Source organism: Nostoc sp. ChiQUE02 (assembly GCF_034531305.2).
Lineage (GTDB): Bacteria > Cyanobacteriota > Cyanobacteriia > Cyanobacteriales > Nostocaceae > Nostoc.
Map to the genome: position 1 here is coordinate 115,343 of NZ_JAVRBN020000015.1, position 41,028 is coordinate 156,370.

The following is a 41,028-nucleotide window of genomic DNA, read 5'->3' on the forward strand; positions in this document are numbered from 1 at the left end:
GCTTGTGTTGGTTTATATACAGAATGTTGTGGAATTGTGCAAAGCACACTTGGTGGAACAAGAAATCAGTTTGTTCATTTATCACCAGGTAGTTTAGAAACTGACTATGCAAGATATTGGGCACAGGAACGCGGGAATGAATTTTTGCACTTGGGGGGTGGAGTTGGTAGTTCAACTGAGGATAGTTTATATATTTTTAAAGCTGGTTTCTCTCAATTGACTCACAAGTTTTTGACATTAGGCTTAATAATTGATGAGGAGAAATATGATAATTTGGTGAACTTAAGAGCGAAAGTTATAGGTAAAACAGCATTAGAGTTATTGCAGTCAGACTTCTTTCCCGCTTATCGTTCATATTGAATAACCATGATGCAACAAATTATACTTTTTAGTTCTCATCTTGGTTAACCAGTTAAGCTTGATAATGCTTCTAGTATTAAACTTTTGAAAATTTACATAAATCATAGCCAATGAAAATCCAACAACCATCCGTTTTAATTCCCGATCCATGCAAAAATCCTCTTGCATACTATGCAATACGCTGTCTTAAACAAGCTAATAGTGAATTTAATATAAATATGATTGTCTCCTCAGATCAAGTATCAGATGAGAATGAATGGTTATACTTTTACAAGCATTCGGCATATATTGATAATTTAGTTATTTCGGAAAATAGGATAAATTCAATAGAGTATTTAGATGAGGTAATTAGGATAATCGAAACTCAAGGAACAAATATTATATTTCCTGCTTCTGAAGAAGGCTTCAAGTTTGTTTCAAGATATAGAGATAAATTGTCAAAATTTTGTAGAATAGTAGCATTACCAAGTGAAGACATTTTAGATACAGCCTTTGATAAGTGGAAGTTACACCTTTTTTTACAAAAGCATAATATCCCCACACCTGAAACAGTTCTGCTTAAAGATATTGAGAAGATTAGTCAATTTAATTATCCTGTACTACTCAAACCGATTGATGGAAGTGGTGGGAAAAATATTCAAAAATTTGAGTCTTTAGAAAAAGAAAACTTTCAGGTTCTTTGTAATTATCCTAACGAGGTCTATATTGTTCAAAAATATCTACCTGGTCATGATATAGGTTGTAGTGTTCTTTGTCAGGATGGGCAAGTTCTTGCTTACACAATACAACAGCAATTAGGATTAACAGAAGGATTTACTCCTAAAATTGACAAATTGAAGTTTGTTCATGATTCTGCTGTTATTGATATAGTCAGAAAAACTATGAATGTACTTAAATGGAGTGGTGTTGCTAATTTAGACCTAAGATATAATTCTCAAACAGGACAAATTAATGTTATCGAAATAAATCCAAGATTTTGGCAATCTTTAATGGGTTCTCTCTCAGTTGGGGTAAATTTTCCGTATGCTTTATATTTAGTATCAAATAACATTACTTTTGAGCATATTTCTTATCAAGAACGATATTATGCTAAATTTCATAGGTTCATTCAAGATGCCTTCAGCGGCTCTTTAGAATATAGTTTGTCTGATACGAATGTTAAATATTTTTTATCAGACCCAAGTGGTATACTTCATCTCTTATTTTATAAGCTGATGAAACAGAATTTACTTCAAGATGTGAAAAGTATATTTTCTCGGCAATCTCAAAAATTACAAAATGTTAAATGACAGGCAAATGTAAAACTTTTTAAAGTCAAAATCGGGAATACTTTGAGGAATTTATGATAAAAACATTTGAATTATTGCAGCCTTCTCAGATAATCCAAATTACTGAAAATAATCATGGCTAAACCAATCTTGCTCTCGACTCCACATATGGGCGATCGCGAGCTGGAACTGATCAAAGAAGCTTTTGACACTAACTGGATTGCACCAGTTGGCCCACATGTAAATGCTTTCGAGGAAGAATTTTGTCAAGTAACTGGGGCTGGCTACGCTGCTGCTGTTAGTTCTGGTACAGCAGCTCTACATTTGGCTTTAAGGCTAGTAGGCGTCGAGTCTGGGGATGAAGTTTTTTGCTCTACCCTGACATTTATAGCTACCGCCAATCCAATTGTCTACTTAGGAGCGAAACCAGTATTTATTGATAGCGATCGCACTTCTTGGAACATGAATCCTGACTTATTGCAGGAAGCGCTAGAGAACCGCGCACGTTTTGGCAGATTGCCTAAAGCGGTGGTACTTGTGCATCTGTATGGTCAAAGTGCAGATATCGATCCCATCCTAAAAGCTTGTAATCAATATGACGTTCCTTTAATTGAAGACGCTGCTGAAGCTTTAGGTGCTACCTACAAAGAGCGTTCCCCCGGAACTTTCGGGCGCATTGGCATTTACTCCTTCAATGGCAATAAAATCATTACTACCTCCGGCGGTGGGATGTTGGTTTCCGACGATCCACAATTGGTGGTAAAAGCCCGTTTCTTAGCAACCCAAGCACGCGATTTATCTCCCCATTACCAACACTCGGAAATTGGTTACAACTATCGCCTCAGCAATGTTTTAGCTGGTATTGGTCGCGCTCAACTGGATGTTTTACCTGATAGAGTAGCAGCTAGACGACGGAACTTTAAGATTTACCAACAGGTTTTAGGAAATCTGTCAGGTATAGAATTTATGCCGGAAGCTATTTTTGGTCGTGCTACTCGCTGGTTAACCTGTTTGACAATCAATCCAGCAACTTTTGGAGCAGATCGAGAACAAGTCCGCATCGCACTTGCAGCACAGCAAATTGAAACTCGTCCTGTATGGAAGCCTTTGCATCTCCAGCCTGTGTTTGCTGAGTGTGAATATATTGGAGATACAGTTGCTAAAGATTTATTTACATCCGGTCTTTGCCTGCCTTCTGGGTCTAATATCACAGACGAAGATTTGGAGCAAGTGATTAGTGAAATTCTAGCAGTTCACCATAACAGTTTCAAAGCTCATACTTTCATGCCTCTATTTAACCAGTAGCTTGGCTTGCTTGACAAATTATCTATCTTCTTTTGCTTGTTTGCAATATTGAGTCATTCAATCTTAATTACATCCATCAATCATTAACAATTCAATATCAAATTATGGAATCTCCAACAGAAAATATCGTTACAGTTAATACATACTTACAAATTTTGAAGCGCCGTTGGGTATTTGTTATAGGGATATTTTTTCCAGTTTTGTTAATTTCATTGCTGCCTTTGTTATTAAGACAACCTAATTATGTGGCAGAAGGAAAGCTGCTGTTCCAAAAAACAAATATAACTTCTTCCCTAACGGGAGTGGAAACAGAAATAAACAAACTAGAATCAGTATCTCAGGATCAAAGCAATCCTTTAAATACCGAGGCAGAAGTTATACGCTCTATACCTATCGCGCAAAAAACTATAAACAGACTCAACTTGAAAGATGACAAAGGGGGGCTTCTAAAACTCCAGGATTTTCTTAAAAGGTTGACTGTGAAGAATATTGATGGGACTGATATTCTATTAGTTTCCTATCAAGATACTAACCCGGAAATAGCGACAGAAGTTGTTAATAGATTGATGGGTGCTTATTTAGAATACAATGTATCTGCTCATAGAAATCAAACAACGGCTGCTCGCAACTTTTTAGAAAAACAGGTGCCGATTGCAGAATTAGCTGTTCTAAAAGCAGAAGCAAATATAGCAAGGTTTAAAGAAAACTATAAAAGTGTTTCCCTGTCAGAAGAAGCAAGTAAGGCAGTAGAAAATATTGCAGATTTACAAAAGCAATTTAGTGAAGCTAAATCAAGAATTGCTGATGTCGATGCACAGTCTAAAGAAATCCGTGAACAATTGGGTATGAACTCTCGGCAGGCAATGATTAGGACTTCCCTTAGCCAAATTTCAGGCGTGCAAGATATTCTCAAAGAAATCCAACAGCTAGAGTCGCAACTTACACTCAGGCGAACTGTTGTACAAGACACCCATCCGCAAATTCTAGATTTAGAAGACAAGTTAAAGTCTTTAAACGAGCTACTGCAACAACGTATAAAAAAAGTTGCAGGAACGAATAAACCACAACTAAATCAAAACTTTGAACTAGGAGAGTTACAACAGCAGCTCTCAGGTAAACTTGTAGAATTAGAGTCAACCCGTCTTGGTTTAGAAAGCCAAGCCGCTGCTTTATCTAACTTACAAGCTAACTACAAACAACGTCTGAGTAATCTTCCGAGATTAGAACAACAACAACGTCAGTTAGAACGTAAAGCACAAGCCGCACAATCTACTTATTCACTTTTGCAACAAAAGCTAGAAGAAAGCCGTTTAGCGGAAAATCAGAACTTAGGTAATGCGAGTATGCTATCCGAAGCCCAAGTTCCTCAAGAGTCTATTTCTTCTCCTTTTATGGTTGTGAGTGCTTCCTTACTGGCTACCCTGGCTACTTTAGTGGCTATCTTTATTTTGGAAGCAACAGATAAATCAATTAAGACTGTTGATGAGGCCAAAGAGTTGTTGGGATTGACTTTATTAGGGATTATTCCTTCTTTTAGTAAGTCAAACAAATCCATTCGTGGTAAAGAAGAACTGGAGTTGTATAGTCAAAGGCTTGTGGTTTGTAATGCTCCGCGATCGCCTATTAGTGAAGCTTACCGAATGCTGCGGGCTAATCTGAGGTTTATGAGTGCTGATAATGAGTTAAAAATTATTGTGATCACTAGTTCCGTACCTACAGAAGGTAAATCAACAGTAGCAGCTAATTTAGCTGTAGTAATGGCTCAGATGGAGCATAAAGTCTTACTGATAGATGGAGATTTGCACTGTCCAGTTCAACATAAAATTTGGGAACTAACTAATAATGAAGGTCTAAGCAATTTGATTGTTGAGCAGGCGACACCCAGGGCAGCTATTAAACAAGTAATGAATAATTTAGATGTCCTCACATCTGGAGTAGTACCTCCTAGTCCAGCATCTTTGCTTGACTCAAAACGCATGGCTGCATTGATGCAAACTCTTGCTCCTAAATACGATTTTGTAATTATTGATGCTCCTTCATTAAATGTTGCTGCTGATGCTGCTATTCTGGGCCAAATGGCTGACGGTGTTTTGTTCGTAGTTCGTCCAGGGGTTGTTGATTCGGTTAATGCATCTTTCGCTAAAGAACTTTTAGAAAAATCTGGACAAAATGTCTTGGGACAGGTAGTGAATGGTGTAATTCCTAAGAATGAACCTCACAGCTACTACTACTTTAGAGAGGATGGCGATTTAAAGGTAACTCAAGAATTTTCCAGAAAGCTAGCAAAGTAAAGTTTTTTACCTACGGCGATTCCTGCATTGCTAGAGTTATTGGATATTGCCGACTCCATTATCACTATCGATACAAGTTGATAGTAATGAAGGAAAAATATATCTAAATTCAGACTTAGATGATTTGCTCAAACGTGCTTGTAGTTTGGCATTTAATTGTCTGAAATATAACCCTAAGAGGAAGAACGATCGCTCTCTGTGCGATGACATCAACGCTCCAAAATAGTTGCTCAATCAAAGTACAAATTGAGCGTAGGGCTAGCCCTTAACGTAGGCATCGCCCCACCCATTTACAGCGTCGCTACAAGTTCCTTTAAGCGATCGCGTCCATCGCGGAAGACTGGCCAACCATCCCCCACCAGCACTGCTTCTACCCGACTCAGTTGAGCCAACCTCTGCACAGAAGCAACAGCCTGCTCTCGATTCAGCAGCTTGTCATCTGGTAAAATAGTTAAACTACCTGCTTTACGTGCCCGGACTAAATCCCCTGTAATTAAAGTTGTCTCCTCCAGTAATAGAGCCAATTCACCGGGAGTTTTAGAACCGTGGAGTTCAATCACCTCCAGTCCTGGTACAAATTCTTCTCCATCAGACAGCCAGCGATCGCAAGGTATGGGAAAAGAGTCTTTTTCTGCCACAGGTCCAGCTATCTTAGCATAGGTTTGATCGGCAATTTCTTTACTTGCCCTGACATGCTCGGAATTCGTCAGCACAATCCAAACCACACCACCGAGGGATTTCAGATGATTCCAATCATGATTTGATAGGGCTACTGGGTCAATCAAGATGTTGCCATCTGGGCGAATCCAGGCAATCCCATTGAAATCAATATTTCTTGCCGGATTGAAATTAGACCAGCTATAAAGATCGGGACGGTGCAAAGATTTCATGATGATTCTGGATTGGTACTTCAATAATTGACTATTAATCTCAATAATTCAGTATATAGATTATAAGGTTCCATTCCCTCTGGATCTGGAATTTGAGTATACTACGATAAATCTATCGATATTATGGATTCTATCTGGTTTACAGAAATTCCCGCATAACCGCAATAGAGATCAACGGAGGCATAGGGGTGAGTGAGATTCAGCGGCAAAAGATATCAGCGAAGGCAGAACAGTTTACAGAGTCCGTGATTCGAGAAATGACACGGGTGGCACTGCAATATGATGCGGTGAATCTGGCGCAGGGGTTCCCTGATTTTCCCTGTCCCTTAGAGTTGAAACAGGCAGCTTACGAGGCAATAGAGGCAGATGTCAACCAGTATGCCATTACTTGGGGCGATCGCTCATTTCGTCATGCGATCGCTAACAAAGTTCGTTGGTATCTCGGCTTAGATATCGATCCCGAAACCCAAATTACTGTCACCTGCGGTTCCACAGAAGCAATGGCAGCTGTAATGCTGGCGACAGTCGATCCTAGTGACGAAGTAATTGTATTTGAGCCGTATTACGAAAACTACGGCCCCGATGCGATTTTAGCTGGTGCTAAACCCCGCTACGTGACACTGCATCCCCCCCATTGGACATTTGATGAAACACAGTTGTGTCAAGCTTTCAATGCCAATACCAAAGCTATTATTATCAACACACCCCATAACCCCACAGGTAAAGTCTTCACCCGTGAAGAACTCAACCTAATTGCTGAACTTTGTCAAAAGTGGGATGTGTTAGCGTTCACTGATGAAATCTATGAACATATTCTCTATGATGGCACTCAACATATTGCCCTAGCGACTCTTCCCGGTATGGAAGAACGCACCGTTACTATTAACGGTTTATCCAAAACTTACAGCGTTACCGGATGGCGAGTCGGCTACATTTTGGCAAACCCCGAATTGACAGGAGCGATTCGTAAAGTCCACGACTTTCTCACAGTAGGCGCACCTGCACCATTGCAACGAGCTGGAGTTGCCGCTATGCAACTGCCACCATCCTATTATCAAGAACTAGCCAAACTTTATCAGCAGAAGCGAGACAGCATTTTACAAATTCTAGATCGAGTTGGCATTCCCTATTTCGTTCCCAAAGGAGCCTATTACGTTCTTGCAGATATTTCCAAATTTGGCTATAAAACTGATGTTGAATTCACTTACCATCTGATTAAAGAGATTGGTGTTGCTGTAGTTCCCGGTTCCAGCTTTTTCAGCCAACCAGAAAAAGGAAATTCATTGATCAGATTTTGCTTCAGTAAAAGACCTGAGACATTACAAAAAGCGAGCGATCGCTTACTCAAATTACAATCAACTCTAAAACTAATATCCTAATATTCATTTATTCTCTTATCTTCTCAAATTTGGATGCGAAAATAAGAAATAAATGATTTTAAAAATCATTTAGGGCTGCTATATGGCTACTTACGACAATATTTTGCAAGCAATTGGTAGAACTCCATTAGTCAGACTAAACAAAATTACCGAAGATATACACTCAAGTATTTATGCCAAAGTAGAATATCTCAATCCTGGTGGGAGTACCAAAGATAGAATTGCCCTCACCATGATTGAGGCCGCAGAAAAAACAGGTCAACTGCAACCCGGCGGCACTATTATTGAAGCTACCGCAGGTAATACTGGTGTGGGACTGGCACTAATTGCAGCAGTGAAAAAGTATCGCTGTATTTTCGTCATGCCTGATAAAATGAGCCAGGATAAAATCAACCTACTCAAAGCTTATGGTGCAGAAGTCGTTGTTACTCCCACATCTGTACCGCCTGACTCGCCAGAAAGTTATAACGGTGTAGCGGAAAGACTTGCTAAAGAAATACCAGGAGCCTATAGACCAAATCAATTTGAAAATCCGAATAATCCTTTAGCTCATTACTTAACTACAGGCCCAGAAATATGGTCAGATAGTAATGGTAAAGTTGATGTTTTTGTTGCAGGTATGGGCACAGGTGGGACAATTTCCGGAGTTGCTAAATATCTGAAAGAGCAAAATCCAAATATAGTAATTGTTGGTGCAGATCCAGAAGGTTCAATTCTTTCTGGTGACACTCCAAAATCTTATAAAGTTGAAGGAATTGGCGAAGACTTTATTCCTAAGACGTTTAATCGTCAATTAGTCGATGAAATGGTTCGGGTTAGCGATAAAGAATCTTTTAATATGGCTCGTCGTTTAGCACGAGAAGAAGGTTTATTGGTAGGAGGTTCTTGTGGTACAGCAGTAGCGGCAGCGCTCAAGTATGCAGCCAGATTAACAGAGCCAAAGTTTATTGTAATCCTATTACCAGATACGGGCAGAAACTACATTAATAAAATCTATTCGGATGCCTGGATGCAGGAAAATGGTTTTTGGGAAGGTACAACCGTAAAAAGCATCAAAGTTGGCGAAATTCTTGCTCAAAAAATAGATTTTCCTTCTCTAGTTGCCGTCAGCCCGCGTGATACCTTGAGCAAAGCCACAAACTACCTACAAAAGCTGAATATCTCACAGCTACCTGTGATTGATAATAATCATGTAGTAGGAAGCGTCAATGAAGCCTCCTTAATGAAATTTCTCCATGATGGGATCAACTTTTCTAACCAAGAAGTTTCCGCAGTCATGGGTAAACCCTTACCAATGCTCGATGAAGAAGTGGATGTTTCCGAAGCTTATCGAGTTCTTTTATCAGGAACTACAGGAATTATTATTAAGCGGCATGATGTTCCCATTGGATTAATTACGAGAGCCGATTTAATCAGATATTGGATTAGTCAAACCCAAGAATAATCAAGGAAAAATCATGGAATTTGAGACGAGAGCAATTCATGAAGGTCAGCAATCAGACCCACAAACAGGGGCTGTAATTGTCCCTATTTATTTGACTTCTACTTATGAACAAGAATCTATAGGTAAACACAAAGGATATGAATATTCTCGCACAGGAAACCCTACACGTAACGCTTTAGAAGAGGCTTTAGCTTCTATTGAAAATGGGAAATTTGGTTTAGCATTTGCCTCTGGATTGGCTGCAACTACCACAGTATTAAGTCTACTGAAAAGTGGCGATCATATTGTTGCTGGTGATGATTTGTATGGTGGAACTTATCGTTTGTTAGAAAAGGTAGTGAAAAATTGGGGTGTGACAACTACCTATGTAGATATTGATAACATCGCTGATTTTGAAACTGCCATTCAACCAAATACTAAGCTGATTTGGATTGAAACTCCTACCAACCCTTTGTTAAAAATTATTGATATTGCCGCACTAGCAAATATTGCCCGTAGAAACAATATCATCTTAGTAGTTGATAATACCTTTGCTAGTCCTTATTTTCAAACGCCGTTAAATTTAGGTGCTGATATTGTGGTTCACAGCACTACCAAGTATCTAGGGGGACACAGCGATATTATTGGTGGCGCAGTCATCACATCTAACGAGCAACTATACACCGAACTGAAGTTTTATCAAAATGCGATCGGGGCGATTCCTAGTCCTTTTGATAGCTGGTTAGTGCTACGAGGAATTAAAACTCTAGCTGTAAGAATGCGAGAACATGAAAAAAACGCTTTATTTTTAGCTAAATTCTTAGAAAAGCATCCCAAAATTGAGCGCATTTATTATCCAGGGTTACCTACTCATGAACAGCATAAATTAGCAAAAGAGCAAATGTCTGGCTTTGGGGGGATGATTAGTTTGGAATTAAAAGGCGGTTTTGCTGAGGTTGAAAGATTCGCTTCCCGACTCAAGTTATTTTTGCTGGCTGAAAGTTTGGGTGGTGTGGAATCATTGCTTTGCTATCCTACCAAAATGACTCACGGTTCTCTACCAGAAGCGGAACGACTTAAGCGGGGAATCAAGGATAATTTAGTCCGTCTTTCGGTAGGAATTGAGCATCATCAAGATTTACAAGCTGATTTAGAAAATGCTCTAGGATAAAAATTGGGCATTGGGCATGGGAAAAACCGATTTTCATTCGGCGTTGTAAACTTGATTTATCGTAATTAGCCTATCTTCACAGATAGATTTGTTTCTGGTAGGGATTTAAACCCTGCCAGAAACATAATTACGAATTAGGAATTACGAATTTTTAAGCGTGTTTATCCTCAAGTTAATAGAAGTTAATAAATCCTTGTTTAATATAAGTTCATAAATGCTTTGTTTAGGTATTTGTTAAAAAACATGACATTATTTTTGATCCAAATTTAACTCTAATTTTTGATCCCCGATGGAAAGTTGACTTACTTAAGAAAACCCCAGCTTCAAACGGGAGTTTGTAAGCCTTAATATGTAGCAATCCTCAGAAAAACAACACCAAGCTAGTGTAGAATCATTCCAAATTTCCGGTAATTATATCGGGATAGTAGGCTTATAAATTCTGGAAAAAACCCCCTATTGACTCTTTAAAAAGATAGGACTAATGTTATGAGTAGTCCTTCCAAGGACACTATTTATGCATCAAAAAATCAGGAGGTATTTCCTATGATGATGATGATGATGACTGAAACCATAACTCCAGAAATGCAAACTTGCATTGATGCTTGTATGGACTGTCACAAAATGTGCATGGAAACTATGGCTTACTGCATGAGCAAAGGTGGTAAGCACATGGACAACAGCATGATGAGCATGATGAGCATGATGCGTGATTGTTCTGAAATGTGCATGATGTGCATGAATATGATGATGAGCGGTTCTGAGTTCATGGAACGCACTTGTATGCTTTGCGCGGAAATGTGCGATCGCACTGCAATGGCCTGTGAGATGATGAGCGATGACGCGAAAATGATGGAATGTGCTGCCGCTTGCCGTAAGTGTGCAGAGTCTTGCAGAAGTATGCACATGATGCCTGCATAATTCCTCTACCTAGCAGAAAGTACTCTGCAACCTAATATTCAAGCGCTCAGACTCTTTGGGTCTGGGCGCTTGAAGTAAAGACTTAACTAATCATAGACACGGTTTATAGCCGATTTGACGTTAAGTTGACAATTAAATAGCTAACCAATACTCAAATTGACATGCACAATCATATCGTTGAAATCCTTGTCACCACCCTTTGCCAAATCCTCAAAGCCAAAGGTGTTGTTTTCTAACAGACGAATGTGATCTGTCTTGTCTGAGTTAGCGCCCAAAAATGCGAAGTAAACCGCTGGATTGTTATTAGCATTGCCATCGAGAATGGCATCAGGTCTACCATTAACAATAAGAAACGGTGCAAACAGAGAATCAGGCTCAAAAGCCCCGGAGTAAGATGCGCTACCTTGGTTATTCACCGTCAAGTCAATGCCTGCAACTCGTCCACGCACAGCAGCTTCGGCATAACCAGCTTGCCCTACGAGAATATCTGCTGTACCATCGCCGTTGGTGTCAATACCACCATTTTCATCAGCCACTTGATAGAAACCGACAAAATTGTTGTATGCAGCTTCTCTATTGACTACAAAATCAGCTTTTACCGGTTGTGTCACACCACGTAGATCAAGGAGTTCTCTTTGTTGGTTTCCTTGTAAACCTGTACCCAAAGGTAAATCTTCATCTGTCGCCTGAATTGTTACCATCAAATCCTGGAATTCAGCATTGTTGCTAGCTTTCCAAGACAAAGAGAAGTTATTATTACCCAAGCTTGTGATTTTGACATTTGTCGAGTCAGAAATCAGTACATCTGTAAAAGCAGCTTGTCCAGCCAAGATACTATCAGTAGTGCTATTATTGCGTACCAAGTAAAATCTTAGCTGTTGACCAGAGGTAAATTCTGCCAAACTGGCTAAATCACTACTAAACCCAGTGGGATAATTGGTAAGTGAGGAGAGAATCACCTTGGATCGTTTCAAAGCTGCTTCAGTGTAACCAGCATCACTAGAGGCAATACCTTGAATCTTCCCTTGTTCATCATCTACAGCAAATACTCCCAGTTCATAAATTTGATTAGAACTCTGTCCTGTCAGCTTGACTGAGAGTGTTGCTTTTTCACCGTTACCTTTACCTTTGATAGTAAAGATATCGTTATTAGCATTCTTCGTAAGGGTTGGTATGTCGTTGCCATCGGAATCATCCAGATTATTAACTGCAATTGTCAACTCTTTGACATAAGTAACTCCACTTGCATCAGTTGTCTGAACCCGGATATTGTAACTAGATTTAGTTTCAAAGTCTGGGGAAGTGTTGATTTTGAGCTGATTGCCATCAACTGTGAATGCAGCATTGTCGGTATCGCCAGTCCCCGGTACTAAAGTGTAGGTGAATGTGTCGTTTGGATCTGGGTCGCTAGTGGTAAATGTGCCAACTACTGTCCCCGCAGATACGTTCTCGTCAACAACTAGCTGACTTACTGTCAAATCTGTGGGCGCATCGTTAACACCAGGATCGTCCAGATTATTAACTGCGATCGCCAATGCTTTCTCATAAGTAACTCCACCCGAATCAGTTGTCCGAACCCGGATGTTATAACTAGATTTGGTTTCAAAGTCTGGAGAGGCGTTGATTTTGAGCTGATTACCATCAACTGTGAATGCATTATTATCGGTATCGCCAGTCCCTGCGACTAAACTGTAAGTGAATGTGTCGCCTGCATCTGGGTCGCTGGTGATAAATGTGCCAACTACTGTCCCCGCAGGTACGTTCTCGTCAACAGCTAGCTCAGTTACTGTCAAATCTGTGGGCGCATCGTTAACACCAGGATCGTCCAGATTATTAACTGCAATTGTTAACTCTTTGCTATAGGTAACTCCACTTTCATCAGTTGTCTGAACCCGAATGTTGTAACTAGATTTGGTTTCAAAGTCTGGAGAAACGTTGATTTGTAGCTGATCGTTCACAATTGTGAATGCAGCATTGTCGGTATCGCCAGTCCCGGTTACTAAACTGTAAGTGAATGTGTCGCCTGCATCTGGGTCTGTGGTGGTAAATGTGCCAACTACTGTCCCCGCAGGTACGTTCTCATCAACAGCTAGCTGACTTACTGTCAAATCTGTGGGTACATCGTTAAAGTTATTAACCGCGATCGCCAATGCTTTCTCATAAGTAACTCCACCCGAATCAGTTGTCCGAACCCGAATGTTGTAACTAGATTTGGTTTCAAAATCTGGAGAGGCGTTGATTTGTAGCTGATCGTTCACAATTGTGAATGCAGCATTGTCGGTATCGCCAGTCCCGGTTACTAAACTGTAGGTGAATGTGTCGCCTGCATCTGGGTCTGTGGTGGTAAATGTGCCAATTACTGTCCCCGCAGGAACGCTTTCATCAACATTTAACTGGCTCAATGCCAAGTCTGTGGGAACTTCGTTGAGATTGTTAACTGCGATCGCCAATGCTTTCTCATAAGTAACTCCACCCGAATCAGTTGTCCGAACTCGGAGGTTGTAACTAGATTTGGTTTCAAAATTTGGGGAACTGTTGATTTTAAGCTGATTACCAACAATTGTGAATGCAGCATTGTCGGTATCGCCAGTCCCGGTTACTAAACTGTAGGTGAATGTGTCGCCTGCATCTAGGTCTGTAGTAGTAAATGTGCCAATTACTGTCCCATCAGGAACATTTTCATTAACATTTAACTGGCTCAATGCCAAGTCTGTGGGAACTTCGTCAACCAAGTAACGCACCACAGCAAAGTCAGTACCGTCAGTTCCGGCGACGATTATCTTGCCATCGGGCTGTTGAACAAGTCCATAGGCAATGTCGAGGGTGAGCAAGCCCAAATCAGTACTGACTTTGCCATCATTGTCGAAAGTGGTGTCGATTGAGCCATCGCTGTTGTAACGCACTAGAGCAAAGTCATTGTTGCTCACTCCTGCCACGAGAATCTTGCCATCTGCTTGTACAACAAGGCTGTAGGCAATTTCGTTGGGAAGAAGGCCGAAATCAGTAGTAACCTTACCATCAGTGCTAAAGCTCGTGTCGAGTGAGCCATCGCTGTTGTACCGTGCTAAGGCAAAGTCACCGTTACTCTCTCCGGCGACGAGAATCTTACCATCTGCTTGTACAACAAGGCTGTAAACGATGTCGATGGCAAGTAAACCGAAATCAGTAGTAACCTTACCATCAGTGCTAAAGCTCGTGTCGAGTGAGCCATTGCTGTTATAACGTGCTAAAGCAAAGTCACCGTTACTCACTCCGGCGACAATAATCTTGCCATCTGCTTGTACAGCAGTGCTATAGCCAATGTCGACGGCAAGTAAGCCCAAATCAGTAGTGACTTTGCCATCACTACTAAAACTAGTGTCGAGTGAGCCATCACTGTTGTAACGCGCTAGGGCAAAGTCAGTGCCGTCAGTTCCGGCGACAATAATCTTGCCATCTGCTTGTACAGTAGTGCTGTGGGCGATGTCAATGGTAAGACCGAAACCAGTAGTAACCTTGCCGTCACTACTAAAACTAGTATCGAGTGAGCCATCGCTGTTGTAACGCGCTAGAGCAAAGTCAGTGCCGTTAGTTCCGGCAACGAGAATCTTGCCATCCGCTTGTATAGCAAGGCTGTAGCCGATGTCGACGGCAAGTAAGCCTAAATCAGTAGTAACCTTGCCATCACTGTTGAAGCTGGTGTCGAGCGAGCCATCAGTGTTGTAACGCACTAAAGCAAAGTCACCGTTGCTGTCTCCTGCAACGATAATTTTGCCGTCGGTTTGTAAAGCAACACTGCGGCCGATATCAATAGCGATGAAGCCTAAATCAGTAGTGACTTTACCATCACTGCTAAAGCTGGTGTCAGGAAGTACTACAGCTAGTACTGAAGCGTAGGCTGCCATAACTTCTGGCTGGAACGCTAAAGAAGGAGCAATTACCCCCATGTTCACTTCTAGTTTCCAGTCACCGCCTAATGCAGCACTGCCCGTTAAATTATCAGATGCCACTACTACTGCACCTGTCAGTTCGCTCAGGCACTGGACAAATGCCATGCCTTGCTCTGTTTGAGCTACTTCACAACCGTACAGTAGCAGTTGTGCATCTGCACTCAACGCACTTGCCCAACCCATAAGTTGTGCTGCATAACGATTGAGTGTTTCGTGGCTGAGTTGACTGTTCCCTAAATAGACTCGTCCTGGTGCACCATGAGAAACAATATGCAGACTATTGATTCCCCGATGCAACGCCAGCACTTGATTAATTTGCTCAATGCCATCCCGATCGTTATCTAGAACTACGACAGAAGTATTCTGCAAAACACCTGTTACCAAGGTTTGGTAGTTGTCCACCTGTGAATCGATGAAAACTAGGCGATTAGCAGAAGTTTTCTCATCCAGGTTTTGAGCAGAATTGGTAGCGCTCTTGCTAGGTATTGTGTCCAACATAATTTAGGATTACTGAAAGTTTAGCTTTTACAAAGAAAGACAGAGGGTGTGCAATTCGTTGTGCGATGAATCAGGGGAATCAGTCCGTAAATAATCACACTAACTAAATCTCGAAATAGAAATGCTTGAATTCTTGGAGGAATACAGGTGAAAGCTAATCTCCACAGAACTAATTACACAAAAACTGCGTTGAAATTCTTGCCTGGTAAAGAATAAGCATGTGATTAATATTCTTTTTTATCTCTGATTAGACAAAAAGTATCCTGACTTTGAATCTTTTTCAAAGCCTCGCTTGATTAGTGAATCTAAAAAACTCTCGTTTGGAACCAAGCACGGAAAAACAAGGTTTTAAATATTCTCTAATGAGAGTAATAAAATACTGTTAATTATGTTGGATTGCTTTGTGACAAGTAATCGAACATAATTAACAATCTTTTTGCACAACGAACGAGCTAATCAACCTAAGAGTATTTACAAAAGCCAATGATTACCACAGTAATATTACTGATTTGTAACATGTATAAGTCATATAACACTACACATAGAAAGTACATTTTGCAGGTTAATTTGAAAATCTTGATATTTTCTATAATCCAACTAAAACAAAGCTTTTAGCCATTGAAGCTCATTTCTATATTTCGCGATCGCTTCTAAAGCTAGTGTCCAAATCAACCTTATTGATACTATTATCAATAATCTCAGCCTGTCTGAGTCTAAACCTTTTGCTCGCCTGATATTCTCCCAATAGATAATAAAATCGGGATGTGCAAACGATAATCACTCACAGCAAATTCAAGATTATCTAGGCTCATTAAATTGTGAAATTGAAAAAGAAAAATAGCTATTCGCCTGCTTTAGATTTAACCCCAATTTATCAATAAGTTTTTTACTTACCTAAGCTTAATAATTATGATATTTATTCATAAATAATTTCGGATCGCTATAGTCAATTGATTAGTATTTATTTTTGCTAACCACATACTTTCTAACTTGTGCGCTAGTATATGGTCTAATTGGAAAATATCAGCAGCGATCGCCTTTTAGCCGATACGATTCTTGCTTCACAGTGAACTGGAATTTGACTACTTTCAGGTCGTAGTTTAACCCAACCCTCCACAAGCATTTTATGAAACGCCTAAATATGCAATGCCCTCTGTTATATCATGTCCGGCTAATTAGTTATAATTCCCGAATCTATTCAGAAAACCTAAAAATCCCTCGCCTCTGCTCCTCTGCGGTCTTCACGATCAGTCTTTAACCGGACACGATATTACGTGTATCTCTGCGTTCACTCCATCAAAATCAAGCGCAGAGGATCTAAACGCACATACCAAGGAAAAGGTTGGTCTTTCATGGTCACCCATTTTTCTTTGAAGACTTCAGCTTGCAGATGGTAATCTTGAGAATTCTTGCCAGCTGAATGTAGTTTGAGAAACAACGTCATTCGATGGGGCGTTTCACTTGTTCGTACTACCCAGCAGGCAAAGGTATTTTCTTGTGATGAATCGTTGGTAAAAATGAACTGATGGGCACGAATGCCGACGTGGGATAATTCGCTCTTAATTGGTTCAATGACTTGAAGATTACAACCCCAATCAGTCGCTTCCACCTGTTGTGATGACTGGAGAACAGCACGGGAGAAGTTTTTGCATCCAGTGAGTTGAGCAACACTCACAGTAGCAGGATGCTGAAAAATATCATGTTTGCTGCCATAATGAACGGCTCTACCATGCTCCAATACCAACAGATTTGGGCAAATCCGATAGGCTTCTTCCATATTATGAGTGACAAATAGAGTCGCACCTTGGTAGCCAGCAAGAGTTTCTGTCATTTGCTGCTCTAATTGACTACGTAGATGGGTGTCAAGTGCCGAAAACGGTTCATCTAAAAGCAATGCTTCCGGTTGACTTGCCAATGCTCTTGCCAAAGCTACCCGTTGTTGTTGACCCCCAGAAAGTTGGTGCGGATAGCGATCGCCTAATCCCTGCAACTGCATCGCTATTAGTTGCTCCTCTACCTGTACTCTAATACTCCCAGCAGATAGTTTTTTGGGCAAGCCGAAAGCGATATTTTGCGCCACATTCATGTGCGGAAAGAGAGCATAATTCTGTACTAAAAAACCGATGCGGCGATCGCGGCTGGGTAAATTAATTCCCTGTTCCGAGTCAAACAGAACTCTGCCATTTAGAACTATGCGCCCAATTGTGGGTGTTTCTATCCCCGCAAGACAGCGCAAAATCATGCTTTTACCTGCTCCAGAACCCCCTAACAATCCCAAAGGTTGCTTATCAGTAGTGAAAGCAACTTTTAAATGAAAGCTAGGAAGGATTTTTTCAATGTTGACAAACAATCCACTAGATTCAAAGCTAGAGTGTGGAGTATAAAGAATTTCTCCCCCTGCTCCCTGCTCCCTGCTCCCTGCTCCCCTGCTCTTTTCCCTCAATTCTTGCCAGAAGTTGACTGCAATAATTCCAGATAGAGAAATCACCATAATTGCGATCGCCCAAAACCAAGCCTCGTCCATTGCTCCCGCTTCCACCGCAAAATAAATTGCCATTGGGATTGTCTGCGTTTGTCCGGGAATGTTACCAGCCAGCATCAATGTTGCGCCGAATTCTCCCAAAGCACGGGCAAAAGCGAGCATTGTGGCAGCGACAATGCCGGGTAGTGCTAAGGGTAAACTGATGCGCCAAAAAATTGTGGCTTCAGTTGCACCAAGGGTTCTAGCTACTCGCAGCATATTAGCATCTATTTGCTCAAAGGCTCCCAGTGCAGTTTTATACATTAAAGGGAAAGAAACTACCGTGGCTGCGATCGCTGCACCATACCAAGTAAAGACGATGGTGAAGTCAAAAGCCTGCATGAGTTTCCCTACAGGGCCATTTTTGCCAAAAAATAGCAGCAACAAGAAACCCACAACCGTAGGCGGTAAAATCAGGGGCGCAATAAAGATACCTTCAATCAACGATTTACCTTTGCCACGATATCCCAGCATCCAGTAAGCAGCAGCGATACCCAAGAAGAAGGTGATAAATGTGGCAAGTAACGAAGTTTTGAGTGATATCCAAAGAGGCGATAAATCCAATGGCATAGTTGTCTGGGCAAGAATTAGCTCAACTAATCCATAATTTACCAACTTTAGCTGCAATATGTTGTAAAAAGTTGGTAAACTACATTACAAAAACTATCCAAGCTTTAAACAAGATTCTCGTCCGGTTGAGTATAAAGTGTCAGAGTGGAAGTTATACCCGTTAAAACATCGTCATGGAGAGTGCCAAATCCTCAGTTGTAAATTTTCACTCTTCCCCTGCTCGATTACGCTTATCTTAAATTCGATTAATACATATCAAAAATAAATAGCTGAGTCACGTCATATACAACTTCGTATTATCTTGATGAATTTTCTACTAATTAGTATTTAATATTGTTAAATCCATAAGCGATAGTCTTCTTGAAGACATAATTCCAGGAATTTTGTCCTAAAAAATACGTTTTTTTCTTTACTTTTGCAGACTAATTAAATATAAAATATTTGTTATTAACTAACTTAAGATGTATGGTCATGCAATGCTAAACAATCAACAAATATTGTGCCGATAGAATGATTATTTATTAATGAGAAACTCTAGAATGAACACTAAATTTCCACTAACGTCTAACTATCTTCTCAAAAATTTCCCAGTAATTGAAACCGAAAAGTATATTCTCCGGCTTGCTTCTACAAAAGAAGAATTAGAATCTATTTTTCGGTTGCGCTTTGAAATTTTTAATATTGAACTAGGCTTAGAATATTCTGCTTCTAACCTTACCCAGAGAGATCAAGATGAATTCGATACATTTTGTCATCATTTGATACTCATCTTCAAACCAACTGGTAAAATAGTTGGGAATTACCGAATGCAATCTTATACAATGGCTTCTCAAGCCTTGGGCTTTAGTGCTGCTAAATATTTTAATATCAATGACATTCCTGATTCTATACTTCAGGAAACTGTAGAACTTGGGCGTGCATGTATAGCAAAAGAATACCGTAATATTCAGGCACTTTTATTACTTTGGAAGGGTTTAGCAAATTATCTTGTCTGGAGTAAAAACCAATATTTTTTGGGACGTGTAACATTTAAAACGCAAAGTCCTTTACAAGCTCGTTGTGCTTATAATCATTTTCAGCAAAAGAATTTGATGCATCCAAATATTTTGGTTTATCCAAACTCAGAATTTATTATAGAATTACCTCAACACTGTCCTAGACCATATAATGTTGAAATTCCGCATATTCTACAAGTATATTTTGCTTGTGGAGCAAAAATATGTAGCCTTCCATCTATTGGTCAATTTAAGCGGATTACTTTTTTAACCATATTTAATAGTAAAAACGTTGCTAGATATCACTAAGAATTCATCCCTTGATAACTGCCTGGATTTTAGACTAGATAATCAGACTCCAAGCCAAAAATTCAAAGCAACGTTAATGAGGATTTTTGTCAAAATAAAAGCACAACATTGTTGTGCTTCTATAGATTATTTGTATTCAGTTGATTATGACAACAAGAGATTTTCTTAATTAGTCCAGTTTACTGCTGTAGGCACTGAAACCATAAGCCAAAGTTTCTTTTAAATTACCTGATGGCTTGAGACTTCTGTTGATGGCTTTAGCAAATGGTACTGGGATTCCTTTGATGGTTTCCGGCAAAATTGCATATTCTTCTGTTGGTTCGACAATGTATTGTGGACACTTCGTTTTTATACCAACAGTAGCTAACATTTCCTCTATTTCAGTGGCTGAATATTGCTTTAGATAAACTGGATTTCTCACAAAGGGGTTCAGCTTTCTCACAAAATTATGGATAATATGAGAAGGACAAGATTTGTTGTGAAAGGAATGATTAAAAACAAAAATTCCACCAGGTTTTAGCACCCGAGAGATATCAGCCAGCAATTTTCTTAATTGTGCATCTGGGATATGCATAAAAACGCAGTTAGAAATTACCAAATCTATAGAATTATCTTCTAAAGGCAATATTTCAGCAGAAGTGCAAATCAAGTTAAATTCAGCTTCTGGAAAAAAATCATATTCTTGTTTAACCTTGATTAACCGCCGTAATAAAGGTTCAGAAATATCAATTCCGTAATATTTCTCACATCTCAGGTTTTTCGCTTTAGAGAGATGTAAAGGTGCACGACCATAACCAGAACCAATTTCCAGAATAGAACCAACAGATTTATTCAATGGAAATTTGTTCCAAGTACCTCCAGGCGTGCCAGTTAGCAGAGTGTAATCTTGTTTAATGGGCGATGTTTCTGCAACTTTTTCAATTTTTTGGGAACCATAATATGTTTTACCAATTGCGTCCCATGTTTTTTTATGTTGAGTATTATTCAATTGTTCATAGTCGCTAGGAAAATAAATACCATCTCGTAATTCATAGTCATTCAGACTGAGTTTTGGATTTGTTAATTGAGTCATTAAGATTATTCCTCATTAATAGTCAAGTCTGTTTTCTGTTATACTCTTAACTCAGCATTAACCGCAAGTGATTTTTACTGAACCGCTTCCCCTTAGTCTTTTTTCAAAGTCTATAATTCGATGGAATGTAGCAGGGGTGCACAGATGTGCGCTCAAAGCGTCTATTGCATCCATAGACGCGTAGCGGCTACTCTTACGAGAACGCTTTCAGCGAACCCGCAGGGTACGAAAATCGCTATAATAACAACCCGTCGCCTGATCAGAACACAAGTTCGTATACATTAGTTGATGGACTGCAACAATTGGAGGCTGTGATGGTAGAAGGGTCACAACAAAAACGGGTGGTAGTTGTAGGTGCTGGTTGGGCTGGCTTAGGAGCAACCTACCATTTGGCAAAACAAGGTTATGATGTGACACTTCTAGAAGCAGGCCCCTATCCAGGTGGATTGGTGGCAGGTTGGCAAACAGCATCCGGAAAATCTGTTGAAGCTGGCATTCATGGCTTCTGGTATCCTTACAAAAATATTTTTTCCCTAATCAATGAATTAGGAATTAATCCTTTTACTACTTGGACTCGTTCTTCGCAATATTCGCCAGCAGGTTTGGAAGTTGAATCACCAATTTTTCAAGACTTACCGCGACTTCCCTCTCCACTAGGAACTTTTCTTTACACTCAGTTTAAGCGGCTGCCACTAATTGACCGTCTCAGCGCCCTGCCTTTACTTTATGCTGTGGTTGATTTTGACAATTCTGATGCAGCTTGGCGACGCTATGACTTTGTAACTGCCCGTGAATTGTTCAAAGACTTTAACGTTTCTGCACGGCTTTACCGCGAGGCTTTTGAACCAATGTTATTAGTGGGCTTGTTTGCCCCTGGTGAACAATGTTCAGCCGCAGCAACTTTAGGGATGCTTTACTTTTTTATTCTGGCTCATCAACCGGATTTTGATGTAGTTTGGTGTCGGGGAACTGTCGGAGAAAAGATATTTCGTCCTTGGGTGGAACGTATTGAAAAAGCTGGTGTGCGAGTCTTACCCAAGCGTCGAGTTACAGACTTAATTGTTGATAGTAATCATCGAGCAAAGGGTGTGGTTTGCGGTGATGAAGCTTTTGATGCAGATGCGGTGATTTTTGCGGTTGGGATCACAGGGATGAAGAAAATTGTCTCAACTAGCCCTAGTTTACAAAGTCGTGAAGAATTCCGTAATTTGAGCAATTTGGGAGCAATTGATGTTTTAGCAACGCGGCTATGGTTTGACCGCAAAATTGATATTCCTCGTCCTTCTAATGCTTGCTTTGGATTCGACGCAACTACAGGTTGGACATTTTTTGATTTGAATGCCTTGCATGATGAATATCGAGATGAGCCAGGAACGGTGATTGAAGCTGATTTCTATCACGCAAATCAGTTTCTCAGTTTGAGTGATGAGGAGATTTTACCAATAGTTCAGGGTTATTTAGCAACTTGTGTGCCAGCGTTTCGGCAGGCAAAGATAATTGATAGCAGTGTAATTCGGCTACCTCAGGCAGTGACCCACTTTGCACCTGGTAGCTATCGTTATATGTTGCCCGCTAAAACAAGTTTTGAGAATGTGTTTATGAGTGGGGATTGGATTGTGAACCGTCATGGTTCCTGGTCACAGGAAAAGGCTTATGTTACTGGTTTGGAGGCGGCGAATTTGGTGGTGTCTTATTTGGGAGAAGGTCAGCCATCTGAGATTTTAGCTGTAGAAGAGGATGAAGCGCATATCCAAGTGGCGCGATCGCTCAACCAAACTTTGCGTGACTTGAGCAAATCTATCCTACCTGACTTTTGGCTACCGTAATCTGTAGGGGTGTATAGCATTGCATCTCTACTGGATGTATATTTCTCGCAAAGAAGAGTGAATCATTAATTGTAATCTAAATTCGGTAAGCTAAAGAAAGCTATTGCGATACCATCCTTATAATGTAAATCAAATCACATAAGCTTATGGAGCCAGACTCTTTACAAACCGAGGTGATTTTGACACACCCGCGTGAGTCCCTCGGTAGAGTGCAACTTGATTGGACACCCCAACCCGGAAACTATCTCGATTTTGAAGGTAAAACCTACGCGGTTTTAGAGCGCCGCCATAGATATCAACTTAAAGCTGGGCGCTACCGCTTGCATAATATTGCTATTTATGTACAGTCTGCTAAACGACCATCTGAGAAAAGTTTGGTTGAGGGACGTTGGGTAATCGGTGATGCCACCTGCTGCTACAATGCTCATTCAGAAATTATTCGCTGTGCAGTCAACCCAGACGGCCCTTGCGAATCTTGCCGCTTTTATGAAAAGTTAGGAGCCATTTAATTTTGGATTTTAGATTTTAGATTTTTCCTTTAATCCAAAATCCAAAATTCAAGTTGTGCTGGAAGCGCACCTTTGGTGCGACCCAAAATCTAAAATTGCCAACCCCTCAACTTCCCGCACCAAAAACTTCTCCCACAGTTAAGCGGGTACCATTCACAAAATCCCATCCCGACTGGGGACGTTTACCAGCTAGCTGAACCTCTCGCAACAGCAACAAACCTTCCCCAGTTTGGACAATCGCCCCAATTCCTTTAACAATGCTCACTACAACTCCCGGTGTGTCTGATATGTTTGACAAATCAGACAATTTATGAATTAATTCTTGTAATTCTGGTGGAAGATCGCGAGCGCCTACAGAACCAAGGGGAGCAGAAGCGGTGATTTTTAGTAGGTTGTCACGAAAGGTAGCCGTGCAGTTAGGGTAAAAGCCTCTGATTTGATTGTGTAATTGGATCGCGCTTTTTGACCAATCCAAACCATAATCTTGTTTTTGAATCAGAGGTGCATAAGTAGCTGCTAAATTATCTTGAGGAATTGGTTGAATTTCCTGGCGTTGCAACTTCAATAGAGTTTCTATTAACAAATCCCCACCGATCGCAGCTAGTCTTTCGGCTAAATCTTGGGTATTATCCAGTAATCCAATCGGTGTAGTGGCTATTTGTAGCATTGGGCCGGTATCCATTCCCACATCCATTAACATGGTTGTGATCCCCGTTTCCCTCTCACCGTTATACAAACACCACTGAATCGGCGCTGCACCGCGATATTTAGGTAAAATCGAGCCATGCACATTAATGCAGCCTAATTTTGGCATATTCAAGATTTTTGACGATAAAATCTGTCCATAAGCGACAACAACAAACACATCTGCGTCTGATTGTTTGAGTTGGGTTAAAGTTTCAGTGTCTTTTTTCACCCGTTCGGGTTGCCATACTGGTAAGTTGTGAGCAGTAGCGATCGCTTTTACTGGTGAAGGGGTCAGTTTATTTCCGCGTTCCCGGCGTTTATCTGGTTGGGTGACAACTGCTAACACCTCAAATTCTGAATGATTCAATAACTTTTCCAGCGTGGGCACAGCAAACTGGGGTGTACCAAAAAATACGATTTTCATTAATAATTAGTTGTTAATCGTTAGTCATTAGACTTCTTGCAGAAGTGCGGAAAAGGGTAAGGGGGCAAGGGATGGAATTTTCCCTTTCCCTTTGCCTCTTACCCTACAGGATTGCAAAAGTTCCTTTTGCACTCCTGTCTATTAGTTAATGGTAAGTGCGCCCCTGATAACTGACAACATTTAAGTTGCATGTTGAAACAGAATTCACCAAGCCAGGATTTAGCAGCCTCCTGTATTCTGGACAGTAGTTGCAAAACAGAGTTGATTTGCTATAAAAAATATCGGCTGTTTGGTGGTACAATATCTTCGTATTCGTGAAACCAAAGGCTGCTTGATTAACTTAATAGCTAAGTTTACAAGTGTAACAGCTAGTATTAACTGCATCTACCTTTAGTGAGCCTAATCACTTAGTGGTTTTTCGTCACGAACCGCTAGAGCATCTACCGAGTAAATTTTGTTGTGTTCCTGATCGTTTTCCCAAAATTGACTTTAAATGCAGTTGGGTTTCTAAAAAAAATATTGCATCTTTTAGCTATTTTTGTAGTTTAGATTGCAATTTCTAAATTTGGGTTGCTGACAACAATATTTTTTGAGTATGATGTATTATGCGTCCGCTTCCCCAGGTTTTTAATTAACGCCTCACGTTTACCATCATGAGGGTTAGCGCTGTCATATCTAGCGTATAACCTGGCTTCTTTGCTGCGTACTAGTGAACGCTAGTACGATCCCCAATAGCCAAGTTATCTAACTCTTGGTTGCCAGCGTTATTCGCCTAATGTATACCCAGCATTTCCCTTAACCAATACCTGTTTTTGGTCTTATTGGGTATAGCAACATTATATATCGTGTAGTAATTACTGAGTTCTCAGCATATTTACTATACTCGCATATTTTTACAGAAAAATATTCAGTACCTGAGTAATAAAAGGTGTAGACAATGATACTTAATTTTTGTAAAACTCTGCAAACTTTGAAGAAATTATCTAGTCATTGCTTTTAGTTTCTTGTTATACATATAATTACCGCCTGCCCCATTGCTGTATAGGTATTGCTTCTCACATAGCAACCGCCCCCTCTAGAGAGTCTACAAATGCTTAAACCCCTTTTGCTGTCAGGATGGTTCCGCGCGCAACCATTTCTCAATTACGTTGTCGTTGTGATATTGATTGCACCCTTGCTAGGGGCATCGGGTCACTCGAACTCAGTAAGATCAGAAGTAGCTAAACTAACTTCGATAACTGGAGAGTCTGACTCTGTATTAAAGGAAATAGCTGTAGTTGGGGAACCTGAGATAGCCGAAATATTAAAAACAGATCAAATCAACTCCTCAACAGAAAAATTTGATTCTGTGCCAACACAAAGTACTGCTGTCCAGGAACCGCAAGTATTACCAGCGGATAAAATTGAGCCTTTGCCTCAAATAGATGTAGATACTTATCTATCAAGCAGCGATTTAACTGTTCCTGATACTTTGGCAGCAGTTGAACTCGCACCATTAACAGATGTTCCTGTTAGTCAACTTAATTTAGTACGAAAACTCAAAGCTGCTAATGTCAAGTCTTTGAAAGGACAAAAAAAATCTTTCTCGAAAGAAAAGTTTTTTACTAAATCATTGACAGCAACTCAAGTAGCACCAACTCTTAGAGAATCACAACCAAACACAACTACGGAAATACCTGCTACTGAACCAGTTGATGAGTCCCAAGCAGAACAAATAGATCCTATAGGTAGTCCTCATCCTATTCCTTGGAAATGGATTACAGCTACTCAAGAGGCAATTGGTTCTAAGGGTGGTTCTGGAGTGCGTCACTATCGCAGCATACCCGTGGTTTCTCCAGATGGTAAATATGCTGTTTATAGCCGGGTGCAACTAGAAGTAAAACCCCAAATGTATAACAGCCGTGTCACCAGCGTTCTGTTTGTCCAAGATATGCAAACCAAGAAATTGTGGGTGATGGCTTCAACGACTCCTGTTAGCGATCCTTTATTAAAGGTAAAGGCTATAAAGGCGGTGGCGTCAGAAGAAACTGATACGAATGGTCAGATTGGGGTATTAGTTCCAGTTAGCTGGTCAGAAAAAGGCGATCGCTTCTTAGCACGCAAGTTTGAAGGTATATTTAACACAGGTGATTCTACAGATAGTGCAGTGATTTGGGATCGGCAAAAAAATCACGCTAACACAGTAGCTCCAGCTAATGAGGAAGAACATGAGAAAATCGCCGTATTGTTAGGCTGGAGTAAAAGCCAACCAGATAACGTGTTGTTCCGTGCAGGTGAATTGGGCGAGGAAAACTGGCCACTAATGCAAGTTGCTAATGATGGCAAAACTGTAACAACAACAAACGACGATCAGCCGATTACTTTTGGTAAAAAGGTTACAGAAATTTGGGCAGGCCCACAAGTTGCTTATCGATAATTTAGGGAAAGAAAATCTTAATAATTTCCCTTTCATGAGCCGCATTTATTGTCAGTAAGGCTTAGGACAGTGACCGACTAGGTTACTCCTGAGTCTTTCCAAGCTGCTTTATAGCATCCAGCATCACTTTTGCAACCACAAGCAAAACTCCAATCGGCACTGCTAGAGAACAAAATATTTTAATAGCATCTCCCAAGCTAGATTGAGCAGGTGCAGTGGTTGCAATAATAGTGTTTTAAGGTTTGGTGCGATCGTACCAAACCTTTACGATTTGTCCCTTGTTAAATTGAGGATCTCTGGGACAATTTTTACGCCTTGAATCTTGACAAGGACGGCATTTTATAACGCAAGGCTCACTTTGTTCTTCATACTGCTGACCTTGAACCGTAAATTGAATCACCGGGTTTAAGACCTCCACCAAATTGAAAATTTGGTGGTCTTCAATCAGTCGCGGGTCTGAATCCCCGACTGATTGATTCTGACTCCTGAATTCTGACTTCTGAATTCTTCTTCAACAAGGTATTCAAAAACTACATGGTAATAGTCGGATTCCTAAGAAAAAGCCCCAAGGAGGTAAATTAAGTTATGAGGATAAAAAGAGCAATCAAGAATTAGCCAAAATTAGAGTTTTAGGTGAGCATGTAAATCGCAAGCTGAAGGTATTTAAAATTTTGTCTCTGACTTATAGAAATCGTCGAAAACGATTTAGTTTGCGGTTTAATCTGATTGCTGCTCTCTACAATTATGAGCTTCATCTCACCCAAACCCAATCTTCCTGAGCGACTTTTGCAAGAGGTCTATTGTAACAACTATCACCCCAAACAAAGCAGCCAGCCCGATAAAAATCGAAGCAGATACAAGCAAAATGATCCGAAAAAAGCTTACTTGAAGGCGTGACATACAAGCTTAAATATAGTCTCGATAATACCTGTATGTAAGTATATTTAGCTAAAATATTGTGCTATCTCAACTCATCTGACGTAGAATCTTTTTTTGTAAATACTTTTAATTAATCCAAAAGTTGGTATGATTTATCGGAATTGAGGATGATTTCACTACATCCTAAATATGAAATACTTAAAATTAAAATTACACAGGCTTATCACCTCTTTCCCACTCAGGTATAGCACCTTTCACCCGGCGGATAGGTAAGTTGGCAATCAAAGCTGTAGTTCGCTGGTTGCTTTCTAAGGAGAACTCCAAGCCCTCTGTCTCAATTTCTACATAGCGACAGACTACATCTAGGATTTCTTTCCGCATTTTTTCCAACGTTTGAGGATCTAAGTCAGCGCGATCGTGAGCAATCACCAATTGCAGGCGACGTTTAACTTGAGTTCGACTGCTATCAGGACCGCGAGAAAAAAGTCGTTCTAGAAGTTCAATCATTACGAATAGGTCTGGGGCGGAGACTGGAAAAGTAAGTTAAACAATCTTTGTCCACAACAACCTTCGTAGACGGGCGAAGATGCTGTCTTGGGACGAGTCGATCTCCAGAAATTCGACACTTTCCCCTTCTAATCTACGAGCAATGTTCTCAAAGGCTGTGGCAGCTAAAGAGGGATTTTCCGCTAAAACTAAGGGTTCGCCGCGATTGGTAGATACAATAACACGCTCGTCGTCAGGGATTACCCCGATCAGGGGAATGGCGAGAAGTTCCTGAACATCTTGCACTGACATCATATCATTTGCCTGCACCATTGCGGGTCTGATGCGGTTAATTATTAAATGAACACGCTTGATACCTTGTGCTTCTAGTAAACCTACTACCCGGTCAGCATCACGAACTGAGGAAATTTCTGGTGTGCTGACAACTAGAGCTTCTTTTGCCGGGCCGATCGCATTTTTAAACCCATTTTCAATGCCGGCAGGGCTATCAATAATCACGTACTGATATTTTTGCGCTAGTGCATTCACCAATAACTTCATCTGTTCAGGCGTGACTGCATCTTTGGAGCGATTTTGGGCTGCCGGCAGGAGTACGAGATTTGGTTGGCGCTTATCTTTCACCAAGGCTTGTTCTAGGCGGCACTCTCTGGCTAAGACTTCTACCGCAGTATAGACGATGCGGTTTTCCAACCCTAGCAGCAAATCCAAATTTCTCAGACCAAAATCCGCATCAACCAAGGCAACTTGACGCCCCATTTTGGCTAAAGCCATGCCCAGATTTGCTGAAACGGTGGTTTTACCCACTCCTCCTTTGCCGGAGGTAATCACAATAATGCGAGTCATGATAGAAATGCGGTCAATAAGGGTTCAGGAAATATAAAACAGTAAATTGCAGTATAAAGTATGAAGTATCGTATCAAGTATGAAGAAATATCTGGTCTCCCTGATGATGGCGAGGCATGAATATTTGTCTTATTTCATCCTTACTTATATACTTCATTCTTTAAGTAAATATTTATGGCTCTTGATTGCTCTTGGTGAATTGGTTTCTGGAAAAATCAGTAGCCCTAGCGATGCGAATTCCTTGGGGCGTAATATGTGCCACCTCTGGAGAAAACTGCATTGGCGGTTTTTCTGGTGCCCTAGCTACAGCATCTGCGATCCGCAATTGGGTTGGTTCCATTTGCAAGGCCATAATCAGACACTCACGATTGCCTCCAGCACCAGCATGAGCAATTCCACGTAGGCGACCCCAGATAATAATATCTCCATCTGCAATTACAATACCACCTGGGTTTAAATCTCCCAAGAGAATTACTGTACCAGGATGACGAATTTCTACTCCAGAACGGACTGTCATTTCCAGATAGAGGGCATCTGCCTGGGGTATGGCTGTAGCCGTTGGTTCAGAAACTAGGGAAGTTACGGGCTGTAATTGTTCTACAGAATACCCAGATGTTACGGCAGCGATCGCAGTTTGCCGACGACTCGTCGAGACAGAGATGAGCCGGAGTTGGACTTCACTTAAAGCCTCGGCGAGTTCTTGGAGTTGTCTCGCATCTACTAGGCGGTCTTGTGCTATTAGATGCACAGGGGTATTAGATATCCGGAAGCGATCGCCTGCATTCAGACGTTGCCTTATTTGTTGCCAAATATCAGACCAACTCAGTTCTGAGGCAGATCCTTGAGATTCCGGAGGCAAAATTAATAATAGTCGTCCCTCCTTACTTTTTAACTGGACTTGAGTATTATCATTTACACGATGCCCTGGTATTGCTGATTCATTGGGATTTAAATCAGTAAGGATAAAATCTGATGCGACATCAGTATTTGACTCTACATCCGGGTTAGCAGGATTTGACTCTACATCCGCAAGGACAGTATTTGATTTTAAATAAAGAAGGACAGATTTTAACTCAGCATCCGGGAGGATAGAATCTGACTCTACATCAGAAACAGTAGGATTTACCTCTACCTCAGAAAGGATAGAGTTTGATTCTGCATTAGGAAGTGCAGAATTTGACTTTAGATTGGGAATCGTAGAATCAGAAGTCATGCAGTACTAGCCAAAAGACAAGGGACACTCCGAATAATTACTAATATTAGATCAGTTGTAAAATTCAACAACATTCTCAAACCAGAAAGTGCAGAGTGCCGAGTCCTGAGTCATAAAGACAAAATTTTGCTTCTTTACTACCCTACAACAATTCTTATACTCCGCACTCAGCAAGAACTCTGTTCGGTGACTCGTGACTCAAAACTGTTTAGTTAACCTCTGATAAATTGTCCCCAAGGCATCAGCATCGCCGACGTTACCAGGAAACAGCACCACAGGCAAATTAGGAAACTGAGGATGATCGGATGGCGTTAATACCATTGAACAACCAGCTAAAATTTGACCTAGTAAACGGGCTGAAGTTAAAGCTAGTCCAGTACTCAAGACATCGTTTGAAGTAATACCACCCTTGCTGATTAAGAATCCTATATCAGATGGTAAACCACGGACAATATCCATCAATAAACCTGAAACTTTTGCCCCAAACTCCAATCGTGTGTTGACATCTTTAAAACTCAGTTCCTGACGGCTAGTATAAACCACTGGTGTTTTGCCAGCTTCGTGTGCCGCCCGTGTACTTTCTTTGATTTCAGTTAGCAATGCCGCAGATTGATTTGCATCATCAAGTAATCGTGCTACATTCACTTCGATTCCTACTGTTCCTTCTACTTGCAACAGCGCTTCTAATTGCTGAGTAGTCTTTTTGACATGAGAACCAACAATCACTGCACCTGGTTTGCCTTGTCGCACGTACTGTGCCATATTTTCAGCAGCAATAGGTTGGGGTGGTAATGCGGCTAAAGCCGTTAAAATACTTGCTGCACTGCGAAATAGAAAGCGTTTCCCTTGACTTGCTGCTGCTAATATATCTACTGCAAAGCGGTTGAGATCGTCTTGAGTTTCACCATCTACAACAGCGCACTCATTACCATTAAGTTGTAACAACCGTTCCAAACTACCAGCACGAATATCAGCTAGGAGAAACCTTTCTACAGCTTCGGCACTAATTCGTCCTTGAGTCTTTTCTTCGACGTACTTGGGTAAGTAACTGTGATGGTAGCTGAAGACTGAATCATGGGCAAATTCGGTTTCATGGACTGGGGTAGGTACACCGCCAATAATTAAGTAATGCACACTGTCGCGGGTGATGCGTCCGCCTTCAAAAAAAGCTGGTACAAGAAAATGAGCATCAAAAGGGCCGAGTTCTTGTGCGATCGCATCAGTTTCAATAGGATAATGTCCCCGCAAAGTAGAATCAGAACGGCTGACAATCAAAAAATCGTCAATTCCTTCAGCATTCAAAGCGATTTTCAGGTTCTGACAAACTTCTGTGGTGACAGATGCAGCTGACTCTGGCGTTAGCGATCTAGTATTAGTCAGCACAAAGAAAATTGGCGAATCATCCTGTAACCCGCCGCGTAGAGTGTCTACATCCCAGTGCATTAGCAGCAAGCAGCTGTGGACTGTTTGAGAACCCGTCGGGTCATCATCCAAGACAATTATTTTGGGTCTGTTGCTCATTTAAGTCAACGGGGCGATTGTTTTTTAAGAAAGTCATCAGCAAAGAAAAACTCTACTCAGCCTTTGTGCAATTTTCTGATTTCTGCTTGGACATCGATCGCAATTTGCAATGATTGATTTAGCAGTTGAGCGTATTCGCCTGCTTGACTACTAACTTGTAAAGCTTGCAGACTGGCTAAATTATTGACAAATAACTCTTGGTTATTAGCAAGCAATTTTTTATTATCTCGCAAAATTCGTTCCGTTTTCAGAGCGCGGACTAAATCTTCTCTAATCAGTTGCAGGGCAGCGGTTACTTTATCTCGGTCATGGATACTGCTTTCTACGTTTCCTGATGCTGCCAATTGGTCATTAATATCTATGGCGCTAATCAGGTCATGATATTTATCAACTTCATCTAAAAGTATTGTCAGTCCTTCGGGGCAGGACAACTGCCGCCACAGCCATCGCCCCACTAATATCGGCATTGGCACTAAAATTAGTAGAAGAATTCCTAGTCGAATTGAAGAACCAATTGTCGGCAGAATAATAAACGCATAAACAAAGCCCACAATTATTGGCGTTAACGCCAGCGTTACCAGCATTTCATTGATCAAAAACCCTAATCGCTTTTTGCTATCTCGCAAAACAGAGGGACGAAAAACGTCTTCTGGATCGAAGCCAGTCAAACGTCTCAGTTCCCCCTTGCTAATTTCCAAGCCTATTAAATCCGGCTGCACTGCTCGATAACTCCTATGGAAGCCCAAGTTGCGTATTTATTTTAATCGGGTTTGGTAGAGAAGCAATGGGTGGTTACGTATAGTTATGATAAAAAGCAGACTGTGCAACACAATTAAATAAAGTTAAAAAGTATTTGCACTTATTTTCTGTTCATTTTGGATACAATGCAGTACTTAATCTAGGCGATCGCGTTTAAGCGCACATCAAGTTGAGTATTATGACCTCAGAACAACGTTTAATAACTTTTGATGTTGCAACTGCTGAAAATGCCTCCTCGCAGATAGGCGCAAAACTAAATTATCGACCGCAAGGCGCTGATACCAGTATCGATGCCGATATTTATCTGTTTTCCCAGTTGCGAAAACTCTCACTTGAACAACGAATAAAAATGTTCGCAGCTCATGAACGTGGGATAAAAAAACTTTGCCTTGCCATCATATTTGCCAAATTGCACTAGTTCTACTTAGGAAACCAGTTTTCATCTAAAATTTGTTCTAAAAAGCCAAGAAGTGTAATAGGGAATTAATCAATGGGAAGTTTTGAGCGATCGCTTGCTTCTTGGTAGCACGCATCAAAAATTTCTCAGATGCGATCACTCCTGGAGTAATTCTTCAATAGCTTCCCATTACTCAGGGCAAAAGTCATCTGTGGAATTATCAAGCGCTTGACGCAGAAGCAATAATCCCTGTTTGTAGAGGTTAGTTGTCATAACATCAAAGACAAGCAGAACTTAGTTGTGTTCAGGACTTATACCACTAAAGGTTTCAACGTCAGCTACTTTGGTGTTTCAACAAAAATGGATAAAGTTGAGCTAAGGTGCAAGACCAATTTAATACTGTACCGTGTGAGGATCTTCAACTAGCGTTCAAGGTTTGGGTTGTAGCCTTGGGCTGCTAATGCTACATACTCAGCATTCCTCATGCTGAGGTTATGAATTTGATTCAAGGTGAAATATCACAAATATTCCTTAAGTCTAAATTAAAGCTTACTCAAAGAATGAGGTTTTAATTTAGCAAGTCATTGAGAATATACGAGATCCCATTGATCAATCTCCAAATTCTCAGCCCTATAAATTGATTATTACTGAGGGGAAAAATGGCTAAAACTAAAGCAACAGACATTCTTTCATTAATTGAAGCAGAACATCGCCAAGTTGAGAAACTTTTTGCGGAAGCAGAAAAGGCTAAAGGTGCAAAATTAGTTGAGCAGTTCAATCAAATCTATATAGCATTGAGCTTACATGCTAGAACTGAAGAATTAGTCTTCTACCCAGCTTTGCGAGAATACGAAGAAACTGAACAATATGTTGAAGAAGCTGAAGAAGAACATGAAGAAGTTTCAGTGATTTTAGAGGAGATTAAGGCGCTTAAGCCTACTGACTCTGAGTTTAAAGAAAAAATGAGTGAATTGCAGGAAACAGTTGCTCATCATGTAGAAGAAGAAGAAAGCGAAATTTTTAATGCTGTGCGCGAATGTATGAGCGAGCAAGAGCTAACTGAATTGGGTCAGGAATTTCAGGAAACTAAAGCTAAATTGATGCCAGATATAGAAGCTGCATTAGCAACATAATAATGCCATTTTTCTAAATGTTTCTATAAACAGTTAGTTACAAAATGCACGTAATTGGTGCGTTCAAATTACCAAGCTATTCCTTCATGAGAGAGTATAAATATGACTGCTGCAAATAGTAAGGGCAAAATTCGTTATGCCGTTGTTGGTTTAGGTTGGTTTGCCCAACAAGCCGCCTTACCTTCCTTTGTCCACGCCGAAAATTCGGAATTAGTCGCATTGGTTTCAGATGATCCCACTAAAAACGAAGAACTGAGCAAAAAGTATCGTATTGAGCATACTTATTCCTACGAGGAGTATGAGGACTGTCTGGCAAGCGGCGAGATTGATGCAGTTTATATTGCGCTGCCCAATCACTTGCATTGCGACTACACTGTGCGGGCTGCTAATCAGGCAATTCATGTGTTATGTGAGAAGCCAATGGCAACCACTGAACAAGAGTGTGAGGCAATGATTAAAGCTGCCAATGACAACAATGTGAAGCTGATGATTGCCTACCGCTTACATTTAGAAGAAGCCAATTTACAAGCAGTCGAAATTGTGCGCTCAAAGCAAATTGGTGAACCACGGATTTTCAACTCAGTTTTTACTCAGCAAGTAGAAGAAGGCAATATTCGTTTACGAGATGTCACTGGTGGTGGCACGCTCTATGATATTGGCATCTACTGCATTAATGCTGCACGTTATCTATTGCAAGATGAACCAATTGAAGTATTTGCTGTAGCTGCCAATAAGGGAGAACAACGTTTTAGTGAAGTCGAAGAAATGACTAGCGTCATCTTGCGTTTTCCCAATGAGCGATTGGCAACATTTACCTGTAGCTTTGGAGGGGCAAGTGTTTCAACCTATCAGATTGTAGGTACTCAAGGCGATTTACGAGTAAATCCTGCATATCCTTGGCAGGGAGAAATCAAGCATTACCTAACAATTAATGGTGAAACTCAAGAGCGTACCTTTGAGGCTCACGATCAACTAGCAGCTGAATTTACCTACTTCTCTGATTGTATTCTCGAAGATAAAGATCCAGAACCATCTGGGACGGAAGGGTTGATTGATGTTTCTATCATTCAAGCGCTTTACCAGTCAATTGAGACGGGTCAACCTGTGCAGATCCAAACTCGCGCTCGCCATCAACGCCCCACATCGGCTCAAACTATTGAGCATCCTCCTCTTGACGAGAAGCCAGACTTGATTCATGCTGCTGCACCTTCTGGGCAGTCGTAAGCTAGGTTGAAGTATCCTTGACCAAATAATATTAGCTTGGTGAGACAAGTTGAAGTTGCTCTGAGCAACTGGTTAAATGTAGGCAAACTTTCGCCACAGTGTACTAGTCATGTTGTAGCGATCGCCCAAGAAAAAAAGGCAGATAAATCAATGGCGGATTAAGTAAAATTACTACCGATAATGATTTATTCTGCCTTATGAACAACTAAGTATAAAAATTTAAGGATAAAGACCTCTGTCAGTCAGCGCCTGCGCCACTCTACCCACCCCTAAGGTGTAAGCTGCTAACCTTAAAGGAATTTGGCGCACCTCTGACTGGTGAATCACCTTACGGTAGGCTTGCACCATCAAATGTTCCATTTCGCGGTTGACGCGCTCTTCATCCCAAAATACGTAAGAAAGACCCTGTACCCACTCCAAATAACTGACTACCACACCGCCAGCATTCGCCAAGATGTCCGGTAGTACTGTCACGCCCCGCGCCTCTAACGCCAAGTTAGCCTCAAGGGTAATCGGGCCGTTAGCTGCTTCTGCGACAATTTGCGCCTGCACCTGATTCACATTTTCTTTAGTGATCTGGTTTTCTAAAGCTGCTGGTATTAAGACATCGCAGGGTAAAGTTAATAAATCTGCATTGCTAATTGGTACAGATTGCGGGAAACCCACAATACTCTTGCGATTTTCAGCAGCGTAGACTTTCAACTTGGGAATATCAAGACCAACTTCGGAAAATATTCCCCCAGCACCAGTTGAAACAGCGATAATTTTCGCGCCTGCTTCATATAGTAATTCCGCTGCGGCACTACCAACGTTACCGAAACCCTGGATAACTACTCGCACTCCTGCCAAGGATTTACCTTGATCTGCCAGTGCCTGACGGACAATAATCATCACACCACGTCCAGTGGCCATTTCGCGTCCCAGAGAACCACCAATAGAAAGCGGTTTCCCAGTCACAACTCCTGGTACAGCATGACCAACATTTACAGAGTAAGTGTCCATCATCCAAGCCATCTCACGGGCCGAAGTACCCATATCCGGTGCAGGAATATCTACAGAAGGCCCAATATCTTTAATCAACTCGCTGATATAACGGCGGCTGATTCGCTCTAATTCACCAACACTGTAGCGTTTTGGATCTATAGGAATGCCACCCTTACCACCACCGTAAGGAATACCTAACAAGGCACATTTCCAAGTCATTAGCATTGCTAGAGCAGATACTTCCCGCAGTGTTACAGCTGGATGGTAACGAATTCCGCCCTTGTAGGGGCCTAAGACATCGGAGTGCTGTACCCGGTGTCCAGCGAGAACCTGTATTTCTCCATCATCTAGTTTCACAGGAATGGAAACCGTGACAACCTTGCGCGGGTGACTGAGAATTTCCAGCAAACCCTGATTTAAATTTAATTCTTTAGCTGCCGCTTCTAAGTAGCTACAGGCTTGGTCAAATGGACATATATGTGCTGGAGAAGCAGGTTCTGACAGCAACAGGGATTTTGAAATCATAAAATTTTCTCCTAATCACGGTATCTTTACGAACCGGATATCATCTGTATTTAGCTTATCCTTTTTTTTTGGAAAATAGAAATTTTGTAGTTTTTGTTACAGATTTATATTTTATATCCTGCTATAGATGCAAATCAATATGCGGACTAATGGATTATATAGATAGGACTTACGCACAAGAGATTCCCCAACCCCCTTAAAAAGTTGGCTCTTAAGATCCCCCTTTAAGGAAGGTTAGGGATGATCAAGGTTTCAGGTTTTCAATGCGTAAATCCTGATAGATTCTAAATACCGTGCCTTTTAAGGAACTCCAAAAAATAAATTATCCAATCTTGGTCAGATAGTTAAACCCACAAGTTTTTACCTTGCTAACGCGATCGCTGCATTCTGTCCACCAAAGCCAAAACTGCAACATAGTACCTGCCTAATTTTACTTAGACGTGCAGATGTAAGGATATCTAAGTCAAACTCTGGCTGCTGCAATCCTACACAAGGTGGTAAAATTTGATGCTTTAATGCCATAAGAGAAAAAGTCACACCTAAAGCTCCAGATGCTCCTAGTGTGTGGCCTGTACTTCCCTTGGTGGAACTAACTGCTACCCCTTGGGGAAACAAACGCTGGATTACCATGCTCTCCATTTGGTCATTTAACTGGGTAGCTGTGCCATGAGCATGAATGTAATGGATATCGGCTGGTGATAAACAACTACGTTCTAGACATTGTTTAATGGCAGCGATCGCACTTTTCCCTTCAGGTTCTGGTGAATTACTATGATATGCATCGTTAGTTAAGCCGAAACCAAGAATTTCACCATACACTTTTGCTTGACGCTGTTTTGCCAACTCTGCTGATTCCAAGACAAACACAGCTGCGCCTTCGCCTAACACTAAGCCTTCTCGGTGCAAATCAAAAGGATAAGCCCCAGTTTTCGCCAAAGCACCCATCTGCTGAAACCCAGCTAAAGTTAAGGGTGTAATTGGTGCTTCCACTGCGCCAGCGATCGCCTGTTGACATTGCCCAGTTTGTATAAGTAAAGCCGCTTGGGCAATAGACCAAATTCCAGTTGCACAAGCTGCCATCGGTGCCAAAACTATCCCAGATGCACCAATTTGTCTTGCAGCTGCGATCGCATTCATGTGAGGTAATATCTCTAACCAATTTCCAAAAGAGGAAACGGGCAAATTTGACGCGTCGTTATACATTTGCCGCGCCAGCATCTCCCAAGACGCTTGATAAGAGCGACTCGATCCAATGACTACAGCACAATCAGCTAAAGGTGAAACTAACCCAGAATCTTGCAAAGCAGAAGAAACAACCATCCGAGTCAACATTGCCAACTCAGATGGTTGTTGACCAATCAAACCTAGAGGAAGTGGTTTTATTTCTGGAAATGGCTGATGTAACCTAATTCCAGATTTACCTGCTATCAGATTTTTCCAGCTATCCTCTAAACTTCCACCCAAGGCGGAAACTAGGCCAATACCAGTGACAAGAACTTTCACTAAATTTAGGAGTTAGGAGTTAAAAGTTAGGAGTTAGTAGTTATTCTCCCCCTGCTCCCCCTGCTCTCTTCCTCCTACTGTCCTGGTGCTTTCAGATTTTCAGCACCTTGGGTAACTTTAGCAGAGTCAATGCGATCGCCTTGCTGAATTTTGTTTACGACATCAAAGCCTTGAGTGACATTGCCAAACACGGCGTAGTTACCATCCAAAAATGCTAGATCCGCTAAAGCAAAGTAAAACTGGGCAGAAGCAGAGTCTGGTGATTGCGATCGCGCCATCGCTACTGCACCCTGTTTATGGGGCAATACGACAGCTTGAGCAGTAGCATCAAATGGTTTATTGTAAATCGGAGTATCTGAACCTTTAGCCTTAATTTCTAAAGGTATATAACGAGCATTTCCCGTTTTTGGGTCAATATAGCTACCAGTTCCTAGTTGATCTGCTGGAACTTTCGGGTCTTTGCTTTTGGGATCGCCCCCTTGAACTACAAACGGTTGGGGTTCGCGCACAACTCGATGGAAAGCTAAACCATCGTACACACCCTTTTGCACTAAATCTACGAAGTTGCCAGCTGTAATGGGGGCATCAGTGCCGTCTACTTCGATAGTAATCGGCGAACCTTTAACCGTCAGCACCACAGTAGCCTTGCCTTCGAGCCGTGGTAAATCTGTAATTCCAGGAATACTCTCACTACTAGTTTGAGATACAGATGTTGCTTCAGTAGTTGTCTTGGTGCTTCCCTCGCTTGTGGTCGAGGTAGCTGTCGAGGATGGAGAAGACGTATTAGAAGCAACTTGCTGTGTTGAACATCCTCCCAACATCAAGGTACTGATGAGCACAAGAGAAAGCAAAAATTGTGAAAATTTTAACCGCATTGCCAGTTACTGATTTAACCACAGTATCTTATCGTTTTGAGAGGCATTGGAGATTAGGGATTAGGGACTGGGGATTGGAGATTAGGGATTTAGGAATTGGGCATTGAAAAGAAGCAGAAGGGCGGTGTGCAGGGGCAGAGGGAAAAACTCTTCTCCCTTGCTCCCTGCCCCCTTGCTTCTTCCCCAGTTCCCAATTCCTTATAATCCTTCTAGTGACACTCCCAAAAAGCGGGCTAACTTTGCGCCTTCTTTTTCCAACTCTGTTAAAGATAACGGTTGTCCAACCCGTGTTAATGGTATATCTCGCCGGCCCTTAATGCGTAGATAGAGGGCGCGACGGGGATTAAGACCTTCTTTTACAGCTATTCGCACAGATTGTACATCTTCTATGCGGCTATCAATCTCAATTCGGCGGTTTTTGCCAGGAAACCCCCAACGGAAGATTTTGATTGTGCCTGTTTCCTGATTAAATTCGTTGTAACCGCCTCCAACATCCAATAAAATCACTAGCCACAGGTATGTGGCTAATAGCAAGCCAGCAGTGCCATATAACCCCATCACCAATCCTTGGGGGACAAACACCAGTTGAGTTGGATCGGAAACTATGAGTAAATTAACTTTTAAATAACTAGATATCCCAGCCAATAAAAAGCCGCCCGCTCCCAAGGTAACGATAGTTGCCCACCAGTAGTTACTGAAGCGACGAGAACCGAGAACATTTTGATGCAGGAGGCGATCGCCTTTGTTAATCGTTGTTGATGCCGTCATTGAACTACCATTGCCCGTGAGATATTCGCTGTGACATACTCGCACACTGAATGCTTTTGCATAGAGTGTGGGCATCTGTGCCAATCCAGCTATTGCTTAGGAGGCACTGAGAGCTACGTTTTAAGTCCACGGGATACCCTGCCGCAGACTATGAATTTTTTACCCTGTACCCTACAAATTTTACTGTCCCGGATGATACTGGCTTACTTGCACTATGGGACAAACCATTTAGGCTATTTGTATTAGTCAAGATGTGCCAACTCCCTTTCCCATTGTCCAACGTTTCACATAGGTTTTCCAAGAGGTGTATCAACGACCGTGGCGGTTAAGTTAACCATCCACATTTTACCAAACATTGTTGACAAAAACTCAACTGCGCTTCTTCCTAGTTCCTGCTACCCATATAATTTGTTAGGGCACGTTATATAATTTCTTTACTCAATCGCTGATAAAAATTCTTTCACCTCTGCTGCTCTGTTCCCCTCTCCCTGACTGTTTTTCACCTCTTGGGAATGAGTTACCCACCTACTTCCATCTTGACTAAATTTTGTTAGATTTCTGAGAAAAGTTGTGTCAAATTGTAAAATTTCTGATATTCATATTATTTATAAGGTTCGTGTTTCATACCTGATTTACTTCTGTGTATCAGGCAAAAACCCTGACTAGTGTGATAAGTTAAGAATCATTAAGTTACCACAAGCTAGATTACTAGCCGATGGTACGTGTAATGGCATAAAGAAAGAGAAATGCTGATTTCATAAATCGGTAAGCTCTCAGAATCTCAGTTGCTTTTATGCTGTTGAGATTGTCAAAAAAAAACGTTAATTCCTCACGGCAGTCGGTTACACTGGCTCTCCGCACTGTCTTAGAAACGTTGCAATTTTAGTAAAAAAAGAGGATTTTAGTCCGATGACCATCGCAGTTGGACGCGCCCCCGGTAGAGGGTGGTTTGACGTTCTCGACGACTGGCTCAAGCGCGATCGCTTCGTATTCGTAGGTTGGTCAGGGATACTGTTATTTCCCTGCGCCTTCCTAGCACTAGGCGGTTGGCTGACCGGCACCACCTTCGTCACCTCTTGGTACACCCACGGATTAGCCTCCTCCTACCTAGAAGGTGCTAACTTCCTGACAGTGGC

General features: G+C 41.2%; 30 protein-coding genes and 2 pseudogenes (1 of these 32 running past the window's edge). 18 read left to right on the forward strand and 14 right to left on the reverse strand.

Annotated features, from left to right (window positions below; translation table 11 throughout):
- The 4 genes from RM347_RS17470 to RM347_RS17485 form a co-directional block, all read left to right on the forward strand.
- Positions 1-360: the end of a FemAB family protein gene (locus RM347_RS17470; protein WP_322717665.1), read on the forward strand. The gene continues 720 nt to the left of window position 1, outside the view; 360 of the gene's 1,080 nt are visible here — the last part of the coding sequence; the start codon falls outside the window, past its left edge; it ends in the stop codon at positions 358-360.
- Between the two features lie 110 nt (positions 361-470).
- A complete protein-coding gene (locus RM347_RS17475) occupies positions 471-1,649 on the forward strand; it encodes an ATP-grasp domain-containing protein (RefSeq protein ID WP_322717666.1) in 1,179 nt (392 codons plus the stop codon).
- A gap of 114 nt (positions 1,650-1,763) precedes the next feature.
- On the forward strand, positions 1,764-2,933 hold the full coding sequence (locus RM347_RS17480) for a DegT/DnrJ/EryC1/StrS family aminotransferase (protein WP_322717667.1): 1,170 nt from the start codon (positions 1,764-1,766) through the stop codon (positions 2,931-2,933).
- Positions 2,934-3,037: 104 nt separating this feature from the next.
- On the forward strand, positions 3,038-5,224 hold the full coding sequence (locus RM347_RS17485; RefSeq protein WP_322717668.1) for a GumC family protein: 2,187 nt from the start codon (positions 3,038-3,040) through the stop codon (positions 5,222-5,224).
- 290 nt (positions 5,225-5,514) lie between these two features.
- On the opposite strand, the gene RM347_RS17490 is transcribed toward RM347_RS17485, so the two are convergent.
- On the reverse strand, positions 5,515-6,114 hold the full coding sequence (locus RM347_RS17490) for an MBL fold metallo-hydrolase (RefSeq protein ID WP_322717669.1): 600 nt from the start codon (positions 6,112-6,114) through the stop codon (positions 5,515-5,517).
- Positions 6,115-6,302: 188 nt separating this feature from the next.
- Between RM347_RS17490 and RM347_RS17495 the strand changes: the two genes are divergently transcribed.
- The 4 genes from RM347_RS17495 (at position 6,303) to RM347_RS17510 (ending at position 11,005) form a co-directional block, all read left to right on the forward strand.
- Entirely contained in the window at positions 6,303-7,493 is a 1,191-nt protein-coding gene (locus RM347_RS17495; RefSeq protein WP_322717670.1) for a pyridoxal phosphate-dependent aminotransferase, read from the forward strand.
- 82 nt (positions 7,494-7,575) lie between these two features.
- A complete protein-coding gene (locus tag RM347_RS17500; RefSeq protein WP_322717671.1) occupies positions 7,576-8,937 on the forward strand; it encodes a cystathionine beta-synthase in 1,362 nt (453 codons plus the stop codon).
- A gap of 13 nt (positions 8,938-8,950) precedes the next feature.
- Positions 8,951-10,087 (forward strand): cystathionine gamma-synthase, encoded by a 1,137-nt coding sequence (locus RM347_RS17505; RefSeq protein ID WP_322717672.1) that lies wholly within the window; start codon positions 8,951-8,953, stop codon positions 10,085-10,087.
- A gap of 546 nt (positions 10,088-10,633) precedes the next feature.
- Positions 10,634-11,005: a four-helix bundle copper-binding protein gene (locus RM347_RS17510; RefSeq protein WP_322717678.1), complete on the forward strand. Its 372-nt coding sequence runs from the start codon at positions 10,634-10,636 to the stop codon at positions 11,003-11,005.
- Positions 11,006-11,145: 140 nt separating this feature from the next.
- On the opposite strand, the gene RM347_RS17515 is transcribed toward RM347_RS17510, so the two are convergent.
- Both RM347_RS17515 and modB read right to left on the reverse strand, forming a co-directional pair.
- Positions 11,146-15,432, reverse strand: coding sequence for a DUF4347 domain-containing protein (locus RM347_RS17515; RefSeq protein ID WP_428850571.1), 4,287 nt, complete (start codon positions 15,430-15,432; stop codon positions 11,146-11,148).
- A 1,288-nt stretch (positions 15,433-16,720) separates the two neighbouring features.
- Complete coding sequence (gene modB, locus RM347_RS17520) at positions 16,721-18,523, reverse strand: molybdate ABC transporter permease subunit (protein ID WP_322720725.1); 1,803 nt, start codon at positions 18,521-18,523, stop codon at positions 16,721-16,723.
- A gap of 539 nt (positions 18,524-19,062) precedes the next feature.
- Between modB and RM347_RS17525 the strand changes: the two genes are divergently transcribed.
- Positions 19,063-19,827 (forward strand): GNAT family N-acetyltransferase, encoded by a 765-nt coding sequence (locus RM347_RS17525; RefSeq protein WP_322720701.1) that lies wholly within the window; start codon positions 19,063-19,065, stop codon positions 19,825-19,827.
- 169 nt (positions 19,828-19,996) lie between these two features.
- On the opposite strand, the gene RM347_RS17530 is transcribed toward RM347_RS17525, so the two are convergent.
- Complete coding sequence (locus RM347_RS17530; protein ID WP_322720702.1) at positions 19,997-20,899, reverse strand: class I SAM-dependent methyltransferase; 903 nt, start codon at positions 20,897-20,899, stop codon at positions 19,997-19,999.
- 314 nt (positions 20,900-21,213) lie between these two features.
- Between RM347_RS17530 and RM347_RS17535 the strand changes: the two genes are divergently transcribed.
- A complete protein-coding gene (locus tag RM347_RS17535; protein ID WP_322720703.1) occupies positions 21,214-22,725 on the forward strand; it encodes a hydroxysqualene dehydroxylase in 1,512 nt (503 codons plus the stop codon).
- Positions 22,726-22,871: 146 nt separating this feature from the next.
- Positions 22,872-23,234 carry a DUF6464 family protein gene (locus RM347_RS17540; protein WP_099070131.1) on the forward strand — a complete coding sequence of 121 codons (363 nt, stop codon included), beginning with the start codon at positions 22,872-22,874 and terminating at the stop codon, positions 23,232-23,234.
- Positions 23,235-23,340: 106 nt separating this feature from the next.
- Here the strand turns inward: RM347_RS17540 and fmt are convergent, their stop codons facing one another.
- On the reverse strand, positions 23,341-24,345 hold the full coding sequence (fmt, locus tag RM347_RS17545; RefSeq protein WP_322720704.1) for a methionyl-tRNA formyltransferase: 1,005 nt from the start codon (positions 24,343-24,345) through the stop codon (positions 23,341-23,343).
- Between the two features lie 1,090 nt (positions 24,346-25,435).
- Between fmt and RM347_RS17550 the strand changes: the two genes are divergently transcribed.
- Positions 25,436-26,761: a hypothetical protein gene (locus RM347_RS17550; protein WP_322720705.1), complete on the forward strand. Its 1,326-nt coding sequence runs from the start codon at positions 25,436-25,438 to the stop codon at positions 26,759-26,761.
- A gap of 515 nt (positions 26,762-27,276) precedes the next feature.
- Positions 27,277-27,540: pseudogene (locus tag RM347_RS17555) on the forward strand (transposase family protein); the annotation flags it as partial.
- Positions 27,541-27,850: 310 nt separating this feature from the next.
- Here RM347_RS17555 and minE read toward each other — a convergent pair.
- The 5 genes from minE to RM347_RS17580 all read right to left on the reverse strand — a co-directional run bounded on the left by minE (position 27,851) and on the right by RM347_RS17580 (position 32,443).
- On the reverse strand, positions 27,851-28,147 hold the full coding sequence (minE, locus tag RM347_RS17560) for a cell division topological specificity factor MinE (protein ID WP_322720706.1): 297 nt from the start codon (positions 28,145-28,147) through the stop codon (positions 27,851-27,853).
- Between the two features lie 36 nt (positions 28,148-28,183).
- Positions 28,184-28,990 (reverse strand): septum site-determining protein MinD, encoded by an 807-nt coding sequence (minD, locus tag RM347_RS17565; RefSeq protein WP_012410009.1) that lies wholly within the window; start codon positions 28,988-28,990, stop codon positions 28,184-28,186.
- Between the two features lie 172 nt (positions 28,991-29,162).
- On the reverse strand, positions 29,163-30,203 hold the full coding sequence (minC, locus tag RM347_RS17570; protein WP_322720707.1) for a septum site-determining protein MinC: 1,041 nt from the start codon (positions 30,201-30,203) through the stop codon (positions 29,163-29,165).
- 198 nt (positions 30,204-30,401) lie between these two features.
- Positions 30,402-31,724: a four-carbon acid sugar kinase family protein gene (locus RM347_RS17575; RefSeq protein ID WP_322720709.1), complete on the reverse strand. Its 1,323-nt coding sequence runs from the start codon at positions 31,722-31,724 to the stop codon at positions 30,402-30,404.
- Between the two features lie 56 nt (positions 31,725-31,780).
- Positions 31,781-32,443, reverse strand: coding sequence for a hypothetical protein (locus RM347_RS17580; RefSeq protein WP_322720711.1), 663 nt, complete (start codon positions 32,441-32,443; stop codon positions 31,781-31,783).
- A gap of 218 nt (positions 32,444-32,661) precedes the next feature.
- On the opposite strand from RM347_RS17580, the gene RM347_RS17585 reads away from it, so the two are divergent.
- The 4 genes from RM347_RS17585 to RM347_RS17600 all read left to right on the forward strand — a co-directional run bounded on the left by RM347_RS17585 (position 32,662) and on the right by RM347_RS17600 (position 35,399).
- Positions 32,662-32,901: a hypothetical protein gene (locus RM347_RS17585; RefSeq protein WP_322720713.1), complete on the forward strand. Its 240-nt coding sequence runs from the start codon at positions 32,662-32,664 to the stop codon at positions 32,899-32,901.
- A gap of 638 nt (positions 32,902-33,539) precedes the next feature.
- Entirely contained in the window at positions 33,540-34,013 is a 474-nt protein-coding gene (locus RM347_RS17590) for a hemerythrin domain-containing protein (RefSeq protein WP_322720715.1), read from the forward strand.
- A gap of 102 nt (positions 34,014-34,115) precedes the next feature.
- Positions 34,116-35,237: a Gfo/Idh/MocA family oxidoreductase gene (locus RM347_RS17595; protein ID WP_322720717.1), complete on the forward strand. Its 1,122-nt coding sequence runs from the start codon at positions 34,116-34,118 to the stop codon at positions 35,235-35,237.
- A gap of 36 nt (positions 35,238-35,273) precedes the next feature.
- Positions 35,274-35,399, forward strand: a complete 126-nt coding sequence (locus tag RM347_RS17600; RefSeq protein ID WP_322720719.1) for a hypothetical protein — start codon at positions 35,274-35,276, stop codon at positions 35,397-35,399.
- A gap of 57 nt (positions 35,400-35,456) precedes the next feature.
- On the opposite strand, the gene RM347_RS17605 is transcribed toward RM347_RS17600, so the two are convergent.
- The 4 genes from RM347_RS17605 to RM347_RS17620 form a co-directional block, all read right to left on the reverse strand.
- Entirely contained in the window at positions 35,457-36,746 is a 1,290-nt protein-coding gene (locus RM347_RS17605; protein ID WP_322720720.1) for a Glu/Leu/Phe/Val family dehydrogenase, read from the reverse strand.
- A 360-nt stretch (positions 36,747-37,106) separates the two neighbouring features.
- Positions 37,107-38,249 (reverse strand): beta-ketoacyl-ACP synthase, encoded by a 1,143-nt coding sequence (locus tag RM347_RS17610; RefSeq protein WP_322720722.1) that lies wholly within the window; start codon positions 38,247-38,249, stop codon positions 37,107-37,109.
- Positions 38,250-38,323: 74 nt separating this feature from the next.
- Complete coding sequence (locus RM347_RS17615) at positions 38,324-39,124, reverse strand: peptidylprolyl isomerase (protein ID WP_322720724.1); 801 nt, start codon at positions 39,122-39,124, stop codon at positions 38,324-38,326.
- Between the two features lie 198 nt (positions 39,125-39,322).
- Complete coding sequence (locus RM347_RS17620) at positions 39,323-39,892, reverse strand: photosystem I assembly protein Ycf4 (RefSeq protein WP_322720726.1); 570 nt, start codon at positions 39,890-39,892, stop codon at positions 39,323-39,325.
- A 909-nt stretch (positions 39,893-40,801) separates the two neighbouring features.
- On the opposite strand from RM347_RS17620, the pseudogene RM347_RS17625 reads away from it, so the two are divergent.
- Positions 40,802-41,028 (forward strand): annotated as a pseudogene (locus RM347_RS17625) (photosystem II D2 protein (photosystem q(a) protein)); the annotation flags it as partial.

Coding starts and splice junctions, on each gene's coding strand:
- RM347_RS17475 (WP_322717666.1), top strand. CDS start 471: ATGAAAATCCAACAACCATCCGTTTTAATTCCCGATCCATGCAAAAAT.
- RM347_RS17480 (WP_322717667.1), top strand. CDS start 1,764: ATGGCTAAACCAATCTTGCTCTCGACTCCACATATGGGCGATCGCGAG.
- RM347_RS17485 (WP_322717668.1), top strand. CDS start 3,038: ATGGAATCTCCAACAGAAAATATCGTTACAGTTAATACATACTTACAA.
- RM347_RS17490 (WP_322717669.1), bottom strand. CDS start 6,114: ATGAAATCTTTGCACCGTCCCGATCTTTATAGCTGGTCTAATTTCAAT.
- RM347_RS17500 (WP_322717671.1), top strand. CDS start 7,576: ATGGCTACTTACGACAATATTTTGCAAGCAATTGGTAGAACTCCATTA.
- RM347_RS17505 (WP_322717672.1), top strand. CDS start 8,951: ATGGAATTTGAGACGAGAGCAATTCATGAAGGTCAGCAATCAGACCCA.
- RM347_RS17510 (WP_322717678.1), top strand. CDS start 10,634: ATGATGATGATGATGACTGAAACCATAACTCCAGAAATGCAAACTTGC.
- RM347_RS17515 (WP_428850571.1), bottom strand. CDS start 15,432: ATGTTGGACACAATACCTAGCAAGAGCGCTACCAATTCTGCTCAAAAC.
- modB (WP_322720725.1), bottom strand. CDS start 18,523: ATGCCATTGGATTTATCGCCTCTTTGGATATCACTCAAAACTTCGTTA.
- RM347_RS17525 (WP_322720701.1), top strand. CDS start 19,063: ATGAACACTAAATTTCCACTAACGTCTAACTATCTTCTCAAAAATTTC.
- RM347_RS17530 (WP_322720702.1), bottom strand. CDS start 20,899: ATGACTCAATTAACAAATCCAAAACTCAGTCTGAATGACTATGAATTA.
- RM347_RS17535 (WP_322720703.1), top strand. CDS start 21,214: ATGGTAGAAGGGTCACAACAAAAACGGGTGGTAGTTGTAGGTGCTGGT.
- RM347_RS17540 (WP_099070131.1), top strand. CDS start 22,872: ATGGAGCCAGACTCTTTACAAACCGAGGTGATTTTGACACACCCGCGT.
- fmt (WP_322720704.1), bottom strand. CDS start 24,345: ATGAAAATCGTATTTTTTGGTACACCCCAGTTTGCTGTGCCCACGCTG.
- RM347_RS17550 (WP_322720705.1), top strand. CDS start 25,436: ATGCTTAAACCCCTTTTGCTGTCAGGATGGTTCCGCGCGCAACCATTT.
- minE (WP_322720706.1), bottom strand. CDS start 28,147: ATGATTGAACTTCTAGAACGACTTTTTTCTCGCGGTCCTGATAGCAGT.
- minD (WP_012410009.1), bottom strand. CDS start 28,990: ATGACTCGCATTATTGTGATTACCTCCGGCAAAGGAGGAGTGGGTAAA.
- minC (WP_322720707.1), bottom strand. CDS start 30,203: ATGACTTCTGATTCTACGATTCCCAATCTAAAGTCAAATTCTGCACTT.
- RM347_RS17575 (WP_322720709.1), bottom strand. CDS start 31,724: ATGAGCAACAGACCCAAAATAATTGTCTTGGATGATGACCCGACGGGT.
- RM347_RS17585 (WP_322720713.1), top strand. CDS start 32,662: ATGACCTCAGAACAACGTTTAATAACTTTTGATGTTGCAACTGCTGAA.
- RM347_RS17590 (WP_322720715.1), top strand. CDS start 33,540: ATGGCTAAAACTAAAGCAACAGACATTCTTTCATTAATTGAAGCAGAA.
- RM347_RS17595 (WP_322720717.1), top strand. CDS start 34,116: ATGACTGCTGCAAATAGTAAGGGCAAAATTCGTTATGCCGTTGTTGGT.
- RM347_RS17605 (WP_322720720.1), bottom strand. CDS start 36,746: ATGATTTCAAAATCCCTGTTGCTGTCAGAACCTGCTTCTCCAGCACAT.
- RM347_RS17615 (WP_322720724.1), bottom strand. CDS start 39,124: ATGCGGTTAAAATTTTCACAATTTTTGCTTTCTCTTGTGCTCATCAGT.
- RM347_RS17620 (WP_322720726.1), bottom strand. CDS start 39,892: ATGACGGCATCAACAACGATTAACAAAGGCGATCGCCTCCTGCATCAA.